The sequence below is a fragment of the Nostoc sp. genome (assembly GCF_036917975.1).
Taxonomy (GTDB): Bacteria; Cyanobacteriota; Cyanobacteriia; order Cyanobacteriales; family Nostocaceae; genus Nostoc.
Map to the genome: position 1 here is coordinate 57,672 of NZ_JBALEJ010000041.1, position 41,764 is coordinate 99,435.

Below are 41,764 nucleotides of genomic sequence, written 5' to 3' on the forward strand. Positions count from 1 at the left end.
TGCACGTCTAACAATTATGCCGTTTTCGCAGTCAATTGCAATTTGCCATAAATATGTTTTACCCACTGTGAGTTCAGGGTAATCTTGGGGAAGTTCTAGTTTGTTAATCCCGACTATTGTGGGTATTTCTTTAACTTTGCCAATTTGTTTAGGGTTGTTGCTTGAATCAAATTCAGCCAATCGGAATCGCACATTTTGGGAACTTGACATATACCAAGCTAACATCGGACGGGTGGAAGCGGTTTTACCAATAAATGTCTGAGGTGCAAGCTGTGTTAGAGGGATATCGCCGTTATTTGAACATCCACGCGAACCACCTGCACGGGAATGTCCGCTAGCTGGTTTGCGATCGCGTGGTTTAAACTGGGCAAATGCTGGGCCTGTAGTCATGAGGAAAACTACCCCCACAACTAAGCTTGTAAGTCTGTGCTGATTTCGCCAAAATACAAAATTTTGATGACTCATGGTGATGTTGTTGATTGTATGGTTATCTAAATAAAACTTTTAATTCTTGCACCTTTGCATAAAATGAATCATAAAAATCTCAAATCTGAAATTATTTCATAGGTTTCCAACTAATTTCGCATATAGTCCCGCGAGGAGAAACTGATTCGCGGCGAAATTCTCCTCCTAATTGTTTAGCAACTATTTTGAAATATTTTGTGCCTTTGCTTTCTAACTTAGATTTAATTCCTGAACCGTTATCTTTGACCCACAATTTGTATTTATTTTCACTATAAACACCTGATGCTTGAATGCGCTTAACTCCTTCGGCGTGTTTACCAACATTACATAAAGCTTCTTCTAAAAACAGACATATTCCCCGTTTATCTTCTATAGTTAAATACTTATCATCAATTGGGTCAAAGTTGCGTATTTTTACTTTTAAAGTTCTAAAATGCTCAAAATCTTGACGTTCTAATGTACTAGAATAAACTTCATATAATAAATCATGCAACGGTCTGTTCAATTCGAGTATTAATCCGCTACCTATACGCAAGCTTTCTTCCGTGGTTAATGCTTCTAATTTGAGAAATTCACCAATTTCCCGAATTTCTCGATCGAGTTTTTCAAATTGTCCAACTAGTTGTTCGTAAGGAACATCTTTAGCACGCAGATGCTTTAATCCATAGGCAAGGGTTTGTAAAGGCCCATTATGAATGACGGTAAAAGTGTTTTGAATAGTATTTTGACGTTCGTTAATTTGCGATCGCAAAAATTTATCATGCTGGTAAAATGCAAAAGCACTCAAACCTACTCCATTTACGGCTAATATTAGAAAACTAGGTGCTACAGGAATCCATACACCCCACACCCACAGCATTACATACCCGTAGGCAAACAGACAAAATACAGCTACACCCACACTCAGTAAATTTCTCCACACAGATTGGGTAAGCCGTCCGATAAAGATGGGCAAAAAACCCCAAAGAAATATCCATGTATACTCTCCGAACTCTCCCCAACTATGCAACATTGTTCGGCCATCTATTACACTACTAAGAATTTGACTAATGACATGAGCGTGATAGTCAATGCCATAAATTTGACCGCTTAATTTTAAATCAGGCAAAGCAGATGTATAAAAAATATCCCCTGCGCTCATATTGCGGTTGCCAACTAAGACAATGCGATCGCGCAATAATTCGGCATTAACTCGACCATTGAGAATATCTCGCATCGACACAACATTAAAAGGTTGCTTCTGGTTGCGGAAGTTCATTAAAATTGACACTCCCCCATCATCAACACTGACGTATCCGCCAAAATTACGGTTAATTCGAGGTAATTCAATCTCACTGAATCTGATTGTATTTGGGTCATTTTTTCCCGTTTGCAACTCAATTCCTCTCGCCTTGAAATACTTAATAACTAACTGCAATGCTAAAGAATATTTATCTTCATTGATATTCTGAGGATTCGGTGTATATAACAAATAGCGTCGATTTTTGCTGTCCTCATCATTAGGTAAATCGACAAATCCAACTCGTTCGGGTGGTAAATTCTGGGGTGGTGAAATTTCTCCGGGTTGTAAAACTTTTTCAATGCCAATAATATTAGAATGTGTTCGTAATATCTGCGCTAGTTGTTTGCCACCAGGTTCTACAGGCACATTTTTGAAGATATCCAGCCCAATAGCTAGCGGTTTATAAGTTTCCAACTTGGTCAGTAACTCTGCAATCTTCTCATCTGGAATTGGATATTGCTTAACCCATTCAATATCTTTTTCGTCAATACCTACAATTACTACACGTTCATCGAGTTTTTCTACCGGACGCAGACGTAACATGGTATCTAGAAACATCCATTCTAAAGATTGCATTCCTCCAACCATACGTATTAAGATCGCCAAAATCAATACTACTATGCCTGGGCGTGCAGCAAGAGACCACAACCCAAATTCTTGGTAAATGCGATTCCAGAGTCTCCTTCTCATCTAGTTTTTTTCCGCATTCATTTTCTCCGTATTAATCAATTAAACCTTCTTCACGGGAACGAATTTCGGTTTGGATTCGCATATTTTTACCACCTTGCTTGCAATCTTCAGGGTACACTCCTAAAACATCCTGAATTTTCGTCCAGTAAGTACGTACTGCTCTTTCTGATTTATACATTTGCTCGGCGATCGCTTTATCTGTTAAACTCTCTTCAAAAGCCAACCGCAATACTTCCAACCATTCTGGTTTGAGTTCGATACTCTTTTTGATATCTTTCGTGTGAGTTCCACCATTAAGCGCCAAATTAAGCCGCATTAGCATTTCATCTTCAGGTAATCCTTTATCTGCGATCGCAAACCCACCCTGATGATTATCAATCTCGTGTTTGATCCGAATTAACGCTTTCACATAACTAGTTTGCACCATCACATTCTGATGAGGATATTCTTGGAGTAAAATTTGCAACAGCTTAATTCCAGTATCAATTTCTGCTATCTCCCCTTGCTGATCGGGAATTGATAAATCCATCACAATCAAGTGAAACTGGTGAAAATTAAGTTGATAAAGTGTCTCTTTTCCAGTCTGAGCCTTAATAATAGTAGCTTTGGGATACTCTCGACTTAATACATCAAGAGTCCCAGTTAAAATTAATTGATGGTCATCGACAACAAGAATATCCAGTTGTTTTTCCACTGACAAATTTCCATAAAATTGATGTTCTTTGAAACTTACGCTTACCATATTTTCACCTAAATTCATTCAAATTAAAGTTTCCTTAAGCTTTATAAGAAATCCCGTCCTTTAAGGTGTTTAGCTTATCTTGTATCCTTGATCCTTAACTTCAGTTATTGAAGTATGCGCTTATTTTAATTGGATATGAATTTCCAAGCTATGCAGAAAAGTGCAAGAATATATGCCACTAATAATATTTTGCTAATCTTGGATAAAAAACTCCACGCCACTTGCGGAATGGAGTTTTAGGGCATGGGGAATGGGGCATGGGTGAATGGCACTAAGAAAAGATACAGCCCTTGCTCTGACTGGTAACCAGCCTCTAGGCTGGTTACCCATTCTGGGAGGCTCCGCCGCCTCCCGTAGCTTGACAAGAGGCAGAGCCTCTTTTAAATACATTCCCAGCCTGGAGGCTGGGAACAAGACGACACAAGTCTTTAGGCTCTTCTTAGTGCCATTCGGGCATGGGTAAGAGTTTCCAATGCCCAATGCCCAAGGCCCCAAGTTGGCGGGCGGCTATCCCTCTGCACCCACAAGGAGATGGAGTTTCCCGCCGACTTCCAATAAATTTGTTTTCTCAATACCTCACTGATTTTTAATTTGTTTAGATGTAGCTTCCATAAAATCTAGAAAAACTTTTATGAGTTTATGGATTCCTTCGCTACCTCCTGCGATTAAACCTCCCGTCAGCAATGCATCTAAACAACGGAAAATAACTACTTGGATGGGATTATCTAAATCAATAACTACAAGTGGTTCAATTGAGCGAATGCCAATTGCACTAATTAAAAGACCGAATAAAAGGGATGTCCATAGAGCAATTATTCGCGTATCAGATTTATAGGCTGTTCTTTGACGCTCTTTTTCATTTATACCATCCATTTGTGGCTTGAATATCTTTAATGCGTCTTGTTGACTTTGTGTATAATTTTGAATTATTTGCTGTTCTAAACTCATTCCTTCAGGCGGTAGTCCACTGCTTTGATTTGATTCCAAAGACGGAAACTGTTTTTGTTGGACTTCCATAAGTCTTATCTTCTCAGATACTAGATCCTTTTCTTGCTGAATACTAATATCTAACTGTTCGACAAATGAACCACGCCAAGTAGTTAGAAAAACTTCTAAAGAGCGTTCCAATAACAAAGAAATAAATAATTGTAAGGTAAGTAACTGAATAATATCATTAACCCCAAATGGTTTTAAAACGAATGGTTTAGATGATAACCAAGTGGAAAAAGTTACTACTAGAAAACTAATAATAATTAACACAATAAATAGAGGAGATTCTGGAGAAAGCTTTCGCAACGTATCTATACTCCTGTTTCGCGTCACAATATCTAACACAGCCTAGAGGCATGGCAAGCAAAAAAATTGTGCATTAGACGTAGGTTGGGTGGAGCGGAGCGCAACCCAACATATATAAGGATGTTGGGTTACGCAAAGCCTCCACCCAACCTACAATTTTTTTACAACTACACCTGCTGAGTAACTTAACAACGTTAATTTGATAGAACAGTAAATAATTTATTACCCAACTCTTTTTTCTAGGAGTGTGATGGCTACGTCACGCACCCCCGCTTTCCTCTCGAAAAGATGCCTTGAGGACAGGAAGGCGATTAGAACAAGCAGCAACTAAAAACCCCTCCAAGCTTGGAGGGGTTAAAGTAATTTTTGCTAATGGGATGGTGATTCGGGGGACAAAGTAGCTTTTCCTTGCTGATGACGCATTTTCTTATCAAAGCAACCAGATGATAGTACAGCATTTCATAAATCCGTTACGAACCTCTACAACTATATACTTAGTTAGATAAATTACCATTAATATCAAGTGATGTCAGTTCCGATTCGACAGCGTTTAGATAACCTGTATCATTCAAAGCTTGTGCTGGTAACTCTTTAGCCTTGACAGCAGCCTTAACCACATCTAGTGCAGTCAGGCTTCCTTTTTGGTATTGAAATAACAAAGCATTACCGCTAGGAATTCCCTGGGCTTTCAGATTACCTTGATAAGCTAGAAATGCAGTATCAAAGGGTTTGAGGTAACTGACGTTTGTAGGATGAGTGGATAAATTGTTAGAGTTGATAACTATAGGTTTGCCACTATTGTTAGCAGGTGTTTGAGCGCCACCGATTCCAGGTAATAAAGCAATAGAAGCAACAATGAATACAGAATCTAGTAAGGTGGAGAGTTTCATAGGATTATCCTTAGTTATAGTAAAGTGCAATTAGTATTCTTGACTAATAGAGTCTTATTTTTTGTCGGTCTAAACTTCCTGCACTCAGTTCACCTGAACGGTTGATTTGTTCCTCACCCATTCGGGTGATCTCATTGAGGGCATCCGACAGTTAATTCAAAATTGCTAAGACCCATTATGTGATAAGCAAGAACAGCAGTATCAAAGGGTTCGAGGTAATTGATATTTGGAGAATAGCTGCGTAAAGTATTAGATTTGATATCTGTAAGTAGACGCAATTAAATATAAAATGTCATTGCGTACTCCTTCGGAGAACCCGCAAGGTACGGAATGAAGTGAAGCGTGGCAATCTCAGTCTTTGCGATCGCACTTTTAGAGACGCTCCGCGAACACTTCGTACCCTGCGGAAGGCTTACGCCAACACAATGACGAACTATCTTATATTTATCAGCAGATTTATTGGTTAAGTATTAGTGAATCTAATTTATCTATTCGGTTTACCGAACACAAAAATTAGAGTAAACCGTAATCTTTTTTCTCTGTCTAATTTGGGACGGTAATCATCAATAAATTAGTGCTAATAACCGAATTTACATCAAGCTAAATTTTACATAATATGAATATGTAAGCACAGATTGAAGTGCAAAACTAATTAAATAAAAGCTAACTGCTGCGAGGAATAGTTATGACACTAATTCGTTTAAATACTTCGAGTCAATTTGACAATGTACAACATCTAATTAATAGTTTATTTCAAGACACCGGAGTAGCATCTGGATTGTTTGATAGAGGCTTGAACAATGTTCCTGCTGCTGAAATACAAGAAACTGAAGATGCAATTTATCTGAAGCTAGAATTGCCAGGGTTGGAAGCTAAAGACCTAGATGTACAGGTAACAGAAAACGCTGTTCACATTAGCGGTGAGCGGAAGTCTGAAACTAAAACTGAGGAAAAAGGCGTTATCAAAAGTGAGTTTAATTACGGTAAGTTTCAACGCATAATTCCTCTATCTGCTCGAATTCAAAATACTAAAGTTACGGCAGATTATAAAGACGGTATCTTAAATTTGACACTGCCTAAAACTGAGCAAGAAAAGAACAAAGTTGTCAAGATTAATTTGGAACAACCTGCTACCTAATAGGTTGCGATCACACATTCGACCTCCAATGATTAATTGAGATAACTAAAAGCCTGGTTATGCGAATAACCAGGCTTTTTTCTCACTACTCGATACTTTCGAGAGTTTTAAGCACCTCTGCGGCGGACTGATATCGTTGAGTAAAGTCAAAATGTACCATTCTATTTAAAATCATAACTAACTCGTTTGCCGCGTCAGTTAGTTCGCGCCAGTGTCGCCAAATCTGTTGATTGGCATCAATTCGACTTGGGATAATTATTTCACCAGTATTTGTGTCTCTGCGAAATTCTCTCGGATCTACTCCAGTTAAACCTTGTATTCCCATAATTCCCAAGGCATAAATATCGCTGTTGAGTTTTGGCAACCCACTCATTTGTTCAGAAGGTGCATAACTAGGAGTGCCAATTGAAATTGTCTGAGCTTCTTGCTGCTGAGGTTGAATCTGTTTAACAGCACCAAAGTCAATTAAAACAATGTGTTGATCTGATTCTCGTCTAATCAAGTTACTAGGTTTGATATCTCGATGAATTACGCCATAGCTGTGAACAAAAACCAGCACGTGTAAAACTTCTTTGAGCATCCCCACAACTTCAGCTTGTTTGAGTCGCTTCCCAGAGGTTAACTCATTATCCATAGCGTGCCCTCTAACAAATTCTTGCACTAGAGAAAATTGGTGATTTTCTTCAAAAAAAGCTAGCAGTTGGGGAATTTGTGGGTGCTTACCTAAAGTTTCTAAAATTTCTGCCTCAGCGTCGAATAAGCGTCTGACGACATTTAAATATTCTGGATCTTGGCGGGGAGGTCGCAACTGTTTAACTACGCACTGCGGATTCCCCGGACGCTGGATATCGTTAGCGACATAAGTGTTGCTAAATCCTCCAGAACCTAAGCGTTCAGTAATTTGATAACGGTTGTTTAGTAGCGTGCCTAGTGCAATGTCTTGCCCGATGGAATCAGCAATTACCGTTGGCGCTTCATTTGAGGCGTCGCCGCGCTGCCGTAAAAGATTTTGCAATTCCACAATTAATTGTTGGTGTTCTTGAACCCGTTGGGTAATTTCTTTTTGCTCTTGCTTGGTTTGATAAGAGCTATAGGCAAGGACACTCCCGGCAGTAAATACTAACCCCAAGGCGGGAGGTATGACTGGGAACCATCCAGCTTGGGTAAAAATGACAAAATTAGCTCCAAATAACACTGCAAGGGCTGTTGCTGCTGCTAATCCTAAGCCTAGTGGATGTTGAATTCGCCATACCAGCAACCCACCAACTACAGTCCATCCCCATATCCAAAGGATTTTACCCCACTCAGGCAAAAACCAAAATAGAGGCTGTTTGTTAAGAACAGCACTGAGAATTTGACTAACGCTGTGGGCATGAATTTCAATTCCTGCCATCTTGCCGGAATTATCTGATTTACCACTAGCAAAAGGTGTATTAAAAATATCATTTAAACTATTAGCTGTTGAACCAATCAAAATAATCCGGTCTTTTACCAAATCTGGTTTAACTTGATTTGCAAGTACTTCTGTAATAGTTATTTGCTGGGCAATCTGATGACCAGAACGGTAATTAAGCAAGATTTGGTAGCCATTTGTATCCGCTTTCTGATAACCCCCAGCACTACTTTGCAGGGGTTTAAAGATAGTATTACGTAGTCGTAGTTCCTTTTTGGGAGTAAATTCTAGCTGGATGCCTCCGACTTCTAAGTATTTGAGTGCTAGTTGTAAGCTAAAGGAATAAGTACTTTGACAAGAATCGGACTTATCTGCACTTACTAATAATAGATTGCGGCGAATTGTGGCATCAGTATCTTCTACAACATCATTAAATCCGACTCGCTCTGCTTCCACGCCCTTTGGTGGTGCGATTCCCGGATTGTTAGAACCAGCATGTTTACAAATAGGAATGATAATATCACTCTGTTGTAGGCGTTGCAGTAGTTTTTCATGACCTGGCTGTACTGGTAAGTCACGAAAAATATCTAGACCAATGGCTCGTGGTTGATATTCTTCAAGTTTGCCTAACAGCCGGTCTAGAAGTTCGCTAGATAGGGGCCAGTTCCATTTTTGGATATCTTTTTCAGTTAAAGCAACAATCAACAGACGAGAGTCTGGGCCGGGGTCGGCACGTAATTGCATCATTTCGTCATAGACTTTCATTTCCAGAGGCTCGAAAACCCCCAGTTTTTGAATGCCTACTAGTAAAATTGTAGCGATCGCACTTGAAAGAATAACTGGCTGTCTAAATAAACTTTTAAAATTTACAACCATTTTTTTTAATAAGTTTTACTTTAAAATATACATAATTTTGAGATTAATTTTCATTATTGAAATTATTCTATGCAATTTGCAACTTTTCAAAAAATATAGTAATTGTAACTTAGAAACACCAAAATGCTCAGATCCCCGACTTCTTTAAGAAGTCGGGGATCTTTGTGTTCATAACTCATTTACAATTGCTATATGTGTTTAAGATAATGCACGATCGCTTCTGCTGTTGGCAAATTAGTTGCCAGTAAAACTTGATTAATATTGCATAATCTCAGCAATGCTTCTTCATTAGCTTGACCAGATTGGGGTTGCAGCAAATCTCTCAAGAAAATTACTGCTAAAATTTCTCCTGCTCCAACCAATGAAGCAATTGTTTGATATCCTCCAGAAGTTGGTGCAGGGGTTTGTTGACTAATAGTTATTCCCGCCTCTTGATGCAAGACTTCGCTAACAGATGGCCACGTAATTGTAAAGCTCTGTGAGAAAAATTCTTGATGCTGAGAAACAAATTCAGCAAGTTCTGTTTTCTTGCTTTCATGAGCGATGAGTACTATATTTCTTTCAATGATTGTTTGCGGAGGCTCACTGACATTTGCTTCTTCTGGAGTTTCTTCAGGTTGAGTTACTTCTACTTCCGAAACTTTTTCAATAGTTTGGATATTCTCAGTAACTCCACTCTCTCTTGTTTCCAAAGATTGAATATCAGCGAATTCAGATACTTCACTTACTTGTGCAGAAACATCATCAACATCTACACTGGCTTCTTCAGTATTTGTATTAGGCAAGCCAATGTATTGATTGCTAAAAACTGCCGCGATGTTATCATCAGATGCGGTTGATGCTTCAGAAACTTCGCTGATTGTTTCATCGACAGCCGGACTAGTTTCTACTTCGTCAACATCTGCCCTATCTGCTGTTGTAATTGGCGTACCTAAATCTACTGCTTCATCAGTGATATTTTGTGTAACTTGGCTCGATGTTTCTTGCGGCTCAATATCCGTGTCTTCAGCAACATCTGTACTTTCTACGACTGGCGTATCCAAATCTACTATTTCATCATGAGTAGCTTCTGGAACGGCGCTTTCCTCCTCAGATACTTGGTGAAAAATATCGCGTGGCTGTACGAAGGTGACTTCTGCTTCTAACTCTGCGTACTCATCACTGCTAACTTCTGGAATGGCAATCTGTGGAGGAACTTCATTGAAAATATCGCGCGGCTGTACGAAGGTGACTTCTGCTTCCAGTGCTGCTTCTAACTCTGCATACTCATCATTGGTAGCTTCTGGAATAGGTATATCACGTAGCTGTACGAAAGTAGATTCTGTTGCTAGTGCTGCTTCCAAGTCTACAGCTTCATCGTGGTTAGCTTCTGAAAAGACAATTTCCTCTTCAGGCGTTTCAATGATGTTTTCAGGTGCAGCGATCGCATCATCAGCTAAAGTAGAAGAAACTTCTGAAGCTTCACTGATTTCTGGAAGTTTTATTTCTTCAACCTCTGCGCTGACTTCTGGTGCAACTAATGTTCGCAAATCCACAATTTCATCACGAATATCGTGTGGAACTTCGCTGGCTGCTTCAGGAGTTTCAATTATGTTTTCGGGGGGGACTATCTCAACAACTGGGATGATATCATCACTTTGAGTAGAAACAACTGCTGAGATTTCGCTGATTTCTGGGGAAGGAGGATTAATTTTAGGGGTTTCTACTTCTTTGACTACCTCTGGGGGTGGATTAACAACATTGGCAGCGCTGACATTTTCAGGCGATCGCGGTCGAGAAAACAGTGAAGGATCTATAATTCTAAAGACTGTCTCTGGTTGCTCATAAGCAGGAGCAACTGCTTCCAAAATCAAAACGTAATCTGCAATCCGAATCACATCTCCATCGCTCAAAGAATATGGTCGATCTTTTTCAGCTTGTTTTCCATTAAATATTGAGCCATTTCTACTACCAAGGTCAGAGAAGTAGTAATTTCCACCTTTAACAAAAAACTTAGCATGTACCCGACTGATATCAGGGCTGTCTAGGAGTAAATCAGAATCAGGAGAACGACCTATTAGCCATTCTCCTCTCGTTGTCGTTTCGATGCTAAGGTCAACTTCATTGACTTCACTTAGATTTGGTGAGTAGCTAACTTTTACTTTCATATTAATTTTTGGTTAATTTTATTGATTTCTGCCACCCAGCGCTGACGGGTAGTATGTTCTAAATTTAAAATATCATCTTGTGACCAGTGGAAATGATAAGCAATAAAAGCTACCTCCTCATATAAAGTATCAGAGGGGTAGCTTACGACTCCCCCGCCAGTTCTAGCTCCACTGAAAATTGAGTATTACAGTGGGGACATTGTGTCGGAATATGTACATTCCCTTGCTGATTAATTCGATTATAAAATTCTCGGAGATAGGCAATGTCATGTAAAAGAAGTTCTTCGAGTAAATCAGGACTAACAGAGTTGAAACTACCCAAACGAGTGATGACCCGTGCAAGCATTACTAAAACGCCATAAGCTGGATTTTCCTGAACTTTGCGCTCTTGTTGCACCAAAATTTCATCTTTGGCGGTGGCTAAACGCATCACCCCATGACGATGTACTCGGTGTTCACTATCACTCAATCCTCTAGGAAGAGTGAAGGCAAATTCTGTGCAGAGAGTATCCTTTTTACGGGGCATAGATTTTTTAATTTGGGCATTGGGTATTGGAGAGTGCTGAATTAGGAGTGCTGTTAGCGGTAGCGGGGCGTTTAGCCCGTGCTGAGTTAAGAGTTAGGAGTTAGGAGTTAGGAGTTAGGAAGAAATATTATTGTTTCAAGCTTAAAACTCGGAAATTGAGCCTTTTTACTTGAACGTTGAGCCTTTGAACTCGGAAGTTGCACCTTTTTGCTTGAACGTTGAACCTTTGAACTCGGAAGTTGCACCTTTTTACTTGAACGTTGAATCTTTGAACTCGGAAGTTGCACCTTTTTGCTTGAACGTTGAACCTTTGAACTCGGAAGTTGCACCTTTTTGCTTGAACATTGAACCTTTGAACTCGGAAGTTGCACCTTTTTGCTTGAACGTTGAATCTTTGAACTCGGAAGTTGCACCTTTTTGCTTGAACGTTGAACCTTTGAACTCAGCACTCCTCAATGCCCCATTCCCAATTCAATTATGAAGAACTGCTTCGGGAGAATTTACTGTATCTTCCGGTATGGAAGTTTCGCCTTCCAATCCATTGATTCGACGGTAAAAATCTTGGAGATAATTTAAATCTTGGGAAAAAAAGTTTTCCACGATTGCAGGGGTTACTTCTGATAAAGCACCCAAGTGGGTAATCACTCGCGCCAAGATAATAATCGTGGCATAAACGGGATTAGCTTTAACGCGTGGGTCACGCAAGGGTGCAATTTCGTCTATCGCCGTTGATAACCGCATTACACCTTTGCGGTGGAGGTTGCCTTCCGAGTCTAGATACCCCTTTGGCAGTGTAAATTCAAACTCTGTGGGAAACATAATTCTCCTAATTACTTCACGCGTTTAAATTCCTCAAAAGCAACCTCCACTTCCTCAATTTCGATGTCATGGCTGCGGGCGTTAACATCGGCAATCTTGTAACTTGCAGGCCAAGCACCGGCTAATTCAAATCTAGCGATTTCTTCATTTGCCTGATTATAAATAGACAAAGCAACAAGTCTACGTTGCTGTGACCAATTACCCTTTTCGACTTTTTCAAACCACTTCCAAAAATCCATAGAGTTGGTGGTACCTCTACGCAAAGTGAGATTACCACTCTTGGAATTGCTAGGAAGCTTAGTTCTCACCACCTGACCTTTTGATTGCCCTTTTGTACCCCAGGTTTGAGAAGTCACTTCACAAATTTCAATTACCTCTTGGGTTCTTTTGAAGCCTTGACACTCCAAAAAGAAACAATTGGCATCGTTTTGACCTTCTAATGTCAGTTCTAAATAGAACCGATGGGCTGTCAGAACTTCTGGAATTGGGCTTGCGGATTGTACCACTGTTAAATAATTCGTAATTCGTAATTCGTAATTCGTAATTCGTAATGAAGCTTGCGGACTCGCTACCGCTACGCTCTAAGCAAAGCTATGCCGCAAGCTTTACGTAATTACGATTATTTGATTCGTTTAATTCCTTCGTGAACCAATTCAACAGTCTCATTTGCCATATCGCCGCCAGAGGCAGTTAAGGTAGGCCCAGTGTATTTACAGGGATAACAATTGACGATGTTCCAGCGTGCTTTTTCAGAGCCTTGTTGGTCATAAGCAACCACCGAACCTGTCTTACGATTCTGTGACCACTTCCGAGGATCACCCATGTCTTCGTTACAATCTTGATACCATTTATAAAGGTCTATATCATCTGTGGCGATGACTTTGACTGTAATGTTAGTAAATTTAACAACAGTTGGTGTAGCTTGACGCATTAGTTTAGCGCCCTTAGATGAACCGTGAACTTCTTGTGCTGGGGTATTTTCAACACCTAGTCCGCTAATTTCTTTGATGAATTTATCAGTAATTCCGTCAGCCTCAAAGTAAAATTTACAAGAGGTTAAAAATTCGCCTGCCATACTTTTAGACTCCTTTGTGTGTAATTAATTTTGAAATGGGGAACAAGAATTTTAGATTTTAGATTTTGGATTTTAGATTGAAATTTAATCCAAAGTCACATTCTGTGGAAATGGCGGCAACGTTCGTATTAATTTTGGATTTTAGATTGAAATTTAATCCAAAATCCGCAATCCAAAATCCAAAATTGAATTGCCTTATTCGCTATTCGCTATCTTCAATGCCGTTCCATTGGCTGATGCGGAAAACAACAAACTCAGCCGGTCTGACTGGGCAAACTCCGACTTCAATATATAAACGTCCTAAAATTCTGGTTTCTGGTGGGTTCAATTCTTCATCACACTTCACATAAAATGCTTGGGCTGGAGATGCGCCAAATAAAGCACCTTCACGCCAGATGCGTTCTAAGAAATTACTGACGGTGCGGGTGACACGTGCCCATAAATCTTGGTCGTTGGGTTCAAAAACTACCCACTGAGTCCCCAGTTCTAGGGATTTTTCAATATAGCTAATTAGCCGACGCACACTGATGTAACGCCACTCTGTTTTATCTGGCTCAACTAAAGTGCGTGCCCCCCAAATGCGGATACCTCTGTTGGGGAAGTTGCGAATACAATTTATCCCCAGGGGGTTTAATAGTTCTTGTTCGCGGAAGTTTGTGTCATAGCCTAAACCGATTACGCCTCTAGGAACTTCATTTGCAGGGGCTTTGTAAACTCCTCTGGTTTCGTCGGTGCGGGCCCAAACACCCATCACATGACCACAAGGAGGTACTAAAATTGGATTACCGCGATCGCGTGGATTAGGTACTTTAATCCAAGGATAATAAAGGGCCGCAAACATCGAACGACGATTAAATCTATTCAACCATTCCACCACTTGCTGGGGTTTGACGGCATCCGGTGGCGCATCAAGTACAACCATCCGGTTGGGCGGATTGGGAATATCGCCACTCGCAGAACCCTCGCACATACTAATCATCAGTTCGATGATGCCGTGGACTTGATCTAAATTTAGTATCTGCTCTTGATAAGCCCGCATCACATCAGGACAAGCCAGCATTGTGATTTCATCAACTTCAAAGATACCGCGTACCCCGGTGCGATCGTCTCGAACGCCTTCTAAATTTTGCGAAAATCTATCGGGTGTGGCGGCGACAATGGGCGGCGCTAGCTCATATTGACCATTAACGGGGCGGCGAGCTAAAGGCTGTCCGCTTTGAGTAACATCTTCTACAGTCACATACAGGGAATTTCTCAATGCCGCCAGCGCATAAGTCGCTGTTTGACCAGCAGGTTCGCGGTTCATTGTCAAGTTTTCGTATTGCTCTAGAAGTTCATCTCCCCGACGAATTTGGATGGTGAAATATTCGCCTGTATTTGGAGGCGCTTCTCCTTCAGTACCTTCGGGTAAGGCGCGGGGCGAACCATCAATAATTACAATATTTACTAATCCGCCTGATGCTTGCTCAGGGCGCAAAGTAAAGCGGAGGGCTGGACGATTACCTCTAGAGTTGATTCTGAGGCTAGCCGGTTCTGGAGTTGCCGGTCTGGGTGCGCCTGGTAATTGAGTCCCAATGCTAGTTACCCAGCAACGACCGCCACCATTCATAAAGTAGCCGTAGACTGAAAAGGGTAAATAGGCGTTGAAGTCGGTGAAGCCGTCAGAGTTGGGACGGGCAAAGTAGTTTAAAAATTGCGTCCAAGTGGTTACTAGCATGGGCTTGTATAACTCAGCCCCACCGCGAACGTCTTCTGTAAAGCCGACAAATCCGGCAACTGCTGTGCTAACACCTTCAATTGGTCGGCTACCCCGGTCAATTTCTTCGATGTAGACACCGGGAGCAAAGTAATCAAGTCTAGCCATGAAAGTCTCTCCAAGTCAGTAAAAATCTAATTATTCAGGAGTTAGAAATATTTCTTTGAAAGTATGACTTTGGTTATCTACCAATGCATTGACGTTTTGGGGTAAATAGCCAGGATGATTCAGAGTCAAAACATAATTACCTAAATGCAGGTCTTCAAAAAAGAACAACCCTTCTTTAGTAGTTAATATGGATTTTTCAGTTCCCCTCACAGCTACTTCTGTCGCTACCAACGGCAGATTTGTCACCGCACTTTTGACAATACCCGCGATCGCAACTCGCCTCGTTAGTACTAAACTGTCATTATCGCGAGATAATTGATTTCGCAAATTGAAAATTCGCTCCCAAACCAATGGCACTGGAGTCGGTTGTGGCTCGAAGGGTATTGTAACTGTCAAATATAAGGCTGAACGCAATGGCACATTGAGAGCGCTCCACAAAGAGCCAATCTCAATTGGCGGCTCTAGGGCAACTGTCAGGTTTAAATTACCATAGCCCCGTAATTCAGGAACCAAAAACTCCTCTTCCAAGGTGCGATGGCGCAACAGCACAGTCAAAGCCTCACTAATAAAGTGATGCTCACCTAAAGCTGTTCTATCCCAGGCTGTTAATAGCAGCGAAACATCAAACCAAGCGGGTGCCCAATTTACAGTAGCAGGTTGTAGAGCGCGTGTTAGCTTGCGCTCAACTTGCCTACCAGAATGTTGTACCTGCTTACTCTCACGTATATCAAAAATGTATAAATTGAGAGTTGGCCCTGCTCCCTCTTCCCTGCGATTACCAGGATGGCTAAAGTCAATTTGCTCTGTACTGGTAAGCGAGGTTCCTCCAGCTAGAATTTCGGCTAAAGTTTGAAGAACGAAGATAAGCATGAAGGTATTATGCTGGTAGCTAATCCAGATGCCTCTAGAGTATATGTATCAGTCTTCTAAAGTTAATTAGACTTTTGTCGATATTTTTTGATGGGGCATTGGGGACTGGGGACTGGGGACTGGGCATTGAAAGAATTCTTATAACTCCTAACTCCTAACTCCTAACTCCCCATTCCCTACTCCCCACTCCCCATCTCCTCAGAATGATGATTGAGAAAGCTGGAGAATATTAGCTTTTCAATAATCCGAAAAGTAGCAACTTCAGTTTGTAGATTAGTCTTGAGTAGTTCTTGATTGGACGTATGACATTTTTTCTCGTGGAGTAGACGGAAAAGCCTGCCCTAGAGCGCCAATCCAACTTTCATGGATGAATAAGTTCGTAGTCAGGACTTTAGTCTTTGGTTTGAGCGCTGTTCGCGAAGCGTTCCCGTAGGGTAGCGCTCTCTACGAACAGATTCATCCAAGTGTTGTAAATAATAGGTACTATATACCTATGTATACTTAGGGAAACGAAATGCGGCTTTAAATGTAAACTTAATAATTCTTTGTATTAATTAGTTACAAAGATAACTTAACAAAAAAATAAACATTCTTGAGGCTGCATAATTTTATACTGGTCAGCAGAATAAAAAACATTTGGTTGCAAAAAGCGAGTGAAGCTATGACACTAGGCTTTTCTGTACAAAAACTAGACAATAGCTCTAATTATTTGAATTCCTCAGATATTCAGAGTTTTTGTCAGCTTGAGTCTGAGCAGTTAACTAGTCAATATCCAATTTTTTTCGCTCGGATTGTCTATCAAGATTCATTTTCAAGAGCTAATCAGGAGGTTATAAATTATGGTCAAGACCAAGCTCCTTTTCCTCCAAAAACTTTAGCTTACTTGCGTTCAGAAGTATGGTTTACAGATTTTCCGCCTGCTTTTACTTTACATAAATTTAAACTTAAGGATTTTTCATCCATTTCTTATATTTGCCCTATATCCTATAGAAATCAAAAGCCTGAATACATTCAAATCATTACTCATGAACCTCTCTCATCAAGTTTACAACTATACGTAAAACGCTCGGCTACACTCCTAAGCAAGTATGTAGATATTTCCTTGGACTATGGAAGACAAAAGACTGAAATTCAACTTTTAGAAGATATTCTGCATCGAGTAGGACACCAATTGCGTAATTCTCTAGGACTCATCGGATTATATGCACATAATCTCTGCTTGAGTTTAGAGGATAGCCCTTGGCAAGAGCAAGCAACCATAATTGGCGAAAGCATACAAGATTTAGATACTAATTTAAATGAACTGATTGATTGTGGTCAAAGTGCAAAATTAAGGGTATCACTTCAAGATTTAAGAAGTTTGGTAGTTGAAAGTATCACAAATTTACAACCGCTAATTAATCAGAAAAAACTTAAAATATCAATTCCCGATACATCAACATTACTGAAGATAGATAGATTACAAATGAAACAAGTTTTTGATAATATCCTCAGTAATGCTGTTCATTTCAGCCCTAATTCAGGAACTATTAGCTGTAGTTGGCAAGTTTTTCAAGATGAAGTATTAATTAAAATTTCCGACCAAGGCCCAGGATTGTCTCAAGAGGATTTACAAAAAGTATTTACCCCATTTTATTCTCGGCGGAAAGGAGGCACAGGACTAGGTTTAACTATTGCTAAAAAAATTATTCTGGATCATCAAGGAAGTATCTGGGCACAGGTTTTGTCAGAAAGTGGGGCGCAGTTTTCTATAATTTTACCTCGACCAAGAAGCAGATAAATAATTCGTAATTTGTAATTAAAGATATGATTAATGATCATAAAAAACTTTCGGTTTTGTTGGTAGATGACGAAGAAAGGTTTCGTCAAGGGTTGCGTACTCTCCTCAATTTTTATAGTATTAATTCTGCGTTACCTGTAGAAGTTATGGGTGATGCTGATTCTGTTGATCAGGTTTTAAAGTTTACAAACCAGAAGTGTCCAGATTTAATTTTGCTGGATATGCAATTAAAAGGATGTGATGGGATTACAGTTTTAGCACGTCTTAAGGAAACTGCTTACACTGGCAAAGTTTTAGTATTGTCGGCTCATCAAGAAGACGACTGGATTTTTAGAGCGATGCAGGCGGGAGCCGCAGGTTATGTGTTTAAAAATCGTTTAGCAACCCAATTATGTGAAGCTATTGACACTGTAACTCGGTCAGAAATTTATCTACCTTCAGAAGTTGCTAGTCGATTTTTTCGGTTTTTTCAAGCTTACTCAGATTCTTGTGTGAAAGCCTGTCATGAAGTGCATTTAACCGAAAGAGAGCAAGAAGTTTTATACTGGTTAACTCAAGGTGCTTCTAATGAAGAAATCGCTAAACATTTATATGTAACAGTTGCTACTGTTAAGGCGCATCTCACCAGTATTTTTGAAAAATTAAAGGTTACTAGTCGGACTCAAGCGATTGTGGCTGCCCTCAAGTTAGGATTAGTTCACGCTTGAGCGCGATGGAAGTAATCGGCGCAATTCACGAAACTCTTTGTATATGGCTTCATTTGAATCTTTTTATCAAGAATACCCCTGTTCGTACAATTCTCCCTTAAATTGCGATCGCCCTTTCCAAACGGCACAGCAAATCAAGGGCGCTAAGTTTTGCTTGGAATGTGGTTTTCCAGCAACTTTACCGCAGGAGGCTGAGATTAAAGGAAGTCAGGGAACTTATCAAATAGCTAGTTTTGTAGGTGTACGGGGTTTAGGCCGCTTATACTCAGGTGTTCAACTCAAGGACAAACAGCCTGTCATTATCAAAGAATACCTGCTACCTAATCGTTCTTTTAATGAAAGCGAGACTCAAAAGCGGAAAGATACTTTCAAACGGGTAGGTGGAGTAAGTTTAGCCGATAGTCGAATTCAAAATTTCCGTCTTGTGGAAACTAAAGAAGCGATCACAGATGAAAAAGGCGAACGCTGCTATCTTATTACTCAGGGTATAGAGTCATCCCAAACTTTAGGTAAGTATCTCATAGAAAAGGGAGCAATGACACCTCTTGATGTGCGTGAGGTGCTAAATCAAGGTTTACAAACTCTCCAGTTTCTCCACACCCAAAAGCTGCGTTTCCCCTCAAATCAAACACAACAGGGTATCACTCACGGAAATATCAATTTAGATAGTACCTTAATTAAGGTAGAAAATAATCAAAAGTTTTCTATATATTTTTGTGATTTAGCTATCTGGGAAAATTTATTTATTCCACCCATTATTCCTCAACCCGCTCCCGCTAGACCTGAGCAAGATTTAGAATCATTAGGATTGCTAGCCTTTACTTTGTGGGTGGGGCGGACAACTAATTTATTATCTAACCAGCCTCTCAACCCTAGAGATAATCAACAATGGCCAGATACCGATAGCCATTTAAAGCAGTTTATTTATCGTTTAATTGGTCTGGAAACTCCTTTCGAGAATGCGGAAGCGGCTCGCCAAGCACTGCTGAAACTTCCTAAAGAAGATCGTGGCAAAAATTCAGTAGGTTCGTCGCCAGCTTCTCAAGAAATAAAAAAGCCTTTACCAATGCCCTTAATTCTGCTAGGAATTCTCGCTTTATTACTACTTGGCGGCGGAATTTGGTATTGGCTTTGGGGTAAGAAAACAGATTATCCTAATCAATATATAGAATGGTCTAGACTTGTGCGGAATTTCTCAGAAGTTCCCAACGTTCCTTCGGGACAATTTACTTACACAGGAGAAAAAGACAGTACATGGAGTTATGTTTTAACGCAATCTGTAGACAACACTCGTTTAGGAGATTTATTGACCAGACCAAAGTCAGATGCAACAGCAACATTTGATTATAAATCTGTTTTATCACCAAACATAAATAATTCGGTTAAAAGTATCGAAGAAGTCCAAACAAACAAAAAAGATTTTGCAATTACCAGTTTGGTAGATAACATCACAGATAAACTTGCTAAAAAACAAGTTGCTGATGATGGTTTACTTGTGTTTGTAGCATTTAATAAAAGAGATTCAAATCTTGCTAATGCTCTTGGGGGGCAAATCAATATTGAGCAATTGCGTCAAATTTACACAGGCAAAATTACTAATTGGCAGCAGATTAATTCCAAACTTCCAAATCTACCTGTGAAAGCTTTCGCCCCAACTGAACCGGAAGCAATCAGTAAATTTCAAGAAATAGTTCTGAAAAACGCTCCTCAAGACGAAGCTTTATTTGCAGCAAAAGTTACTAAACTTGATACCACAAAAACCCAAAATCTGATCCGCAGTAAAACTTTAGAGGGGCGTACCACTGGTATTATTAGTTTTGGGATTATCAGTAAAACTTCTACTCAATGTACAGGCTATCCGCTAGCGATCGCAGATGGCAAAAAGTCAGCTATTCAACCTCTGTTTCAAAGACGCGATCGCCGCTCAATAAATCCCTCAGATGACTTATGTCAGCATGATGATTATTATGTTGATGTCACAACTTTCCAAAGCTACCCCCTGGGATACCCTATTTTTGTAGTGTACCCTAAAGACAGCAACCGCCTGCCTGGTGGTTCTACATTTGCCCAGATGCTAACTACTCGTCAGGGTCAGTGTTTACTTACTAAAGTAGGTCTTGTAGCCTTACAACCCATGCCTGATGATATAAATTCCTATGCCTGCAAATCGGTGCCCTAATCCCAGTTGCGAATATTTTAACCGCGCCCTGCCTAACAATGCTAAGGTTTGTCCCTGGTGTTCAACTCCTGTGGGCCCTGTAAATAATGTAGTTTCCCCTACACCACAACCGCCGATTCAACCACAGCCTAGTCAAGCACAACCCAATCAACAACCACCTAGTCAGTATCAGCGACCAGCAACAGACCAACCTAACTACCAAGTTCCCCAACAACCTCCCGTTGATTCTTCAACAGTCTATCAGCCACGAGTTTCCTATCAACCAACACCGCCTGTTTATACCCCTCCGCCTCAAAGAGCGCCTCTGTTAAAGCTGGTTCATAGCACAGGAAGAGAATTTAACCTTGTTGGGGAAGGAGGTTATATTGGTCGGCGCAGTCAGAGTCCAGGAATAGCGCCGCCAGAAATTGACTTGACCGGCATTCCCAGTGAAGGAATAGTTTCTCGTCGTCATGCACGAGTCGATTGGGACTGGTCGCAAAACTCATACATGATTGTTGACATGAGTACAAATGGTATTTATTTAAACAACAATCCTCTAACACCTGGGATGCAATATCGCCTGTTGAACGGTGACTTAGTGCGATTTGGTCAGGATAACCTAGTCAATTTCACTGTATATATTGTGTAGTAAAAACTTATTTGATAATTGACCAATGACCAATGACTAATGACCAATGTATTTCGGGAATTCCTGCAAAAAGTAGGCGGTGGAAACCACACAGCCGAGAATTTAACTCGCGCCCAAGCAGCCACCGCAACTAAAATGATGCTGTTGGGTGAAGCTACACCAGTCCAAATCGGAGCATTTTTGATTGCTCATCGAATCAAGCGTCCCACAGGGGAAGAATTAGCCGGAATGTTGGATGCTTATGAGGAACTGGGGCCAAAACTGCAACCAATAGCCTCAGAGCGACCAGCGATCGCTCTTGGCATCCCCTATGATGGCAGAACCCGCACAGCACCAATTAGTCCCGTAATAGCTTTACTACTCGCCGCAGTGGGACAACCAGTGATCATGCACGGTGGCGATCGCTTACCAACGAAGTACGGCTTACCCCTGATAGATATTTGGCAAGGTTTAGGAGTCGATTGGACTACCCTACCACTAACAAAAACCCAGCAAGTATTTGAGCAAACGGGAATCGGCTTTATTTATCTACCTCAGCATTTTCCGCTAACTACAAGTATTTGGGAGTACCGCGACCAACTTGGCAAACGTCCGCCCTTGGCGACAATGGAGCTAATTTGGTGTCCTTATGCTGGTGATGCCCACGTCATTGCAGGGTTTGTCCATCCGCCAACAGAAGGAATGTTTCAGATCGCTCTAGGACTGCGAGGAGTTACAAAATTTACATTGGTGAAAGGATTGGAAGGTAGTTGCGACTTACCGCGCGATCGCACTGCAATTATCAGCTTATCTTCATCCATAGCATCCCAAGAGGTAGAACGATTGCATCTCGTACCGCGTGATTACGGCTTTACTACCAAAAACGTACCCCTTGGAACTACTGAAGAACTGGTGGGAGATATTCAAGAGGTTTTGGCAGGTAAACCAGGTGAATTGATGCAAACAGCCTTATGGAATAGCGGATTTTATCTATGGCGGAGTGGTATTTGTCCAGATATGTCAGAGGGTTTAGCTAAAGCAGAAGAATTATTAACCAATGGTGTAGTAGCAGCTAAACTCCAACAACTCATATCAATTCAAAATTCAAAATTCAAAATTCAAAATTCAGAAAGCCTGATTTAACGAATTCGGTGGGTTGAAGTCCCCCGGTTCAATAAATAAGTCAGTTTTGTGGTGGGGTCTAAATCCCCATTAAAAAACTGTACTTCCGACTTCCGACTTCCGACTTCCGACTTCTTTAATCTGGGTTTCCTTGTTTTGTATCTGTCACTTTTTTTCAAATTGGTATTAGCCAGGTAATAAATTCTGTATCTGTTGCATTTGTGCCAGTTTAAACTCAAGTTTTCAACATAAATTCATAATTAATTACGAATTATTTCGTCCCCGAATTCTCCAAAATAGATTTTTGTTGCAACCAATCCTGACCCACTTGGATACTGATATCTGAGCCAAGATTGCCAGTACTTTCCACGCGCACTTCGCCAAATCCCAAAGTGTTGCGAATTGATTCGGCACTATCACCATCTCCTTGTTGGGCGACAACGTGAGTTACCTCTAGAGGTTCCCCCCATGCCTTGGCAATATAAATGTTGCGATATCCAGATTTTTCCAAGGCTGTAATTAATGGCCGGAGGTTGGAGCGATCGCCACCTGTACTATCTTGAATTGCTATACGCAAAGAACGGGGGTTAACCGTAGTTCCTAGCTGTTGTTGTTCTGACTCTAAACCAAAATGTTGAGCCATTAATTTCGCAATACCATCTTTGTTAGGCAACCAATAGCTAGCATCAAATTCGCCTTTCTCGCTAAAGCGACCAGGCAGCATTAACATTTGCATATTAGAGCGATTTGTCCGCACCCCAAAACCCATCAGCGCCACTAACTCTTCAACCGTCAAGTTAGTATCAATGTGTTCTTTCACTACATCCAGAACTTTAGGTAATTGAGTAACAGTAGCCGGGTTGAGTGTTTGATCCATCAAAGCCCGGATGACCATTTGCTGGCGCTGAATCCGACCAATATCACCGAGTTCGTCATGGCGAAAACGCAGCAATTGTAATGCTTGATCGCCGTTGAGGTGCTGCTTACCCGCCTTCAAATTGATGTACAAGTGCTGAGAATCATCTTGGTACTTCATATTTTTGGGGACGTAAACTGTTACGCCACCCAAAGCATCAATCAGCTTGGCAACTCCCAAAACGTTAATTCTGATATAGCGATCAATTCCCGTCCCACCCAAGAGATTACTGACGGTTCTGGCAGTCAAAGCTGGCCCACCGTCAACATTAGCAGCATTAATTTTTTTCACTCCATACCCCTCTATTTGTGTGCGGGTATCTCTGGGAATGGAGAGCATAATTATTTTTTTCGTCTCTGGATCAAATTTGAGCAAGAGCATGACATCAGAAAGACCATCAAATGAGTTTACTTGGGGCAGATATTTGAGGTTTTTGGTTTCTGGGGGAGGGTTTTGGATATCAGGGGGAAGTACACTCATCCCCATCACCAAGAGATTTACTGGGCGAGTTAATTCTGAAAATCGCAGTACCCCTCCAGAAATGCGATCGCCATCAAAAGCCGACTCATCCTTTGGACTTAGCTGGGCTTGTTGCAAAGGCGTGCTGGTCAGAGATACCGCCAAAAGCGCCCCCGCAGTTGCAGACACCATTGCAATCCCACTCATCCCTACCCAAAACCATAACCAACGTCCTGATGTCGAGTTCTGAGAAATCTTTTTATTGGACTTTGAGGCTTTTCCCGACTGGTTTTCTTCCGCCGAACTTCTTTGAATGGTCACAGACTTCCTCACACTTACTCACTAATCAAATTTGGTAAATTTGCAGACTAAAAACATCCAAACAAATCAACCCATAATAGCTAACTCTTAATTATCAGTGCTAACTTTTTTAATGTAGTGTCAACCACAACACTTATAGCAGCATTTATTGTTCTTTTGGGCCAATCTAAAGATGTTTTACTGAAGTATGGCAATAATAAACTGGATTTGACTAGATATATGGATAAATCAACTATAAATTTTTCGGAAATAAGTAAAAACACTGACAATTTGTCACCCGAAAAAATTAAGATAAATACTTGCCAAGCACTCGTTCTGCTAAATTACTAAACCCTGGCAAACGGCCAGATTTGCCCTGCATTAGGCGCAAAATCAACCAGACACTTACTAAAAAGTAACCCGACGTGAGAAAGCTATTCAGGATAAATAGACGTAGCGGAAAATAATCTGAAGTTGCTGCTCCGGTAGTTAATAATAAATAACCCAACAGCCAAGTAAGTGCCAAAGTAATAGATAGACGACTAATAGCAAGTTGTTCCCGACTACCCTGGCCCCGATAGAGAGTCCACAAAGACGGAAAAAAGCCGATAATCGGAATTAAATATAAAAGCAACTGTGTTTTGGGCATTGGGCATTGGGCATTGGGCATTGGGTACTGGGCATTATCATTCTCCTCCTCCTGCTCCCCTGCTCCCCTGCTCCCCTGCTCCCCTGCTCCCCTGCTCCCCTGCTCCCCTGCTCCCCCCTCTCCACTCTCTTTCGATTTAAAATTCTGCATTGGGGTTTGTCTAACTCCTAAACTAGAAGGATGAATAAGACTCATATAGTTAGAGATAATAAGCTGTAAAGAAAAATTTCATTTAGTTCTATTCCGCAATCAGCTCAAAATGCAGACACGTAAGCTACTCGACTGGTGGCAAACATTTACTCCAATAGCGCGAATCGGGGCGATCGCGCTATTCGCTCCGCTACTAGTTATCAATGGTTGGGCAATTTCGGTATTTTTTAGTTATTTTCATTCTCTCATAGTGATTTTAGTCGGAGCCTCAGTACTAGCTTTTCTGCTCAACTACCCCGTGAGCTGGATGGAGCATCATGGTGCAAGACGAGAGCAAGTTGCTATTTTAGTATTTCTCTTGGCTTTATCGATTTTATTGGCGTTAGGTGTGACACTTATCCCCCTGGCACTTACCCAAGCTCAACAGCTAGTGGCTCGTTTGCCGGAGTTGATCGACTCTGGACGCTCTCAGTTAATGATCTTAAACGAAAAAGCTGAGACTTTTGGCTTACCGATTAACCTCGATGCTCTGGTAGTACAAATCAACGATCGCGTTAAAGGACAATTGCAAGCGATCGCTGGACAAGTTCTAAATCTAGCTGTACTCACAGTCACTAGCCTACTAGATATTCTTTTGACGATGGTTTTGACCTTCTATCTTTTACAGCATGGGGGTGAACTCTGGGAAAGTTTAGTCGAATGGCTACCGAATAAATTCCGCGATCCTTTCTCTAAAACAGTCCGCCTCAGCTTCCAAAATTTCTTCATCACCCAGTTGATTTTATCTACCTGTATGGCATCAGCCCTCATTCCTACCTTTTTATGGCTGAAAGTGCCCTTTGGGCTGCTATTCGGACTAACTATTGGTCTAATGGCTCTCGTCCCCTTTGGCGGTTCTGTAGGCATCGCTCTGACTACACTATTGGTAGCTTTGCAAGATTTCTCAATGGGTGTGAGAGTTTTGATCGCAGCGGTAATTGTACAGCAAATTCTCGAAAACTTGATTGCTCCCCGAATTTTAGGCAGCTTTACTGGCTTAAATCCAGTTTGGATTTTAATTTCGGTCTTAACAGGGGCAAGAATTGGCGGACTATTGGGTGTCATTGTGGCAGTACCTACTGCTGTTGTGATTAAGACTGCTTTAAGTGCCTTGCGTCTTGGTAGCGAGACAAACGACAGCGCCACTGGGGAGATAACTGTACCCGTCACAGCAAACGAGTCCCCGAAAACTGACCCTAAAAACACTTTGAGCATCTCTGAAGCGACATCACCTTAAGGCAATACGGTTCGGTTAAGGTTTTTTGATGAAAATTCTAGATCACAAAGACGCGATAAATCGCCGTCTCTACAATAATCAGTTCTTTGTAGAGACGGCGATTTATCGCGTCTCTTGCCTTACCCGAACAGTATTGCACCTTAAGGAGGCAGAAGGCCTCCTGTCTTATTGCGGATCAATAATGGAACCCATAAACAAAAGGCTTCCTGTCTGATTATCCCTAATGGCACTGAAGAAAGGACGGTCAACAATCATGCGGAATGGTTCTGGTTCTTGTCTCAAAGATGTTGCTACCATTCCCACTGAAGTCGCCGCAGCCGCTTCGGTGCCTTCTTCGTTTACCTCGATAAAAGTTTTATGTTTAACTTGGCTAATGGCAAAATTCTTACCCATGCCAGAAAAATTAGCTTTGTTGCTGAAAGCCTCTTCCATGCCTAAACTTTTTAAAGCATCATTGAGTGTAACTTCATAGTCTGTTTTGAAACGGGGTAGGCGAATAAACCCTTTTTGTTTGTTGAACTGAGTCATCCATTTTTCCCAGTTTTCAACATTTAAGTTTTCATAAAATACTTTGAGGTTAGAGTTCTGTTTGGGTAGAAATATATAAAAGCTGAATTTACCATCTTTGCCATAAGGTAAACTAACTGCCTGAAATTGTTCACTTTCATAATATTTATAATCACCCTTCTGCGACATCATTGGGTGTTGTTTTCGCCTGCCAGATGTGATGTAAAAAGGGTATTGGGCAGTTTCTTTTTTATCAAACTCGTTACTCCAATTTCCTTTAAAATATATAGCATTAATCAGGAACAACACTTGATTTGGTTCAATTGTTTCAACTATTTTATTAATTTTACCGTTAGTATTTTCTTTTACCCAGTTATTGATAATATTAGATGCGGCGGCATCTTTAAAGTTTAAATTGCTGACCTTGGCTTGATAGAAATCCTGGGTTCTTTTAAGGAAGTCTGGCGCAAAGCTAACATCTTGATTTGCCCAAAGTGAGTTAGCGATCTTCAGTTGCACTTTCGCATCAGGATTATCTAAAAGCTGCTTTAATACCGCCGCATAAGAAGAGTTGATTTCTGGTAGATTCATCCCCTGTAATTCTAGGGTTTTTGCCATTGCTTGTTGAGTCGAGCCGCTAGCGCCGTTGTAGGTCATAGCAAGAGCGATCGCCACACTCGAAGGTGAGATAAAAATATTATTCCCACCCCGATCGTTTTTCAGCACTTCTGAAAACAGTTTGAAGCCAAACTTATTGCTAGACTCAACTATTTTTGTATCAGTATTGACTGTTTTTTTTTGCAATGGATTTTCTGGTTGAGGTAAACTAGATTGGGCTAGGGCACTTTTGTTACTATCGACTTGAGAACACCCTAATACACTGAATAGAACAACACTTGCAGCAGCCAAAGCATAACGTCTGCCGAGACTAACACCGTAGCGTCTTTGTATGAAATTTTCTTTCGCATCACTAAATTTCTGCCGATTCATTCTGCTACCTCACTTGCCAAAGATTCCCGATCTGTGCTCATGGTTGACGCAGAAACTGTGTCAATGATTAACTATTGCATTTGCTCCAATAGAAAAATGGACTGTTACAGAAACTGTAACAGCAAGTTATTTGCTTAGAGAAATTAAACCCAACTTGTGAGAGTGAATAATTCCTAATTGAGGCGGCTATGCAGACAAGTTATAAAAAATTTTGATTTCTAGGAATTTTTCTATTTACCTATAAACGTATTGTAAGCTACGTAATCAAAAAATAACCAACTAAACCTCGTCTACCTTGAGAACGGTAGTTTTGTAGGTTGGGTGCAGCGATAGCGTAACCCAACATAAAATTTGGTGGTAATGTTGGGTTGCGTTTCACTCCACCCAACCTACATAAATATATCTTTTAAAGAACTCTAGGTTTCAACATAGATGAGGTTTATGCTGGATTTTTATAGATAAAATAACGTTGCTCAGTTGCATGAAATACAGAAATTTCATTGGGACGCACGGCTGTACGCCCCAATAAGGGATTATGGTTCAAATAAATAAAAAACGCTGTAAGTTCATACAGATAATAGTTATGCTACCTGATTTAAATTAATTGATCGGCACACTCCACCAAGCTAAACTATAGGGTTGAGTCGCTTCATTGAGCTTTTGACGAAACTGGACGCGGATTTTGTAATTACCAGCAGCAGCAACTGGGCAGAAAATATGTTCTACACTATCAACTTGGCTGATTGAAGAGCAAACAGCAGCGCCATCTGAATTTTGAGCATCAGCTTTGACTAAGTATAGGTCGAGATTATTCAAACCGCGATCGCTAAAATTTTCGCCTACATCATATTGCTGGTTTTTATTTTTATCGTTGAGTTCCACCAATCGATCCCAACTCAGGGTGACAGCAACAAAACTTCCCTGTTTTAAAGGTTTTGCTAATATATAGTCAACAGATGCTCCAACATCAACTGTGCGATAATCCCAACCAATAGCTGGCACCGTAGCTGATGGCTGCCATTGACCAGCACTAAATTGCTGGTAAGCGCGAAATGCGTTCAAATGCCCTGCTCCCATTTGGGCATCCAAGGGAATCTTGGGATCTTTATAAGCATCAGAATCTAGCCAGTTTTGATTTTGTTTATCAATTAGTGTCCTAGTCATTCCCAAACGCAAGCCATCACCACTATCTTGGATTTTGTCTGCGGAATTCAGCAATACAGCTTTCATGACTTGATGATGTCGAGCATCAATGCTCCAGTGGGGTTGTTTTGTCCGAATCTGTCGGTCAGCAAGTTCTTGTAACAGAGCAACTGTAGCCGTAACTTGAGGCGCTGCAAAACTCGTACCCGTAACCTTGTTAAATTTACCATCTGGATTGAGCAAAGGAATGTTATTTCCAGGAGCAACTAAACTAATAGCACTACGCCCACCAAGATTAAATTCCCTTCCCGCTAGCTTGCCACTCACTCCTTGGTTAGCACTCGCCAGATTAGCCACGTCTACTTTGTTAAAAACCCCCCCTCGGCGGGATGAAAAAGCGACGTTCACTCCGTTAAAATTATCTGTAGGAATAGGAATACCACCTTTACCCTGGTTGCCTGCGATCGCATACAGAACATCATGAACGCGACTAGACCAGTCTACGCATAAAGTTAGTAAAGCATTACCGTCTAAAGTAGCCTCCGGTCGAGGATCGCGGCTCAAAGGTTCACCAAAGCTAAAGTTAATAGCACGGACATCGCCACCATTTTGTAGCGCTATGTGCTGTGCCGATAAGCACTCTTCTGGCTGACCCATGCTTTTAGTCGAACCCACCGCCGACGAATACAGTCGCGCTCCCGGAGCAACTCCTGGCAAAGCTTTATTTTGACTCACCATCACACCAGCCACATTGTAGGCGTGGGGGTCAACACCGCTATTAGACTTAGCTGGCCCATTGCGTAAGAATACTGCTGCTAAAGAGATAGCACGGTTTTTAGACACCGCCTTATCCCAGCCAAACATTCCCGGTCGCCCAATTTCCACTTGACCAATAGCAATCTTACGACCGGTTAAATTATAAGGAGCTTGGTGTAGCTTCAGAGCATCAATACCGTTAGTTCCTAGTGCAGATTCTAAAGCTGAAGCAATTACCGGCGCACTCAGACAAGAAGCACTTAATCCCCAAATTATCCAGGTTAGTTTTTTAGTCATTAGTTAATTAATTAGTCATTCAATTTTAGATTTTGAATTTTGGATTTGGGATTGAAGGAAAAATCTAAAATCCAAAATTATGAGTCTTGCTCAATGTTTTGTTACAATGCTTACAGACGAGGACGCTTAAAAACCCACTAGCCATGACCCAAAACCTATCTCAAAAGCCCATTGTAATTTCTCCATCTATACTATCAGCCGATTTTAGTCGTCTGGGTGACGAAATTCGCGCCGTAGACGCAGCTGGAGCGGATTGGATTCATGTTGATGTCATGGACGGTCGTTTTGTACCTAATATTACCATCGGCCCTCTGATTGTGGAGGCGATTCGTCCGGTTACTACTAAGCCTCTGGATGTCCACTTGATGATTGTGGAGCCAGAAAAGTATGTAGAGGGATTTGCTAAGGCGGGTGCTGATATTATCTCTGTACACTGCGAACATAATGCTTCTCCACACCTACACCGCACCTTGGGGCAAATTAAAGAGCTTGGTAAGAAAGCTGGAGTTGTACTTAATCCTGGTACTCCTCTAGAGCTAATTGAATACGTTCTAGATTTGTGCGATTTAGTACTAATTATGAGCGTCAACCCTGGTTTTGGTGGACAAAGCTTTATCCCTGGTGTGTTACCCAAAATCCGCAAGTTGCGTCAAATGTGTGATGAACGTGGTCTTGACCCTTGGATTGAAGTAGATGGGGGACTCAAGGCAAATAATACCTGGCAAGTTTTGGAAGCGGGAGCTAATGCGATCGTCGCCGGTTCAGCTGTATTTAACACTAAGGATTATGCTGAAGCTATTACAGCAATTCGCAACAGCAAGCGTCCTACCCCAGAATTAGCCAAGGTTTAATTCATTTTTGGATTAAACTATTCTCCACAAACAATAAGGTGGGCAAATTGCCCACCTTATTTTATTTACATAAAAAAACTGGAAGCTATTCAAGTTTTGAACTTCCAGTAAGTACTATATAAATTGAAAATTTAGAAACTACAGATAATCCAGGTTGGGAGGACTAGGATTACAATAGTCGAAAGAGAAGCGTATGAGATACTAGTTCTACCAGCCACCACAACAAATTCACCGTAACTTTTCTATTTCCGTTCCTGGTATTGATGTTAAGCGTTTGCTTTATTAACTAAAGCAACACCAACCACAGGATAGTAAGTTTTATAAGCATTACCTGCACCGTCTGCAGTCGGTGAAAGCTGTATAAAATTTGGATTGGGGGAATCCACCTCCCCAAATTCTCTTTGCTCAGATAGACTTTCTCAGAAACAGAACCACCAGTAGTAACGGTTGAATTATTAGTCTTGGTGTAGGAGTTATTTACTCCAGGAAATACTGACTACTTTTGTAATCATATTGATTTATTTCATAGTCAGAACTAATCATTGATTTTATTTTTTAAAATTAACTTGCTTGCCAATCACCTCTATTTTGGTTTAAGTTGTAGTTATTATTAGTTTACCAATACTGTCAGTATATATTTGCCATTTTGGCATATTTTTACAAAAAATTATCAAATTAATCACTGTTATAGAAAACCTGCCATGCTATAAATTTCAAATTAGCATCGCAGGCTTTCAGACGCTCAAGCAACTCTAGAACAGAATCTATTGATTCCAATGAATTTTTAATTGAATCCACAAGATTTCAAGGAAATATCTTGAGATTTTTCTGGTTTTAATGGTGATTTACTTGATTGATGTTCGTTAATTTTCTGTGTCAATCTCTGATCTAAACTACCACCACGGATTTCTGTCTTTTGTTTTCCAACGACTTCCAGATAAGCTATGTCTTTAATTTTGCCTAAGCAGCTTGATGACATATTATTATCAGACCTGGAATCATTAGCATTTTTCAGCATTTTGAGATTTTCACTCTGCTGTTGTTTTGTCCGGTTGGCTTGAGAGTTTTCTTTGAGTAATCGATTGTAGGTGCGATATGGAATGTAATGGAGAGGATTATAACCACCAAATCGCAGCATTAAAACACATGCCCAGGAATACTTTCCAGCCAGAATTGCTTCAACTACTTTGTCAAATTGTTGAGCTTTCACTGTCTTATCTAAGTTGTTACTAATACCAGCAATGTCTTGGTTCATCATAGTGTTTAGTTATCTTGGATGAAGTAAACTAGTTTAATTTCTGCGATTGTTGATGTTGCAATTGAGGTGTGCAGACTGCATTAGCCTTTTTGCAGCTGCTTAAATCGCTTCTGGGAAATTATCAGCAATAGAGCGGTGTTGAATGTTGACGAAGGATAAAAATCTATCAACAGCCGCGTACAGAACTTTCCCAAATTCTGATTGGCTCCCGCAGCTTTGAGCAGTAAAGAAATTGGCTGAAATTCTCTGCTGTTTGAGCTTTACTTTGGCTCTGTTGAGCAGAGTTTTAGTGATTTTGGCTGATAACTCCCCTAATAAACTAGTTTTGGCAAGAGCTAGCTCGTAGTAGGGATACAAATTATATAGATTCATTTCTGAACTGTCCCCTTGGCTTGAGGTTTCGACTGCATTTGACCTGATGATTCTTTCCATGAACTGACCCTTGATTAAAAACAATCAAGTTGTTAATCAAGTTTGTTAGCTGCTCAGTCCTAATTATCCAGATTCCCTCCGATAGATGGAGGAAACTTTGCTTATAGCTTGTTAGTAAGTGAAAGGTAAAAATTTATCTTTTGTCTTGTCAGATGACTTATAAGACAAAAATTTCAGCATGGCTCTTGGTTGATGTAGTCTTGTCTTATTAAACCTTCTCAACTCCTAATTCAATAAATTTTCTCTGTCCACGCGCTTGTATTTCTTACTACTGTTGAATTAGGCATTTTCCGGGAAATTTGCATATTTTTTTAGGCTAGTGGAGAAAATTTATTTATCTTTGGGCTGTAACAATGACATTCGTGCTTATACTATTTTTTGTCGTTAATGTCATCTACTAAACTAGCAGATTTATAGGTTAAATTTACTGAATGTATTCCTATACTTACTTGTGTATTGTGCAACTTTTAGTTTCGTCCCTCCCTACTAATTTTTGAGGGGTCTTACCCCTCACCCGACATCAATTTAAAACCTTTATTATTGTCGAGTCACTAGAAGATATTACCATTAACTATGATGTAAAACAACTTAGAAAAATATTAGTAAATAGAAGATAAAAACGTTCCAAGCATAGGATTTAACATATTTTTTAATAGGTTAAGTTAGATACTTGTACTTATTAGCTTTGTAGTTTTTGATTTCCAAAAACTACAGCTTCAGCTTCTCTCAATGAAATCGCTGTAAACTAATCATGAATCTTTCATGATTATCAGCTAGTAATCATATATAGCCCAGTTGTGAAATAAAATTACTGGTTAGGGGTAATATATATATAGTTTGGATAAGCATCAACTGAGTAAAGCAAAACATCTGTAAATGAATGCTTTTACTAAAAAATATGTAGCAGCCTAAGTCATGACAAAATTAGATAATCTAATAATAGAGATAAAGCTAGTTAATACGGAATACCATTGAGTAAGTTCAGCAGAAATTTATATGTGTATTAATATCTAACAGATTTATATAGGACTCATATTTGATTTCTGAAATATACGTAGGGTGCGTTACGCCAAAGGCTAACGCACCAGTTAACGATTTAGGTGCGTTAGGCTACGCCATAACACACCCTACAGATACTTAGATTTTTTCAGGAATGAAATCGGATTCCTATATGCAAATTAGATGTTTTTTAGCTTAGACGTGTACTGAGTTTTCTCACGCAATCAAATACGATTTCTATATAAGACTGTGTTATTAAGGCAAGGGGCATTTTAGGTAAAAGAACCAGCTAGATTCAAACTCTCGATGCGAAAGCAGATAGCTGAATCAGAAATCAATGTGCGATCGCCTCTAACTTTCCAGACAACTACATAATGGATTTCTTGCCAATTAGCTATCCACGGGTTATAATATGAATCCAGCTTAGTAAAACTCTGCCTAACTAATAGCGCTTCATATACCAAAGTTTGGGCTACTTTTGCTAAACCCTGGAGAAATACACCTGTATCTAAGTTACGCAAATTGTAGAGGTTTAAGCGTATGCCCCAGTATTGGTTAATCATTGCCAAACACGCAGCATCACTGTTTGAATGAATTTTGCTGTTGAATGCAGGAGTAGGTACTTCATAAACCTAGCTTTTGATTGTGAACGTAGTTGGGGAAATATTAGCAATATTTATAGCTATAGCTAGTAATATTTGCATTCTTTGAAACAGTAATCTTTAATTTTCAATCCTTCAACTCTTACCATTACTGAAATTTTCTTTCACTTCCGGAAACACTCAGAAAATAAAATCATAAATAGACATCGACCGAATTTAAATCAATACGCTTGGGTTAAGGGCTACTGGCAACAATTTTGGGGTTTCGAGACGCGATAAATCGCCGTCTCTACAAGTGTTTTGTTGCTCATTCTGAACTGTATTGGAATTGAAATATGCGTTATCCAAAACCCTTGTAGAGACGTAGCAGTGCTACGTCTCTACATTCTTTTTTAGAGATGTCTAATTAATAACTAAGTAAATTCCCCAAATCGCCATTGGCCGTAAGTAAGTGCTAGCGCGGAAAGTACCTGCTGCGGTGATCGCTTCAGGTGTGCGAAATTGCAGACCATTGTCATAAATTTGCCGCACCACAGCTTGTGTCAACTTCAACGCTTCATCCTTCATTCCTGTTTGCACGAGAAAAGCCGCTAGCCCAAAGTTTATCCCTGTCCAAACTTCTAAAGGATGAGTAGCTTGGGGATTTTCTGGTGAACCGTCAGGACGAACACCATTAGCAGCACCAAATTCACCATTGCAGAACTTCAAAAAGCAAGCATCATAAACAGTTTTCAGGGCAGAAAGGGCGCGATCGCTCGGTACAATATCAGGTAAGTCCAGCAGACGAGCATAAAACTGTCCGCACAATTGATCTGCCATTACCACATCAGAACCACTTTCACTATCGAGTTGGTAATATTTTCCATTCCAGAGTTTTTCGTCGTAGATAGGGCGAGATTGTTTTAACCAAGTTTCATAGATGGATTTTTGAACCGCCAAGGCGCCAAAGTCGCCAAGTTTGTGAGTTAATAAAATATCGCTGATTGCGATCGCAGCCTCCAGCGCCGCCAACCACAACCCACCACAATAGGCGCTGACACCCTGTAATCTCCAATCATCAAAGGTTTGGTCAGGCGCACCAGAATTTTCGGGAATCCCATCGCCATCAATGTCAAAAGTTTTTAGGTAGTCGAGGGTTTGAACAATCGCAGGCCAGCAATCTGCTAAGAATTCTACATCATCAGCACCAGTGAGCAGAAAATCACGGTATACTTGCAAGACAAAATCACTACCCAAATCTTTCCACAAGTTGCAGTCTTGATAGCTGGTATAGTTGGTTTTCTGCCAAACGTGTTCATTGGGTGCGCCTAAATCGTGGGGTGTTGCACCTGCAACTTTGCGAACTGCGATCGGGCTTTCGGCTTTAATTGTCATATAATAGCCAATGATTCGCGGAGTATCATCACCTTGAGGAATCGCCCGTGCAAATGCCCTAATCACCGACTTTTCTAATTCTGGAAACAGCATCAATAAGGCAAAAGAGCCATACAACCGCACATCTAGACTTTCATACCAACGGTAATCTAAGCACTCTAGCACCGCAAACTGACCAATGGGGTCAAGTTCCGATGCTGCACTCCAGAGAGTACCACCACTGGTGAGGTCATAAAGCTCATTAAATAGAGCCATTTTAAACCAGTTGGGTAAATCTTCGCGGTCGAGAATGGGTTTTTGCCAACTTTGAATTTGCGATCGCCAGTTTTGGTATTCTTGTAGGGCAGTAGATGCGATCGCCCAAGCATTATTTCCACTTTTATCAAAAAAGTCCGTATATCTGCGGTAATAGTTAACTCCAGCCGCAAATTCTGTGATGGGTAAATCCCAAGCGAGGACAAAGGGGATTTCGACAGTTTCGCCTGGTTGGAGAGTAAAACGGAGTGTGATCGCAGCTCCTAGCTGTGTATTATTTGCTGCTGGAGTGGTATCAAGATAATTGGGCAAAGAGCCGTCTTCAGCAAAACTTTGCCATACTTCCTCACCCGTTCCTTCAGGATTCCATCGACTGTGGTGAAATACTTCTACTTGGGGATGCTTCAGCGTCGCAATACTCCAGGTTCCATCACCTTCTTGTAATGGTTCATCACTACCAACCCGACCTAAAACACAGCCAAAGTGTTGTGTATTTTCAACTATTTGGTTATAGTTTCCTTGACTTTCGCCCCAGCGTGGTTGGTATTCATAAACCGGACTACCATCATCGCGCACCTGTACTTGAGGAGATTTGAGAGCGTTTGTAAACCAACCCACCATATTTTCCCAAGTGAGCATAATGCTGAGAGTAATTGGTGCATCTGTTGGGTTGTGGGCATTCCAGAGGAATATTGCCACAGGGTAGCTAGTTTCCTGATAATTACCTGCCCAAATTGGGGAAAACTGCTCACAAGTCAACTGTGCTTGAAATACATTTTCATACACAAACCAACTACGTGGATATAGCGCGTGATAATTGCCTGTATTAGATTCTTGCCCCTCTGCTCCTCTGCCCCTCTGCCCCTCTGCTTTCTTGTTGGCTGGATACCACTGCCAAGCTTTGAGAGTACCATCATCGGGTACTTGGGTAGATAAAGCGTAGGCTTGGGAAGATGTACCATTGCACTCAAACACACTGAATTGACAAGCGGGAACGTTTTTGAAGGTATGCTCACCGCCATCAATGTGCCACAGGTTAAAATCTCCCCGTGAAGAACGGCCGATGCAGCCTGCACCAAAGCCACCTAAAGGCATACCATGCCAAGGGCCATCATCGATATTACTTGCGTAGCGGACGGTATAAGGTTTTTCCCAGCCTAAACCGATGGGACGGCTCCAAGTGCAAGAGGGAATTTTCGGAGAAAGTTGATTTGTCATCGCCTGATTTTACAGCGTGCGGTTACGTCCATGAAGACTAACGCGATGTGCGATTTTTCTCAAGGGGCACAACGATGTAGGGGCATGGCAATGCCATGCCCCTGCGTTAGATAGAAATGATTTATCATCGCCTAATGTTACAGTGTGCAGTTACGTCAATGAAGACTAGCGCGATGTGCGATTTTTCTCAAGGGGCACAACGATGTAGGCACGGCATTGCCATGCCCGGACGTTAGATAGAAATCTTCAGGTTAATATAAACACAATTTACAAATAACCGTACTTAAAAATTAATGCCTTACGACCCGCGAATACATCACCGTCGTTCTATTCGCCTAAAAGGACATGACTATACCCTACCAGGAGCCTATTTTATTACGCTTTGTACGCAGGGGCGACAATGTTTATTTGGCAATGTGGTCAAGGGCAAAATGCAATTAAATTATTTAGGTCATATTGCCTTCAACTGCTGGGAGGCAATTCCCGATCATTTTCCGCATATTGAATTAGATACTTTTGTGATAATGCCTAATCATGTACATGGGATATTGGTAATTACTGACACGTCTGTAAGGGCATGGCAATGCCATGCCCCTACAAGAGAACAATTTGGCAAACCTGTGCGCGGTTCTATCCCAACCGTAATTGGCAGCTATAAAAGTGCTGTCAGCAAAAGCATTAATGTTATTTGGCACACCAAAGGGCAATCAATCTGGCAACGCAATTTTTACGAACATATCAGTAGAGATCAAAAATCTTTGGATGACATCCGACAATATATCCTAGACAATCCTCAGAGGTGGGCAGATGATCTAGAAAATCCACAGCATAATCCTGATGATTGCGAATTCCTATTCGATATACCTTTCTGATTCATTGTAGGGGCACGGCAATGCCGTGCCCCCACCTTGGTAATCTTTATTGGTGTCATGGAAATTTAAATTGTATATGTGGGCACTCTAAAGTTAAGAAACTTACTGGAGACTAATTTCTATGTCCACAGCCCCAATTAGTGCAACACTAGCACAATCAGAGAGAGATGCTGTGTTGCAAGCGATCGCTACAATTAAAGAAAAGCTACCATTTTTGATTGATTTAACTAACGAGGAACGCAAAGCTTTACCCAAGATGGGAGATAAAAGCCGCGCTTTTGTCAGCAAAGCATTGGAGGTGGCGACACAGAACCCAGAGTTTTTACCGCGATCGTTTGACCTGGATGAAATGCGGAAAGATGTACAATTGTTTGAGGCGTTGTATCCAGTATTGCTGTCACTGACACAATTCCAAGAATTGGTGGATGATACATTTTTGGCGGTGGGTAGTGAAGCCTATGCAGCCGCGTTGCAGGTGTATACCTATGCCAAAGCTAGTGGACAAGGCGCTGGTTTAGAGACAGTAGTTGAAGAAATGGGGCAAAGGTTCGCCCGTAAATCTCGGAAAGTCAAGCCTCAAGCAGCAACGTTGTAGAAAATAACTCGGCAATTGGACTTTTAATACCAATTCACGAAAATCCTGATACATATAGATTTCTTGTAGGGGCATGGCAATGCCATGCCCTTACCAAAGTATTTGTATCATTCTTAAACTGAAATGCTACAAGGTGCAATGTTAAGGTTCTGAACTCGGATGTTGGAGTAAATTGCTCGGCGTTCCGAGTTCTGAACTCGGATGTTGGAGTAAATTGCTCGGCATTCCGAGTTCTGAACTCGAAGTTTCAACCTCTGAACACGAAATTTCAAGATGAGAACACGAAACTTCGTGCTTTGAACAGCAACATCCGAGATCCAAAGGCGATCGCTTACCCTTTGAACTCGGAACTTCGTGCTTTGAACAGCAACGTCCGAGATCCAAACGTGAATCATGGTGAGTTGAGGGCGTAGAGTTATGGTTTTTTCTGCGCCAAGTTATACTTAACTTCAATTTCAAAGTTACTCTCAGCTGAACCCTCAGTTAAAAAGGGAATGCCGGTTTTACCACCCAGCTTGATGCCAAATTTAACTGTTATCTCCTCAGCGTCAGGTAAATTCTTGAATGCACCAACCGCTAACTTGGCATAATCACGAATTTTGTTTTGAAATTCTCTGATATTAACCGTAGGTAAACCATCACGGTATCCCGGTTCCTCTTCTTCTGGAACGTCTGCGGCTGTGTTTGATTCCACATAGATTTCGTACTCTTGATCATCTTCTTTGACAATCAGGCGTTGCACTTGTGACATTAGTAGCCTCAGTTAATGTTTGAGTTGTTACTCTTGTAATATTACGCGCCATGTACGACTTTCTCTGAAACCTAACCCCCAACCCCTTCCCTACAAGGGAAGGGGAGCAAAATCAAAGCCTCTCGACCTTTCGGGGAGAGGTTTGGAGAGGGGTTCCAAGAATAAGTCGCACATCAAAACAGATACCTGGTTAGACGCTATGCCTCGATATGCCCTGGTGATTGGCATTGCTAAGTATGACAATTTCACAAACCTACCAAAAGCTGTCAACGATGCAGAAAAAATAGCACAGCTACTGCGTGAACGTGGTCGGTTTGATGTTCAGCCGTTACCGGGTAAGCTAATCGAGAGTGAAAATCGCTGGCAAGTCACACCGGATAAAAAGTTAATTGGTAAAGAACTCGGTCAAACACTGAGAACATTTCTGCTAGAGAAGGCCAAAGGTAGTGAGGCATTAATTTATTTTGCCGGACATGGCTTTGAAGCACCCAGTCTGACAGGTGAAGCGAAAGGGTATTTGGCAACATCGGATTGTAATAAAGTAGATGGACAGAATGCGATCGCCTTTGATGACCTCAACACTTTAATTGCTAAATCTCAACTCAGCAGCTTAGTAGTATTGCTGGATTGCTGCTATGCGGGGTCTTTTCTAGAGAAGAGTTTTATCAAGTCTGGTTTCTCTGTTTTCAACAGCAAACAAGACTACAGCTTAATTACAGCCTCTCGTGCCTTTGAAAGAGCGCGTGAAGATGACGAAGGTGGAATTTTCACCAAAGCTATTCTCAAAGGACTTGCTCAGGATAAAGCTGATCAAGCTACCGGGGAAATAAATGTCAATGACTTGATCAGCTTCATTTCACGGGAACTCAAACAGAGTGGACAAGAACCAATTTACATGGGCGGTGGTAGGTCAATTCCTTTGGTTTGGTATCCACCCAAGAATTTAGTAGTTATTACACAAGTACTTGACGAATGTCCCTATCGGGGCTTAGAAGCTTTTGACAAGCAACACGCAAAATTCTTTTTTGGTCGTCAAAAAGTAGTTAACGATATTCAACAGAAACTCGACTTGGCTAAATTTGTCCCGATCATTGGCGCGTCGGGGAGTGGCAAATCTTCAGTAGTGCGGGCGGGTTTGATTCCACAATTAGATGATAGTGAGTGGCAAGTCTTAGAACCAATTAAACCCGGATTTGAACCTTTAATTAAGTTGCGTGGAGCTTTTCAACAATTTTTTACTGGGGCTAGAAAAGAGAAGCAACTGAAGGATTTAATTGACAATGAGCAGAATAATTTATCTGCAATTCTCGAAAATCTCCCTAGTTCAGTAAAACTTTTATTGGTAGTGGATCAGTTTGAGGAAGTATTTACTGGCGGTGCTAGTCAGCAAGAAAAGCAGAGATTTATTGACTTACTGACTCAGGTAGTAGAGATTACCGATTCGCGGTTAGCAGTTGTGATTACCATGCGAGCGGATTTTCTCGAACCCTGTTTGCAATATCCCTCCCTGACTCAGTTAATTCAAACCCAGGCAGTTTATATGCCACCTTTAACCGGAGTTGATTTAAAGGACACGATCGCCGAACCAGCCAAACTTCAAGGTCATAGTGTTGAAGAAGGGCTACTACTGAAGATTTTAGAAGATGTGAAACAAGAACCAGGGTTTTTGCCTCTGTTGGAGTTTGCTTTAACCAAACTCTGGGAAAAACGCGACCAAGAAAAACATCAACTCACCCTAGAAGAATATGAAAAGTTGGGAGAATTAACAGGGGCGTTGAATCTCCATGCAGAAAAAGTTTATCTTTACCAAGATTTTGAGGAGGAATTGCCAACCCAAAAACGCACTCAGCAGGAGAAAGAATGGATTGGGCGGATTTTTCTGCGCTTAGTGCGAACGGGAGAAGGGGAAAAAGACACCAGACAGCGCCAAGCAAAAGCGACAATATTAAATATTGCAGGTGATGACGCCAATCAACAGCAAGAACTTAGTGAGTTACTAGATGGGGAAGCGGGATTAGTTAAAGGACGCTTGTTGGTTACAGGGAAAGATGAGAAAGGAGAAGCCTGGATTGATTTAGCCCATGAAGCCTTAATAGAAGGTTGGCAGCAGTTTGCCCAGTGGCGACAACAAGACCGAGACTTGCGGCGGTTGAGCGATCAGTTAGAAGATACGCGGCGAGAATGGGTGAACAAAAGGCAGGATGACAAATATTTAATGCAAGGGGGACTGCTGGCGGAAGTCAGAGATAGCTGGCAACAATTGCAGCCCCATTTACAATCACCCCAAGAAGATGAGGATTTTTACCAGCGCAGCGATGCCGATGAAAAAGACCGCATTGCCAAACTGGAAAGGGCACTCACTGAATCACAATTGCGACAGAAAGCTACGAGGGTAGAGAATTTATTGACAGTCCAACCCCTAGAAAGTCTAGTTTTGGCAATTCAAGCTATGGGTGAGAATCAAGAGAAATTACCCCAGCAGATTCTCGCACCAGTTCAGAACAGTTTGAATCAAGTGACGAATAAAGCAAGAGTCTCCATTCCTTTCCGTGGTCATGAAGGTTGTGTCAGGTCTGTCGCCATCAGCGCCGATGGGCAGACCATTCTCAGTGGCGGTGATGACGGCACTGTGCGGTTGTGGAA

38 protein-coding genes (1 of these 38 running past the window's edge) are annotated in these 41,764 nt (G+C 41.1%); 13 read left to right on the forward strand and 25 right to left on the reverse strand.

Annotated features, from left to right (window positions below; genetic code table 11):
- The 3 genes from V7K76_RS18200 to V7K76_RS18210 form a co-directional block, all read right to left on the reverse strand.
- Positions 1-465, reverse strand: partial view of a DUF928 domain-containing protein gene (locus V7K76_RS18200; protein ID WP_334778293.1) — the 5' portion only. 267 nt of this gene lie to the left of the window's left edge; 465 of the gene's 732 nt are visible here — the first part of the coding sequence; its start codon is at positions 463-465; its stop codon lies beyond the left edge, outside the window.
- A 91-nt stretch (positions 466-556) separates the two neighbouring features.
- The gene (locus V7K76_RS18205; protein WP_334778295.1) at positions 557-2,437 is read right to left on the reverse strand and encodes a sensor histidine kinase; all 1,881 of its coding nucleotides are present in this window, start codon (positions 2,435-2,437) and stop codon (positions 557-559) included.
- A gap of 31 nt (positions 2,438-2,468) precedes the next feature.
- Complete coding sequence (locus V7K76_RS18210) at positions 2,469-3,179, reverse strand: response regulator transcription factor (RefSeq protein WP_334778326.1); 711 nt, start codon at positions 3,177-3,179, stop codon at positions 2,469-2,471.
- Positions 3,180-3,444: 265 nt separating this feature from the next.
- Between V7K76_RS18210 and V7K76_RS18215 the strand changes: the two genes are divergently transcribed.
- The gene (locus tag V7K76_RS18215; RefSeq protein ID WP_334778296.1) at positions 3,445-3,642 is read left to right on the forward strand and encodes a hypothetical protein; all 198 of its coding nucleotides are present in this window, start codon (positions 3,445-3,447) and stop codon (positions 3,640-3,642) included.
- Between the two features lie 113 nt (positions 3,643-3,755).
- Here the strand turns inward: V7K76_RS18215 and V7K76_RS18220 are convergent, their stop codons facing one another.
- Together V7K76_RS18220 and V7K76_RS18225 are read right to left on the reverse strand one after the other, a co-directional pair.
- Positions 3,756-4,475, reverse strand: coding sequence for a hypothetical protein (locus tag V7K76_RS18220; RefSeq protein ID WP_334778297.1), 720 nt, complete (start codon positions 4,473-4,475; stop codon positions 3,756-3,758).
- Between the two features lie 494 nt (positions 4,476-4,969).
- Positions 4,970-5,365, reverse strand: a complete 396-nt coding sequence (locus tag V7K76_RS18225; RefSeq protein WP_334778298.1) for a hypothetical protein — start codon at positions 5,363-5,365, stop codon at positions 4,970-4,972.
- Positions 5,366-6,050: 685 nt separating this feature from the next.
- Between V7K76_RS18225 and V7K76_RS18230 the strand changes: the two genes are divergently transcribed.
- Complete coding sequence (locus tag V7K76_RS18230) at positions 6,051-6,503, forward strand: Hsp20/alpha crystallin family protein (protein ID WP_334778299.1); 453 nt, start codon at positions 6,051-6,053, stop codon at positions 6,501-6,503.
- An 85-nt stretch (positions 6,504-6,588) separates the two neighbouring features.
- Here V7K76_RS18230 and V7K76_RS18235 read toward each other — a convergent pair whose 3' ends face one another.
- The 4 genes from V7K76_RS18235 to V7K76_RS18250 all read right to left on the reverse strand — a co-directional run bounded on the left by V7K76_RS18235 (position 6,589) and on the right by V7K76_RS18250 (position 11,445).
- Positions 6,589-8,772: a CHASE2 domain-containing serine/threonine-protein kinase gene (locus V7K76_RS18235; RefSeq protein WP_334778300.1), complete on the reverse strand. Its 2,184-nt coding sequence runs from the start codon at positions 8,770-8,772 to the stop codon at positions 6,589-6,591.
- Between the two features lie 188 nt (positions 8,773-8,960).
- On the reverse strand, positions 8,961-10,919 hold the full coding sequence (locus V7K76_RS18240) for an FHA domain-containing protein (protein ID WP_334778301.1): 1,959 nt from the start codon (positions 10,917-10,919) through the stop codon (positions 8,961-8,963).
- Positions 10,916-11,098 carry a DUF6760 family protein gene (locus V7K76_RS18245; protein ID WP_334765915.1) on the reverse strand — a complete coding sequence of 61 codons (183 nt, stop codon included), beginning with the start codon at positions 11,096-11,098 and terminating at the stop codon, positions 10,916-10,918. Before V7K76_RS18245 ends, V7K76_RS18240 begins: the two co-directional genes overlap by 4 nt.
- The gene (locus V7K76_RS18250; RefSeq protein ID WP_334778302.1) at positions 11,062-11,445 is read right to left on the reverse strand and encodes a phage tail assembly protein; all 384 of its coding nucleotides are present in this window, start codon (positions 11,443-11,445) and stop codon (positions 11,062-11,064) included. Before V7K76_RS18250 ends, V7K76_RS18245 begins: the two co-directional genes overlap by 37 nt.
- A 169-nt stretch (positions 11,446-11,614) precedes the next feature.
- On the opposite strand from V7K76_RS18250, the gene V7K76_RS18255 reads away from it, so the two are divergent.
- A complete protein-coding gene (locus V7K76_RS18255; protein WP_334778303.1) occupies positions 11,615-11,926 on the forward strand; it encodes a hypothetical protein in 312 nt (103 codons plus the stop codon).
- Here V7K76_RS18255 and V7K76_RS18260 read toward each other — a convergent pair.
- From V7K76_RS18260 to V7K76_RS18280, 5 genes are all read right to left on the reverse strand, one after another.
- A complete protein-coding gene (locus tag V7K76_RS18260) occupies positions 11,917-12,264 on the reverse strand; it encodes a hypothetical protein (protein ID WP_334694989.1) in 348 nt (115 codons plus the stop codon). The genes V7K76_RS18255 and V7K76_RS18260 overlap by 10 nt on opposite strands.
- Before the next feature lie 11 nt (positions 12,265-12,275).
- A complete protein-coding gene (locus V7K76_RS18265) occupies positions 12,276-12,770 on the reverse strand; it encodes a phage tail protein (RefSeq protein WP_334778304.1) in 495 nt (164 codons plus the stop codon).
- Positions 12,771-12,883: 113 nt separating this feature from the next.
- Positions 12,884-13,339: a phage tail protein gene (locus V7K76_RS18270; RefSeq protein WP_094347975.1), complete on the reverse strand. Its 456-nt coding sequence runs from the start codon at positions 13,337-13,339 to the stop codon at positions 12,884-12,886.
- Between the two features lie 202 nt (positions 13,340-13,541).
- Positions 13,542-15,203 carry a phage tail sheath family protein gene (locus tag V7K76_RS18275; RefSeq protein WP_334778305.1) on the reverse strand — a complete coding sequence of 554 codons (1,662 nt, stop codon included), beginning with the start codon at positions 15,201-15,203 and terminating at the stop codon, positions 13,542-13,544.
- 30 nt (positions 15,204-15,233) lie between these two features.
- The gene (locus V7K76_RS18280; protein ID WP_334778306.1) at positions 15,234-16,073 is read right to left on the reverse strand and encodes a Pvc16 family protein; all 840 of its coding nucleotides are present in this window, start codon (positions 16,071-16,073) and stop codon (positions 15,234-15,236) included.
- Positions 16,074-16,734: 661 nt separating this feature from the next.
- On the opposite strand from V7K76_RS18280, the gene V7K76_RS18285 reads away from it, so the two are divergent.
- From V7K76_RS18285 to V7K76_RS18305, 5 genes are read left to right on the forward strand one after another with little or no spacing between them, the layout of a single operon-like run.
- Positions 16,735-17,853 carry a sensor histidine kinase gene (locus V7K76_RS18285; protein ID WP_334778307.1) on the forward strand — a complete coding sequence of 373 codons (1,119 nt, stop codon included), beginning with the start codon at positions 16,735-16,737 and terminating at the stop codon, positions 17,851-17,853.
- Between the two features lie 26 nt (positions 17,854-17,879).
- Complete coding sequence (locus V7K76_RS18290) at positions 17,880-18,560, forward strand: response regulator transcription factor (protein ID WP_334778308.1); 681 nt, start codon at positions 17,880-17,882, stop codon at positions 18,558-18,560.
- 43 nt (positions 18,561-18,603) lie between these two features.
- Complete coding sequence (locus V7K76_RS18295) at positions 18,604-20,739, forward strand: substrate-binding domain-containing protein (protein WP_334778309.1); 2,136 nt, start codon at positions 18,604-18,606, stop codon at positions 20,737-20,739.
- Positions 20,717-21,370, forward strand: coding sequence for an FHA domain-containing protein (locus V7K76_RS18300; protein ID WP_334778310.1), 654 nt, complete (start codon positions 20,717-20,719; stop codon positions 21,368-21,370). The genes V7K76_RS18295 and V7K76_RS18300 overlap by 23 nt, the downstream gene beginning before the upstream one ends.
- Before the next feature lie 39 nt (positions 21,371-21,409).
- The gene (locus tag V7K76_RS18305; protein WP_334778311.1) at positions 21,410-22,492 is read left to right on the forward strand and encodes an anthranilate phosphoribosyltransferase family protein; all 1,083 of its coding nucleotides are present in this window, start codon (positions 21,410-21,412) and stop codon (positions 22,490-22,492) included.
- A 250-nt stretch (positions 22,493-22,742) separates the two neighbouring features.
- On the opposite strand, the gene V7K76_RS18310 is transcribed toward V7K76_RS18305, so the two are convergent.
- A complete protein-coding gene (locus tag V7K76_RS18310; protein WP_334778312.1) occupies positions 22,743-24,167 on the reverse strand; it encodes an LCP family protein in 1,425 nt (474 codons plus the stop codon).
- A 286-nt stretch (positions 24,168-24,453) separates the two neighbouring features.
- Positions 24,454-24,795: a hypothetical protein gene (locus V7K76_RS18315; RefSeq protein ID WP_334778313.1), complete on the reverse strand. Its 342-nt coding sequence runs from the start codon at positions 24,793-24,795 to the stop codon at positions 24,454-24,456.
- 259 nt (positions 24,796-25,054) lie between these two features.
- Here V7K76_RS18315 and V7K76_RS18320 point away from each other — a divergent pair, with 259 nt between their 5' ends.
- A complete protein-coding gene (locus tag V7K76_RS18320) occupies positions 25,055-26,221 on the forward strand; it encodes an AI-2E family transporter (RefSeq protein WP_334778314.1) in 1,167 nt (388 codons plus the stop codon).
- A 165-nt stretch (positions 26,222-26,386) separates the two neighbouring features.
- On the opposite strand, the gene V7K76_RS18325 is transcribed toward V7K76_RS18320, so the two are convergent.
- From V7K76_RS18325 to V7K76_RS18335, 3 genes are all read right to left on the reverse strand, one after another.
- Positions 26,387-27,718 carry a serpin family protein gene (locus V7K76_RS18325; RefSeq protein WP_334778315.1) on the reverse strand — a complete coding sequence of 444 codons (1,332 nt, stop codon included), beginning with the start codon at positions 27,716-27,718 and terminating at the stop codon, positions 26,387-26,389.
- Positions 27,719-27,974: 256 nt separating this feature from the next.
- Positions 27,975-28,097, reverse strand: coding sequence for a hypothetical protein (locus tag V7K76_RS18330; protein ID WP_334778316.1), 123 nt, complete (start codon positions 28,095-28,097; stop codon positions 27,975-27,977).
- A gap of 221 nt (positions 28,098-28,318) precedes the next feature.
- On the reverse strand, positions 28,319-29,914 hold the full coding sequence (locus tag V7K76_RS18335) for a S8 family serine peptidase (RefSeq protein ID WP_334778317.1): 1,596 nt from the start codon (positions 29,912-29,914) through the stop codon (positions 28,319-28,321).
- A 143-nt stretch (positions 29,915-30,057) separates the two neighbouring features.
- On the opposite strand from V7K76_RS18335, the gene rpe reads away from it, so the two are divergent.
- Entirely contained in the window at positions 30,058-30,765 is a 708-nt protein-coding gene (gene rpe / locus V7K76_RS18340) for a ribulose-phosphate 3-epimerase (protein WP_334778318.1), read from the forward strand.
- A gap of 784 nt (positions 30,766-31,549) precedes the next feature.
- Here the strand turns inward: rpe and V7K76_RS18345 are convergent.
- From V7K76_RS18345 to V7K76_RS18360, 4 genes are all read right to left on the reverse strand, one after another.
- Positions 31,550-32,020 carry a HetP family heterocyst commitment protein gene (locus V7K76_RS18345; protein WP_334778327.1) on the reverse strand — a complete coding sequence of 157 codons (471 nt, stop codon included), beginning with the start codon at positions 32,018-32,020 and terminating at the stop codon, positions 31,550-31,552.
- 102 nt (positions 32,021-32,122) lie between these two features.
- Positions 32,123-32,395: a hypothetical protein gene (locus V7K76_RS18350; protein WP_335029918.1), complete on the reverse strand. Its 273-nt coding sequence runs from the start codon at positions 32,393-32,395 to the stop codon at positions 32,123-32,125.
- A gap of 1,331 nt (positions 32,396-33,726) precedes the next feature.
- The gene (locus tag V7K76_RS18355) at positions 33,727-34,017 is read right to left on the reverse strand and encodes a cysteine peptidase family C39 domain-containing protein (RefSeq protein WP_334778320.1); all 291 of its coding nucleotides are present in this window, start codon (positions 34,015-34,017) and stop codon (positions 33,727-33,729) included.
- Positions 34,018-34,458: 441 nt separating this feature from the next.
- On the reverse strand, positions 34,459-36,903 hold the full coding sequence (locus tag V7K76_RS18360; protein WP_334953418.1) for a GH116 family glycosyl hydrolase: 2,445 nt from the start codon (positions 36,901-36,903) through the stop codon (positions 34,459-34,461).
- 293 nt (positions 36,904-37,196) lie between these two features.
- On the opposite strand from V7K76_RS18360, the gene V7K76_RS18365 reads away from it, so the two are divergent.
- Both V7K76_RS18365 and V7K76_RS18370 read left to right on the forward strand, forming a co-directional pair.
- Positions 37,197-37,775 (forward strand): transposase, encoded by a 579-nt coding sequence (locus tag V7K76_RS18365; RefSeq protein ID WP_334953416.1) that lies wholly within the window; start codon positions 37,197-37,199, stop codon positions 37,773-37,775.
- A 121-nt stretch (positions 37,776-37,896) separates the two neighbouring features.
- On the forward strand, positions 37,897-38,370 hold the full coding sequence (locus V7K76_RS18370) for a hypothetical protein (protein WP_334953414.1): 474 nt from the start codon (positions 37,897-37,899) through the stop codon (positions 38,368-38,370).
- 113 nt (positions 38,371-38,483) lie between these two features.
- Here the strand turns inward: V7K76_RS18370 and V7K76_RS18375 are convergent, their stop codons facing one another.
- A complete protein-coding gene (locus tag V7K76_RS18375; RefSeq protein WP_335029919.1) occupies positions 38,484-38,765 on the reverse strand; it encodes a hypothetical protein in 282 nt (93 codons plus the stop codon).
- Positions 38,766-38,785: 20 nt separating this feature from the next.
- The gene (locus V7K76_RS18380; protein WP_334778324.1) at positions 38,786-39,121 is read right to left on the reverse strand and encodes a CU044_2847 family protein; all 336 of its coding nucleotides are present in this window, start codon (positions 39,119-39,121) and stop codon (positions 38,786-38,788) included.
- 199 nt (positions 39,122-39,320) lie between these two features.
- Between V7K76_RS18380 and V7K76_RS18385 the strand changes: the two genes are divergently transcribed.
- On the forward strand, positions 39,321-41,764 hold a 2,444-nt coding region (locus V7K76_RS18385; RefSeq protein ID WP_335029920.1), incomplete at its 3' end, for an nSTAND1 domain-containing NTPase.

What these genes read in the sequence shown, in the direction of transcription:
- V7K76_RS18230 (WP_334778299.1), top strand. Translation starts at nt 6,051, where the DNA reads ATGACACTAATTCGTTTAAATACTTCGAGTCAATTTGACAATGTACAA.
- V7K76_RS18225 (WP_334778298.1), bottom strand. Translation starts at nt 5,365, where the DNA reads ATGAAACTCTCCACCTTACTAGATTCTGTATTCATTGTTGCTTCTATT.
- V7K76_RS18315 (WP_334778313.1), bottom strand. Translation starts at nt 24,795, where the DNA reads ATGCCCAAAACACAGTTGCTTTTATATTTAATTCCGATTATCGGCTTT.
- V7K76_RS18370 (WP_334953414.1), top strand. Translation starts at nt 37,897, where the DNA reads ATGTCCACAGCCCCAATTAGTGCAACACTAGCACAATCAGAGAGAGAT.
- V7K76_RS18205 (WP_334778295.1), bottom strand. Translation starts at nt 2,437, where the DNA reads ATGAGAAGGAGACTCTGGAATCGCATTTACCAAGAATTTGGGTTGTGG.
- V7K76_RS18305 (WP_334778311.1), top strand. Translation starts at nt 21,410, where the DNA reads ATGACCAATGTATTTCGGGAATTCCTGCAAAAAGTAGGCGGTGGAAAC.
- V7K76_RS18290 (WP_334778308.1), top strand. Translation starts at nt 17,880, where the DNA reads ATGATTAATGATCATAAAAAACTTTCGGTTTTGTTGGTAGATGACGAA.
- V7K76_RS18380 (WP_334778324.1), bottom strand. Translation starts at nt 39,121, where the DNA reads ATGTCACAAGTGCAACGCCTGATTGTCAAAGAAGATGATCAAGAGTAC.
- V7K76_RS18215 (WP_334778296.1), top strand. Translation starts at nt 3,445, where the DNA reads ATGGCACTAAGAAAAGATACAGCCCTTGCTCTGACTGGTAACCAGCCT.
- V7K76_RS18300 (WP_334778310.1), top strand. Translation starts at nt 20,717, where the DNA reads ATGCCTGCAAATCGGTGCCCTAATCCCAGTTGCGAATATTTTAACCGC.
- V7K76_RS18285 (WP_334778307.1), top strand. Translation starts at nt 16,735, where the DNA reads ATGACACTAGGCTTTTCTGTACAAAAACTAGACAATAGCTCTAATTAT.
- V7K76_RS18375 (WP_335029919.1), bottom strand. Translation starts at nt 38,765, where the DNA reads ATGATTCACGTTTGGATCTCGGACGTTGCTGTTCAAAGCACGAAGTTC.
- V7K76_RS18345 (WP_334778327.1), bottom strand. Translation starts at nt 32,020, where the DNA reads ATGAACCAAGACATTGCTGGTATTAGTAACAACTTAGATAAGACAGTG.
- V7K76_RS18350 (WP_335029918.1), bottom strand. Translation starts at nt 32,395, where the DNA reads ATGAATCTATATAATTTGTATCCCTACTACGAGCTAGCTCTTGCCAAA.
- V7K76_RS18275 (WP_334778305.1), bottom strand. Translation starts at nt 15,203, where the DNA reads ATGGCTAGACTTGATTACTTTGCTCCCGGTGTCTACATCGAAGAAATT.
- V7K76_RS18360 (WP_334953418.1), bottom strand. Translation starts at nt 36,903, where the DNA reads ATGACAAATCAACTTTCTCCGAAAATTCCCTCTTGCACTTGGAGCCGT.
- V7K76_RS18295 (WP_334778309.1), top strand. Translation starts at nt 18,604, where the DNA reads ATGGCTTCATTTGAATCTTTTTATCAAGAATACCCCTGTTCGTACAAT.
- V7K76_RS18320 (WP_334778314.1), top strand. Translation starts at nt 25,055, where the DNA reads ATGCAGACACGTAAGCTACTCGACTGGTGGCAAACATTTACTCCAATA.
- V7K76_RS18270 (WP_094347975.1), bottom strand. Translation starts at nt 13,339, where the DNA reads ATGGCAGGCGAATTTTTAACCTCTTGTAAATTTTACTTTGAGGCTGAC.
- V7K76_RS18355 (WP_334778320.1), bottom strand. Translation starts at nt 34,017, where the DNA reads ATGATTAACCAATACTGGGGCATACGCTTAAACCTCTACAATTTGCGT.
- V7K76_RS18235 (WP_334778300.1), bottom strand. Translation starts at nt 8,772, where the DNA reads ATGGTTGTAAATTTTAAAAGTTTATTTAGACAGCCAGTTATTCTTTCA.
- V7K76_RS18335 (WP_334778317.1), bottom strand. Translation starts at nt 29,914, where the DNA reads ATGACTAAAAAACTAACCTGGATAATTTGGGGATTAAGTGCTTCTTGT.
- V7K76_RS18210 (WP_334778326.1), bottom strand. Translation starts at nt 3,179, where the DNA reads ATGGTAAGCGTAAGTTTCAAAGAACATCAATTTTATGGAAATTTGTCA.
- rpe (WP_334778318.1), top strand. Translation starts at nt 30,058, where the DNA reads ATGACCCAAAACCTATCTCAAAAGCCCATTGTAATTTCTCCATCTATA.
- V7K76_RS18240 (WP_334778301.1), bottom strand. Translation starts at nt 10,919, where the DNA reads ATGAAAGTAAAAGTTAGCTACTCACCAAATCTAAGTGAAGTCAATGAA.
- V7K76_RS18280 (WP_334778306.1), bottom strand. Translation starts at nt 16,073, where the DNA reads ATGCTTATCTTCGTTCTTCAAACTTTAGCCGAAATTCTAGCTGGAGGA.
- V7K76_RS18365 (WP_334953416.1), top strand. Translation starts at nt 37,197, where the DNA reads ATGCCTTACGACCCGCGAATACATCACCGTCGTTCTATTCGCCTAAAA.
- V7K76_RS18325 (WP_334778315.1), bottom strand. Translation starts at nt 27,718, where the DNA reads ATGAATCGGCAGAAATTTAGTGATGCGAAAGAAAATTTCATACAAAGA.
- V7K76_RS18260 (WP_334694989.1), bottom strand. Translation starts at nt 12,264, where the DNA reads ATGTTTCCCACAGAGTTTGAATTTACACTGCCAAAGGGGTATCTAGAC.
- V7K76_RS18250 (WP_334778302.1), bottom strand. Translation starts at nt 11,445, where the DNA reads ATGCCCCGTAAAAAGGATACTCTCTGCACAGAATTTGCCTTCACTCTT.